Source organism: Pseudoalteromonas agarivorans (assembly GCF_024518735.1).
GTDB lineage: Bacteria > Pseudomonadota > Gammaproteobacteria > Enterobacterales > Alteromonadaceae > Pseudoalteromonas > Pseudoalteromonas atlantica.
On record NZ_JANIGJ010000008.1, the window covers coordinates 173015 to 230685 of the forward strand.

At 42.3% G+C, this 57671-nt stretch carries 46 protein-coding genes, 1 other RNA gene and 2 pseudogenes (2 of these 49 running past the window's edge); 34 read left to right on the forward strand and 15 right to left on the reverse strand.

The genetic code is table 11. From position 1 onward, the window contains the following. Positions 1–1197: the 5' portion of an ABC transporter substrate-binding protein gene (locus NQT65_RS15295; RefSeq protein WP_096739311.1), read on the reverse strand. The gene continues 411 nt to the left of window position 1, outside the view; the window shows 1197 of its 1608 coding nt (coding positions 1–1197); it begins with the start codon at positions 1195–1197; its stop codon lies beyond the left edge, outside the window. A gap of 15 nt (positions 1198–1212) precedes the next feature. Continuing rightward, entirely contained in the window at positions 1213–2277 is a 1065-nt protein-coding gene (gene pspF, locus NQT65_RS15300) for a phage shock protein operon transcriptional activator (protein ID WP_256851491.1), read from the reverse strand. A 186-nt stretch (positions 2278–2463) separates the two neighbouring features. Here pspF and pspA point away from each other — a divergent pair, with 186 nt between their 5' ends. From pspA to NQT65_RS15340, 8 genes are all read left to right on the forward strand, one after another. Beyond that, positions 2464–3123: a phage shock protein PspA gene (pspA, locus tag NQT65_RS15305; RefSeq protein WP_004586906.1), complete on the forward strand. Its 660-nt coding sequence runs from the start codon at positions 2464–2466 to the stop codon at positions 3121–3123. Positions 3124–3190: 67 nt separating this feature from the next. Continuing rightward, positions 3191–3424 carry an envelope stress response membrane protein PspB gene (gene pspB, locus NQT65_RS15310; RefSeq protein WP_004586907.1) on the forward strand — a complete coding sequence of 78 codons (234 nt, stop codon included), beginning with the start codon at positions 3191–3193 and terminating at the stop codon, positions 3422–3424. Next, the gene (gene pspC / locus NQT65_RS15315) at positions 3421–3822 is read left to right on the forward strand and encodes an envelope stress response membrane protein PspC (RefSeq protein WP_004586908.1); all 402 of its coding nucleotides are present in this window, start codon (positions 3421–3423) and stop codon (positions 3820–3822) included. Before pspB ends, pspC begins: the two co-directional genes overlap by 4 nt. A 57-nt stretch (positions 3823–3879) precedes the next feature. Further along, the gene (locus NQT65_RS15320) at positions 3880–5304 is read left to right on the forward strand and encodes a YcjX family GTP-binding protein (protein WP_256851492.1); all 1425 of its coding nucleotides are present in this window, start codon (positions 3880–3882) and stop codon (positions 5302–5304) included. After that, on the forward strand, positions 5301–6329 hold the full coding sequence (locus tag NQT65_RS15325; protein WP_256851493.1) for a TIGR01620 family protein: 1029 nt from the start codon (positions 5301–5303) through the stop codon (positions 6327–6329). Before NQT65_RS15320 ends, NQT65_RS15325 begins: the two co-directional genes overlap by 4 nt. 145 nt (positions 6330–6474) lie before the next feature. Continuing rightward, the gene (gene megL / locus NQT65_RS15330; protein WP_256851494.1) at positions 6475–7656 is read left to right on the forward strand and encodes a methionine gamma-lyase; all 1182 of its coding nucleotides are present in this window, start codon (positions 6475–6477) and stop codon (positions 7654–7656) included. 237 nt (positions 7657–7893) lie between these two features. Then, positions 7894–8691, forward strand: coding sequence for a phenylalanine 4-monooxygenase (gene phhA / locus NQT65_RS15335; RefSeq protein ID WP_029774298.1), 798 nt, complete (start codon positions 7894–7896; stop codon positions 8689–8691). 38 nt (positions 8692–8729) lie between these two features. Then, positions 8730–9074, forward strand: a complete 345-nt coding sequence (locus NQT65_RS15340; RefSeq protein WP_004586913.1) for a 4a-hydroxytetrahydrobiopterin dehydratase — start codon at positions 8730–8732, stop codon at positions 9072–9074. An 87-nt stretch (positions 9075–9161) separates the two neighbouring features. Here NQT65_RS15340 and NQT65_RS15345 read toward each other — a convergent pair whose 3' ends face one another. From NQT65_RS15345 to map, 4 genes are all read right to left on the reverse strand, one after another. Then, positions 9162–11192 (reverse strand): BCCT family transporter, encoded by a 2031-nt coding sequence (locus tag NQT65_RS15345; protein ID WP_256851495.1) that lies wholly within the window; start codon positions 11190–11192, stop codon positions 9162–9164. 328 nt (positions 11193–11520) lie between these two features. Further along, positions 11521–12348 (reverse strand): 2,3,4,5-tetrahydropyridine-2,6-dicarboxylate N-succinyltransferase, encoded by an 828-nt coding sequence (gene dapD, locus NQT65_RS15350; RefSeq protein ID WP_064386073.1) that lies wholly within the window; start codon positions 12346–12348, stop codon positions 11521–11523. Positions 12349–12357: 9 nt separating this feature from the next. Continuing rightward, a complete protein-coding gene (gene glnD / locus NQT65_RS15355) occupies positions 12358–14976 on the reverse strand; it encodes a [protein-PII] uridylyltransferase (RefSeq protein WP_126007693.1) in 2619 nt (872 codons plus the stop codon). A gap of 266 nt (positions 14977–15242) precedes the next feature. After that, the gene (gene map / locus NQT65_RS15360; RefSeq protein ID WP_223230592.1) at positions 15243–16061 is read right to left on the reverse strand and encodes a type I methionyl aminopeptidase; all 819 of its coding nucleotides are present in this window, start codon (positions 16059–16061) and stop codon (positions 15243–15245) included. 238 nt (positions 16062–16299) lie between these two features. Between map and rpsB the strand changes: the two genes are divergently transcribed. From rpsB to NQT65_RS15430, 14 genes are all read left to right on the forward strand, one after another. Beyond that, positions 16300–17028 (forward strand): 30S ribosomal protein S2, encoded by a 729-nt coding sequence (gene rpsB, locus NQT65_RS15365; RefSeq protein ID WP_004586918.1) that lies wholly within the window; start codon positions 16300–16302, stop codon positions 17026–17028. A gap of 105 nt (positions 17029–17133) precedes the next feature. Further along, positions 17134–17985 carry a translation elongation factor Ts gene (tsf, locus tag NQT65_RS15370; protein WP_126007691.1) on the forward strand — a complete coding sequence of 284 codons (852 nt, stop codon included), beginning with the start codon at positions 17134–17136 and terminating at the stop codon, positions 17983–17985. Positions 17986–18144: 159 nt separating this feature from the next. Then, positions 18145–18894 carry a UMP kinase gene (pyrH, locus tag NQT65_RS15375; protein WP_039972186.1) on the forward strand — a complete coding sequence of 250 codons (750 nt, stop codon included), beginning with the start codon at positions 18145–18147 and terminating at the stop codon, positions 18892–18894. 13 nt (positions 18895–18907) lie between these two features. Next, complete coding sequence (gene frr / locus NQT65_RS15380) at positions 18908–19465, forward strand: ribosome recycling factor (protein ID WP_004586921.1); 558 nt, start codon at positions 18908–18910, stop codon at positions 19463–19465. Positions 19466–19546: 81 nt separating this feature from the next. After that, positions 19547–20326, forward strand: coding sequence for an undecaprenyl pyrophosphate synthase (locus NQT65_RS15385; protein WP_004586922.1), 780 nt, complete (start codon positions 19547–19549; stop codon positions 20324–20326). 21 nt (positions 20327–20347) lie between these two features. Further along, positions 20348–21214: a phosphatidate cytidylyltransferase gene (locus NQT65_RS15390; RefSeq protein ID WP_004586923.1), complete on the forward strand. Its 867-nt coding sequence runs from the start codon at positions 20348–20350 to the stop codon at positions 21212–21214. Beyond that, the gene (gene ispC, locus NQT65_RS15395) at positions 21211–22416 is read left to right on the forward strand and encodes a 1-deoxy-D-xylulose-5-phosphate reductoisomerase (RefSeq protein ID WP_256851510.1); all 1206 of its coding nucleotides are present in this window, start codon (positions 21211–21213) and stop codon (positions 22414–22416) included. The genes NQT65_RS15390 and ispC overlap by 4 nt, the downstream gene beginning before the upstream one ends. Before the next feature lies 1 nt (position 22417). Then, complete coding sequence (rseP, locus tag NQT65_RS15400) at positions 22418–23770, forward strand: sigma E protease regulator RseP (protein WP_004586925.1); 1353 nt, start codon at positions 22418–22420, stop codon at positions 23768–23770. A 102-nt stretch (positions 23771–23872) separates the two neighbouring features. Then, a complete protein-coding gene (gene bamA / locus NQT65_RS15405) occupies positions 23873–26344 on the forward strand; it encodes an outer membrane protein assembly factor BamA (protein WP_024033814.1) in 2472 nt (823 codons plus the stop codon). An 11-nt stretch (positions 26345–26355) separates the two neighbouring features. Then, positions 26356–26874 carry an OmpH/Skp family outer membrane protein gene (locus NQT65_RS15410; protein ID WP_024033815.1) on the forward strand — a complete coding sequence of 173 codons (519 nt, stop codon included), beginning with the start codon at positions 26356–26358 and terminating at the stop codon, positions 26872–26874. Positions 26875–26881: 7 nt separating this feature from the next. Further along, on the forward strand, positions 26882–27904 hold the full coding sequence (gene lpxD, locus NQT65_RS15415) for a UDP-3-O-(3-hydroxymyristoyl)glucosamine N-acyltransferase (protein WP_256851496.1): 1023 nt from the start codon (positions 26882–26884) through the stop codon (positions 27902–27904). A gap of 26 nt (positions 27905–27930) precedes the next feature. Then, on the forward strand, positions 27931–28383 hold the full coding sequence (fabZ, locus tag NQT65_RS15420) for a 3-hydroxyacyl-ACP dehydratase FabZ (RefSeq protein ID WP_055253107.1): 453 nt from the start codon (positions 27931–27933) through the stop codon (positions 28381–28383). 2 nt (positions 28384–28385) lie between these two features. Beyond that, the gene (gene lpxA, locus NQT65_RS15425) at positions 28386–29156 is read left to right on the forward strand and encodes an acyl-ACP--UDP-N-acetylglucosamine O-acyltransferase (protein WP_029773689.1); all 771 of its coding nucleotides are present in this window, start codon (positions 28386–28388) and stop codon (positions 29154–29156) included. Between the two features lie 138 nt (positions 29157–29294). Continuing rightward, positions 29295–29681: a septal ring lytic transglycosylase RlpA family protein gene (locus NQT65_RS15430; protein WP_256851497.1), complete on the forward strand. Its 387-nt coding sequence runs from the start codon at positions 29295–29297 to the stop codon at positions 29679–29681. Positions 29682–29877: 196 nt separating this feature from the next. On the opposite strand, the gene cydC is transcribed toward NQT65_RS15430, so the two are convergent. From cydC to NQT65_RS15455, 5 genes are read right to left on the reverse strand one after another with little or no spacing between them, the layout of a single operon-like run. Continuing rightward, complete coding sequence (gene cydC / locus NQT65_RS15435; RefSeq protein ID WP_256851498.1) at positions 29878–31620, reverse strand: thiol reductant ABC exporter subunit CydC; 1743 nt, start codon at positions 31618–31620, stop codon at positions 29878–29880. Beyond that, on the reverse strand, positions 31613–33385 hold the full coding sequence (gene cydD, locus NQT65_RS15440; RefSeq protein ID WP_256851499.1) for a thiol reductant ABC exporter subunit CydD: 1773 nt from the start codon (positions 33383–33385) through the stop codon (positions 31613–31615). Before cydD ends, cydC begins: the two co-directional genes overlap by 8 nt. After that, the gene (gene cydX / locus NQT65_RS15445; protein WP_004586934.1) at positions 33375–33539 is read right to left on the reverse strand and encodes a cytochrome bd-I oxidase subunit CydX; all 165 of its coding nucleotides are present in this window, start codon (positions 33537–33539) and stop codon (positions 33375–33377) included. Before cydX ends, cydD begins: the two co-directional genes overlap by 11 nt. A 12-nt stretch (positions 33540–33551) precedes the next feature. After that, positions 33552–34691 carry a cytochrome d ubiquinol oxidase subunit II gene (gene cydB / locus NQT65_RS15450; protein ID WP_024033821.1) on the reverse strand — a complete coding sequence of 380 codons (1140 nt, stop codon included), beginning with the start codon at positions 34689–34691 and terminating at the stop codon, positions 33552–33554. Next, positions 34688–36271 (reverse strand): cytochrome ubiquinol oxidase subunit I, encoded by a 1584-nt coding sequence (locus tag NQT65_RS15455; protein WP_004586936.1) that lies wholly within the window; start codon positions 36269–36271, stop codon positions 34688–34690. Before NQT65_RS15455 ends, cydB begins: the two co-directional genes overlap by 4 nt. Before the next feature lie 291 nt (positions 36272–36562). On the opposite strand from NQT65_RS15455, the gene lpxB reads away from it, so the two are divergent. From lpxB to NQT65_RS15485, 6 genes are all read left to right on the forward strand, one after another. Next, complete coding sequence (gene lpxB, locus NQT65_RS15460; RefSeq protein ID WP_054983468.1) at positions 36563–37720, forward strand: lipid-A-disaccharide synthase; 1158 nt, start codon at positions 36563–36565, stop codon at positions 37718–37720. Next, on the forward strand, positions 37710–38312 hold the full coding sequence (rnhB, locus tag NQT65_RS15465; protein ID WP_024033823.1) for a ribonuclease HII: 603 nt from the start codon (positions 37710–37712) through the stop codon (positions 38310–38312). Before lpxB ends, rnhB begins: the two co-directional genes overlap by 11 nt. Before the next feature lie 3 nt (positions 38313–38315). Beyond that, positions 38316–41807 (forward strand): DNA polymerase III subunit alpha, encoded by a 3492-nt coding sequence (gene dnaE, locus NQT65_RS15470; RefSeq protein WP_054983466.1) that lies wholly within the window; start codon positions 38316–38318, stop codon positions 41805–41807. A gap of 16 nt (positions 41808–41823) precedes the next feature. Next, entirely contained in the window at positions 41824–42780 is a 957-nt protein-coding gene (accA, locus tag NQT65_RS15475) for an acetyl-CoA carboxylase carboxyl transferase subunit alpha (RefSeq protein WP_004586940.1), read from the forward strand. 91 nt (positions 42781–42871) lie between these two features. Further along, positions 42872–44176, forward strand: coding sequence for a tRNA lysidine(34) synthetase TilS (gene tilS, locus NQT65_RS15480; protein ID WP_256851500.1), 1305 nt, complete (start codon positions 42872–42874; stop codon positions 44174–44176). Then, positions 44177–44515, forward strand: coding sequence for a hypothetical protein (locus tag NQT65_RS15485; RefSeq protein ID WP_004586942.1), 339 nt, complete (start codon positions 44177–44179; stop codon positions 44513–44515). 67 nt (positions 44516–44582) lie between these two features. On the opposite strand, the gene NQT65_RS15490 is transcribed toward NQT65_RS15485, so the two are convergent. After that, positions 44583–45479, reverse strand: a complete 897-nt coding sequence (locus tag NQT65_RS15490; RefSeq protein ID WP_054983464.1) for a GGDEF domain-containing protein — start codon at positions 45477–45479, stop codon at positions 44583–44585. 133 nt (positions 45480–45612) lie between these two features. On the opposite strand from NQT65_RS15490, the gene NQT65_RS15495 reads away from it, so the two are divergent. Further along, positions 45613–47586 (forward strand): monovalent cation:proton antiporter family protein, encoded by a 1974-nt coding sequence (locus tag NQT65_RS15495; RefSeq protein WP_256851501.1) that lies wholly within the window; start codon positions 45613–45615, stop codon positions 47584–47586. A gap of 128 nt (positions 47587–47714) precedes the next feature. Here the strand turns inward: NQT65_RS15495 and NQT65_RS15500 are convergent, their stop codons facing one another. Continuing rightward, positions 47715–48860, reverse strand: coding sequence for a patatin-like phospholipase family protein (locus NQT65_RS15500; protein WP_004586945.1), 1146 nt, complete (start codon positions 48858–48860; stop codon positions 47715–47717). Positions 48861–49082: 222 nt separating this feature from the next. Between NQT65_RS15500 and NQT65_RS15505 the strand changes: the two genes are divergently transcribed. The 3 genes from NQT65_RS15505 to NQT65_RS15515 all read left to right on the forward strand — a co-directional run bounded on the left by NQT65_RS15505 (position 49083) and on the right by NQT65_RS15515 (position 53514). After that, positions 49083–49958, forward strand: coding sequence for a DUF3014 domain-containing protein (locus tag NQT65_RS15505; RefSeq protein WP_004586946.1), 876 nt, complete (start codon positions 49083–49085; stop codon positions 49956–49958). Between the two features lie 138 nt (positions 49959–50096). Beyond that, positions 50097–50193, forward strand: an RNA gene (gene ffs / locus NQT65_RS15510) — signal recognition particle sRNA small type. Between the two features lie 561 nt (positions 50194–50754). Beyond that, the gene (locus NQT65_RS15515) at positions 50755–53514 is read left to right on the forward strand and encodes a response regulator (protein ID WP_256851502.1); all 2760 of its coding nucleotides are present in this window, start codon (positions 50755–50757) and stop codon (positions 53512–53514) included. 25 nt (positions 53515–53539) lie between these two features. Here NQT65_RS15515 and NQT65_RS15520 read toward each other — a convergent pair whose 3' ends face one another. Both NQT65_RS15520 and zigA read right to left on the reverse strand, forming a co-directional pair. Continuing rightward, the gene (locus tag NQT65_RS15520) at positions 53540–54229 is read right to left on the reverse strand and encodes a DUF1826 domain-containing protein (protein ID WP_256851503.1); all 690 of its coding nucleotides are present in this window, start codon (positions 54227–54229) and stop codon (positions 53540–53542) included. Further along, positions 54229–55427 (reverse strand): annotated as a pseudogene (zigA, locus tag NQT65_RS15525) (zinc metallochaperone GTPase ZigA). Before zigA ends, NQT65_RS15520 begins: the two are co-directional and overlap by 1 nt. A gap of 216 nt (positions 55428–55643) precedes the next feature. On the opposite strand from zigA, the gene NQT65_RS15530 reads away from it, so the two are divergent. Both NQT65_RS15530 and NQT65_RS15535 read left to right on the forward strand, forming a co-directional pair. Beyond that, positions 55644–56729 (forward strand): alkene reductase, encoded by a 1086-nt coding sequence (locus tag NQT65_RS15530; protein WP_256851504.1) that lies wholly within the window; start codon positions 55644–55646, stop codon positions 56727–56729. 186 nt (positions 56730–56915) lie between these two features. Beyond that, a pseudogene (locus NQT65_RS15535) lies at positions 56916–57671 on the forward strand (RDD family protein); it runs 324 nt beyond the window's last position.

A 57671-nucleotide genomic window follows, 5' to 3' on the forward strand; every position in this document is an offset into this window, starting at 1 on the left:
ATCGCTTTGCATCAGCTCAGCCATTTTGCGGGCATTAGGATTGTATATTCGACTCACCGGCATTGCCCAAATGGTCATATCAAAGCCATTCGGTAACCCCGCTTCTATGAGTAGTTTTTTAGCTAGTTCAGGGTCAAACATAGGCATGTTTTCTTGTGGTTCAAAGCCCCACGAAGTCGGCGGTAAAATAGATTGCGCGCGTATACCATTACCGTAATAAACGGCTTGCATTATTTTGTCTATATCAATTGCATGTGCAAGGGCTCTGCGCACTCTAATGTCATCAAAAGGGGCGCGCTCAGTATTAAAGGCCCAATAACCAATATTTAAATTGGTTTCTTTTTCAACGTTTATATCGTCTCGTTGCGCTAAAATACTCAGTTGTGCGCTACTTGGGTGTGCGGTTACATCGCACTCTTTAGTGAGCATTTTTGCTATGCGCGTAGTGCCGTTTGTCGTAATGTCGTAAACCAGCTGTTCAAGGGCAACATCGTGCTTCCAATAAAGGGGGTTGCGGTAAAAGCGCACTAAGTGATCGCGTCGGTACTCTTTATAAATGTAGGGGCCTGTGCCAATAGGGTACTGATCGAATAAATTAGTTTGATCTCGCGCTTTTAATTGCATTGCGTATTCTTGCGACAGCACCACGGCAAAGTCGGTGGCCATGTTCGTTAAAAAACTGCTTTCTGGGTGAAATAGCTCAAAGCGCACTTGATAGTCAGACACGCGTACAATTTTACGAATAAGCTGATCGAGCCCCACACTTTGAAAATACGGGTAGTTTGCATCGCCTACAAAATGGTACGGGTTGTAAACGTCAAATAATCGGCTAAAAGTAAAAATAACATCATCAGCGTTAAAATCGCGAGTAGGGGTAAAGTACGAGGTAGAATGAAATTTTACGCCTTTACGCAGCGTAAAGGTGACCGACTTTCCATCGTTGCTAATTTTCCAATCGGTTGCCAGCTCACTTTTAAAATCTGCAGTAACGGGGTCAATACTAATTAAACGGTCAAATAACTGATTAGCAATAATATCAATAGTTGAGCCAGTGGTTGTTACTTGCGGATTAAACGACACAGGGTTCGCTTCGGCGCAATAAACGAGGCCTTGGTTTTTCTCTTCTATTATTTCTTCTTTACTATCAAAGCAGCCTGTTAAGGTGCTGGCTAGTAAAACAAGTAGTATTTTATGCACTCGCATAACCTCTAACTATTTATCTTCTAATAAATTGTATTTTTTAAGATAACCACGTAATTGATGATACGTTAAACCGAGTACTTCTGCAGTTTTCTTTTGATTAAATTGGCTATGCTCAAGGGCTTTATTAATCATATTTATTTCAAATTCGTTAGAGCGCTCTTTTAAGCTACACGGAAATTCAATTGGGGCGCTAAGCTCGTTACTAAGCTCGCTAACAGGTGTGGCTAGTGTTGTAGGCTCAGCTGGGGGAACCGGTGTTGCAATAGGAGCTTTAATGCGTGCTTTGGGTCTAAAACGGCTTTCAAACGGGTCTAAAATAATCTGGTGAACGGGGATATGTTCATTACCATGACGATACAAGCTTCGCTCAACTACATTTTTAAGCTCGCGTATATTACCCGGCCAATCGTAATTTAGCAGGGTTTCGGTGGCGCTGCGAGTAAAGCCACTAAATAACTCCCACTCTAAATCGCGTGCCATATTCATGGCAAATTGCTCAGCGAGTAGCATAATATCGTCTTGACGTTCGCGCAGTGGTGGCAGGGTAATTACATCAAAGGCTAAGCGGTCAAGTAAGTCACTTCTAAATTCGCCCTGTTCAGCAAGGTGGGGTAAATCTTCGTTGGTGGCACACACTAAACGAGTATCTACCTTTACAGTGTGTTTACCACCAACCCGCTCAAATTCACCATATTCTATAACGCGCAGAAGCTTTTCTTGTACCATGGCCGATGTATTAGCCAGCTCATCTAAAAATAAGGTACCGCTGTTAGCGCGCTCAAAGCGACCTTCGTGGCGTTTACTTGCCCCGGTAAAAGCACCGCTTTCATGACCAAATAATTCGCTTTCGAGGAGGTTTTCGTTAAGGGCTGCACAGTTAAGCTTTACGTAGTTTTGATCCCAACGCTTTGATAAAAAGTGTAAACGGGCGGCTATAAGCTCTTTACCCGTTCCTCGCTCGCCAATAATAAGCACTGGCTTATCTAAATTAGCTAACTGCGATACCTGATCAAGTACAGCTAAAAAGCTATCAGATTGGCCGAGTAAATTATCCTGTTGGCGATATTGGCTCATTTTTCCTAACTCTTGGTCATTTTTGCTAACAGTTAGTGTATTTCATAATCAGGGATAACTAAAGGAATTTGTATATTTAGTTTAACTTAATGAAAATAAAGTGTATTTTAGATTTTAAAAAGTTGGCAAGCATATTGATACTAGTTACAGCAGACCAACTAAGTTTAAATTACAGAGGTAAATGTTATGGGAATTTTTTCGCGTTTTGCAGACATTGTTAATTCTAATATCAATGCCATTTTAGATAAAGCAGAAGACCCAGAAAAAATGGTTCGTCTTATTATCCAAGAGATGGAAGACACATTGGTAGAGGTGCGCTCTACGTCGGCTAAAACACTGGCTGAGAAAAAAGAATTAGTACGTCGAGTAGACACACTAAAAGCACAAGTAAGCGATTGGCAAGACAAAGCAGAGCTTGCATTAAGTAAAGACCGCGACGATTTAGCGCGCTCAGCGTTACTTGAAAAGCAAAAGTCGGCAGAAGCAGTTGCAGCAGTAGAGTCTGAGCTTGAGCATGTAGAGTCCCACATTGAGAAACTTCAGCAAGAAGTCACCACACTACAAGAAAAGCTAGCCGATGCTAAAGCACGTCAAAAGGCAATTATTTTACGTCAACGTTCGGCTGAGTCGCGCCTTGAAGTGAAAAAAGCCCTTGATAGCTCTAAAGTAGAAGACGCACTTAATCGCTTTGAGCGCTACGAAACTAAAATTGATGGACTAGAATCTCAAATAGAGTCTTACGATTTAGGTAAAAAGTCGCTTGCAGATGAAATTGCCGACCTACAAAAAAATGAAAAGATAGATGATGAGCTTGCCGAACTTAAAAAGAAGCTAGCTGATAAATAACTTATAAAGGGGTACTTAAAGTGCCCCACTGCTTAAAACATCGATTACGGATTGTCAGGAGAGGATTATGTTTGATCCAGAGATACTAATTGCACCATTTATCTTGTTCATGATTTTTGTTGCGCCACTGTGGTTAATTTTGCACTACCGTAGCAAAAAGCAAGTGAGCCAAGGGTTAAGTGAGCATGAACATCGCCAGTTATTGGAACTTGCCCACAAGGCCGAAAAAATGGCTGATAGAGTAGAAACCCTTGAAGCATTACTCGATCAAGAGTCACCACAATGGAGACGCAAAGTATGAGTGCCAAACGCGAATTATTAAGAGACCCACAGCGCGGTAAAATCGCCGGTGTATGTGCGGGATTAAGTGACTACTTTAATATGGAGTTATGGTTAGTTCGCATTATTTTTGTTAGTGCGGTACTGCTAACGGGTGGCCCATTATTTGTGGTAGCGTATATTGCAGCGTGGTTTATTTTAGATAAAAAAGACCCCACAACTATACATACTAGTAGCTCAACTAAAACTGACGATCCGCTAGAAGTTAAATTTAAAGTATGGCAAAAAGGCGAGCCACCGCGTCGCGCATTGCAAGACTTAAAAGAGCGTTTAACGCGAATAGACACGCGTCTTCAAGATATGGAGCGCCATGTTACTTCAAGCGAGTTTACGGTTAGCCGTGAAATCAACAAACTTTAAAGGATTTAATAGCACTTTGTTCGGTGATTAACAGCATCAATGAAGTGCTAGCCCATTATGAGTAGCACTTCATTTGCCAAAAAAACCTTTAAAAGTATTAAAGGTTCAGCCCAAAAAGCCCTTCATCGCAGTTTAGATCAACACGTAAAATTGGCCGTAACCGGCCTGAGTGGCAGTGGTAAAACCGCGTTTATTACCGCACTTGTTAAGCACCTTACAACACAAAGCGATGATAAAAACTTACCGTTTTTTGATGTAATGCGAGAGCACCGCCATATAGCCACTAAAGTGGTGCCGCAAGAGGCGTTAAAAGTTCCTACGTTTGACTATCCGCGTGCACTTAATGCCTTGCTCCCAACTGATGGGATGCCTACATGGCCTGCATCAACCGAGCGTATTAATACCCTGCGTTTAGCAATTAAATACCAAAGCGCATCTGGGTTGCGTGGGCATTTTTCGCCGCAATCTACGCTGTATTTAGACATTATCGACTACCCTGGTGAGTGGCTACTTGATTTACCTATGCTTGAGCAAAGCTATAGTCAATGGTGCGAGCAACAATACCCGCTGTTACTACAGCACCCACGTGTGAATACCTCTACTGAATTTTTAAACGCGCTTGAACAGCTTGATTTAAATGCGCCTGTAGATGAAGGCTTGCTTGCACACATTGCGGCGCTTTATCAAAGTATGCTGGTAGGGCTTAAAAAAGATACTAAGCTTGCCATGTTACAACCTGGGCGCATGCTAATGCCTGGCGACTTACAAGGTGCGCCGCTTTTGTTGTTTTTTCCGGTAAATGCGCAGCATATAAAAAGTGATGAGGTAGTGGCAGGCTCTAACTTAGCGCATTTAATTAAGCGCTTTAACGCCTATGTAAAAGAGGTGGTTAAGCCATTTTATAATGAGCACTTTAAACACTTTGACCGCCAAATTGTGTTGGTAGACGTACTCAGCGCTTTAAACGAAGGCCACGAAACACTCCAAGAGCAAAGTAGTGTAATAAACCAATTACTCGCACATTTTAAATATGGCGAGTCGGGCTTTTTTAAGCGTTTATTTAAACCCAACATAGATAAAATACTGTTTGCTGCAAATAAGTCAGATCATATAAGTGCTAAGCACCATAAAGACTTAGCACTACTACTTGATTCACTCGTGCATGAGCAAAGTAATCACTTAAAGTTTGATGGCGTACAAATAGAAACCATGGCAATGTCGTCAATTGCAGCAACGCAGCCGCGCCAAGTGGCCGATAAAGGCCAAACGCTTGATTGTATTTATGGTAAACCATTAAACGAGCAAGATTGGCTTACTTATTTACCCCCACAGCCACCAAAGCGCATGCTTAATAAAAATGAGTGGCCAGCGCAGGGCTTTGAGTTTTTATCGTTTGCGCCTATGCCAAACCCCGATAAGCAACTTAAGCATATTCGCCTTGATCATGTGATGCAGTACTTGTTAGGAGACAAATTATCATGAACGACTCACAGCAAACTTTTCAAGCAGGTAGGCGAATTGATAGCCAAGCTGATGAGCAGGTTGAGGCGACGCTTGCTCCTGCAAAAATAATTACCCAAGGTCAAAGTGAATACATTGAAGAGCCTGAAGATGAACTACTTGATGAAGAAATAGACCTAGAGCCGGTATATAAAAAGTCTAAATGGCAAACGCTTAAAGGGGTGTTTGCTGTAAGCTTTTTAGTGTTAGTGCTACTTGAGTTTGCTTATTCGTTAGTGTTTGCGTTTCAGCAGTCAGTCATTTTAGGCGGCGTGTATTTAACGGCGGTGGTAAGCGGTGTGTTGCTAATTGGGCGCATGCTATGGCGCGAATACAGAATGCTGCGCAGTTTAAAGCGTAATCAGTTACACCGCCAAGAAGCCGACAGACTCTTAAATAGTGAGCAAGTAGGCGGCGCATTACCCTGGCTTGAAAAACTAAACAAGCACCAACAACTAGACAACTTCGAAGCGTTTAAAAACCAAGTGGCTACCCATCATAGCGATAAGGAAATAATGACCCTTTACGCAAATAGCTTGCTTATAACGCAAGACACGCAAGCTAAAAAGCTTATAAACCGCTTTGCAACAGAGTCAGCGTTGCTTGTTGCCCTAAGCCCCCTTGCGCTGGTGGACATGATGGCGGTGCTTTGGCGCGGTACTAAGTTAATAGAGCAAATTGGAAAAATTTATGGCATTGGTTTTGGTTACGCAAGCCGCATTAAGCTCTACCGTATGCTAATAAAACAAGTTATGTTTGTAGGCAGTGCTGAGCTTGTATCTGATTTAGCAGCCACAGCACTCAGTGCTGAGCTTTTAGGTAAGCTTTCGGGGCGTGCAGCGCAAGGTGTAAGCGCCGGTATTTTTACAGCACGTATTGGTTACAAAGCAATGGAGCTTAGCCGCCCATTACCACGGCTTGAAAACAAACGCAGCTTGTTAAAAGGCACAGTGCAAAGTATTGCCAGCAAAATCATGAGCCGTAAAAAGGCCGAGCCAACGTCCTAAAGTAGCAGTGGCAATATTTGTGTACAAAACCGCGCTGAGCGGTTTTTGCACAAATAGCCATCTGAGCATCCGGCATGCTTGTGATTTAAACTGCGGTGCGTTTTATTTATGTAATTGACACACATAATAAAAACGAGAGCACACAATGAGCAAGCAGCATATTAATACCCAATGTATTCATGGCCCGCAAAAAGCAAACGATCCGCATGGCGCACTCACGTCGCCTTTGTATCAAACCTCTACCTTTCATTTTGAAAATGCAGCACAAGGTGCCGCGCGTTTTGCAGGCGATGAGCCCGGTTATATTTACACCCGCCTAGGTAACCCAACCACCACCGAACTTGAGCAAAAAGTAGCACAGTTAGAGGGCTGCGAAGCTGCAGCGGCTACCGCCACAGGTATGGGGGCTGTATCGGCGTCGGTATTAAGCTTTTTATCGCAGGGCGATCATTTAATTGCATCAAGTGCATTGTATGGATGTACTTTTGCGTTTTTTGCTCACATGTTACCGCGCTGGGGAATTGAAGTAACTTTTGTTGATATGACCAACGAGGGCGAGCTTCGCGCTGCTATAAAACCTAATTCAAAAATGATATTTGTAGAAACGCCAATCAACCCCACAATGGCAGTCATTGATTTAGCCTTAATTGGCGCGCTCGCTAAGCAACATAATTTAATTAGTGTGGTCGACAACACCTTTTTAACGCCACTGCTGCAATCACCTAAGCAGTACGACATAGATATTATTGTGCACAGTGCCACTAAGTACTTAAACGGTCATGGCGATGTAGTAGCGGGGCTTGTGTGTGGAACGCATGAGCACATTACCTTAATAAAAATGACGGTACTTAAAGATATTGGTGCCACCATAAGCCCGCACGACGCATGGCTTATTAATCGCGGATTAAAAACTTTAGCCATACGCATGGAGCGCCATTGCCAAAGCGCGCAAACGGTTGCCGAATATTTAGAGACGCACCCACAGGTTAATATTGTTTATTATCCTGGGCTTAAATCGCACCCTGGCAACAAATATATAGGCAAGCAAATGAAAGCCGCAGGCGGCGTTATTGCATTTGAAATTAAAGGCAGCCTTGCTCAAGGAGCACAGTTTATAGATAGCATGAAGCTTTGCACACTTGCTGTAAGTTTAGGTGATGCCGAAACGCTTATTCAGCACCCCGCATCAATGACGCATTCTCCTTACACACCCGAGGAGCGAGCAGCCGCAGGCATAAGTGATGGCTTAATAAGACTCTCTGTAGGGCTTGAAGATGTTAACGATATTATTGACGACTTAAACCAAGCTTTTACATTAATTTGTTAGGTGTATTTATTTATGTACAGTTGAATTTGCCCTTAACCCCTTTAATTTAGTGGTTGTATAATATTGATGCCGGTGGTGTAATTTTAACTATACACTTTAGGGGATCGTGCTAAATGTAGATATCCGCCTAACTATTAAACTTTTCTTCACTTTTGCATAGTATGGCTGCATTAGGTATTCACTCATCTTGAGTATCACACTGACACACATTTAGGGCTTAACCCCAAGAAGGTTATTATGGCTAAAGCAAGTAAATACACCTCTAAAACACCTGATGAAAACGGTGTTATTCATTGGAGCGAAGAAGAAAACAAAATTTGGTCTGAGCTTGTTACGCGCCAACTTGCGTGCATAGAAGGCAAAGCTTGTGATGAGTACATGGATGGGCTTAAAAAAATAAACCTACCACACGATCGTATCCCGCAATTAAGCGAGCTTAACGAAGTGCTTCTTGCCACCACCGGTTGGCAAGTAGCGCCTGTACCTGCGCTTATCGATTTTGATGAATTTTTTAGGTTATTGGCAAACAAACAATTTCCGGTAGCGACGTTTATTCGTAGCCGAGAAGAGTTTGACTACTTGCAAGAGCCTGACATTTTCCATGAAATATTTGGCCACTGCGCTATGCTAACAAACCCTGACTTTGCCGAATTCACACACAAATACGGCCAGCTAGGGTATGCAGCGCAGAAAAAAGATCGTGTATACCTTGCACGTATGTATTGGTTTACGGTTGAATTTGGTTTAATGCAAACCGAAAACGGCCTGCGTATATACGGCGGTGGTATATTATCAAGCCCAGGTGAAACCCAATACGTGTATTCAGATACACCAGAGATAACGCCTATGAGCGTAATTGATGTGCTGCGTACGCCGTACCGCATTGATATTATGCAACCACAGTACTACACCATAAATTCGATTCATGATCTGTTTGATATATCGCAAATGGATATTATGACTTTGGTTGAGCAAGCTAAAGCACTTGGTTTGCACGACCCAAAATTTCCACCTAAAGAAAAATTAGCCGGTTAACTTTAATTTAAAAAGAAACGCTAAAGTAAGGATTTAAAATGTCTTCATTAAGTGAACAAAAATGCGAAGCCTGTCACGTAGATGCGCCAAAAGTATCTGAGGAAGAGCTTGCCCAACTTATTACCAAAATTCCAGACTGGGTACCAGAGGTACGCGACGGCATTATGCAACTTGAGCGTGTTTATAAGTTTAAAAACTTTAAGCAAGCTATGGCGTTTACCAATAAAGTAGGTGATATGGCAGAAGATGAAGGGCATCACCCAGGTTTATTAACCGAGTGGGGCAAAGTAACCGTAACGTGGTGGAGCCATTCAATTAAAGGCCTGCACAAAAACGATTTTATTTGCGCAGCTAAAACAGACGACGTATTTAACGCGCTGTAATTAAAAAATTAATTGAGCAGACTAAAAAGGCACTTTTCAGTGCCTTTTTTATTGCATCAACATTGCGCTGTTAAATAAAGCGCTTATTTAAGGTTTGTCGCTATTTAACATGTCATCGTGTTCGGCCATATCCCACGGAAGTTCCCCTGGGCTGTTACCTAAAAAGTGCAAGTAATTCTCAAATTGATCAAGAATGTCCTTCACAATATCATCTTCACTGTAGCCATATACATCGTAAGATAACCCACCGCGGCGTAAGAAAACATCTGCCTTGTAATACATCTCGGAGTTATCAGCATCCGGTTTTAGCTCTGTATAGGCAAAGCTTGGCATTGGGTGCTCAGTAAGGCGAATATCATACACAAAATCAACATGTTCATGGCGTAGTACGGTTAAATGGGCGCGGCCTAAGTCAGTATCAAAATCTACCTCGGCATGCCACTGGCGCGCTTTTAATTCTGCTTGAACAGCTTGCATTGCTTGTACCACCACACTACTAATGAAGGTATGCACTTTTTCCTTATTCGGATAATTAACCATAGCGGCTAACCGGCGCTTCCAATGAGATAGGTTAACATTACGGCTATTGAGCGCATGTGCTTGTAAGCTCGTATCGCGATGGCCTTCAATGGTAAGTGCGCGCCAAAGCCCCGCGGTTGCAATAAGCATAATAACAGCAAAGGGTAGGGCACTAGCTATTGTCATAGTTTGTAGTGCACTTAGCCCACCTGCTACTAATAAAACAGCAGCCACAGCGCCCTCAAGCACAGCCCAAAACACCCGTTGCCATGCAGGCGTATCAATACTCCCGCCAGAGGCGAGGGAGTCAATAACTAACGAGCCCGAGTCAGATGAGGTTACAAAAAAGGTAATAATTAAAATAACCGTTAGTAACGAAATAATAAACGATAACGGTAGCACTTCAAATAATTGAAATAGCGCAACGGCATGGTTTGCTTGAACATCGGTTATTAAAGTATTAAACCCTTCATTCATTATTAAATTTAGCGCGGTATCACCAAATACAGAAAACCATAAAAAGGTAAAAATAGTCGGAACTAGCATCACGCCCACAACAAATTGCCTAATGGTTCTGCCGCGGCTAATTTTAGCGATAAACATACCAACAAAGGGTGCCCACGCTATAGTCCAGCCAAATATAAATAGAGTCCAGTTACCAATCCAATCACTACGGCTATAGGCTTGTAAATTAAAAGTACGCTCAACAATACCGCTAAGGTAGCTGCCTGTATTTTGTAAAAACGATTCAAGAATATGAATAGTCGGGCCAATAAAAAACACAAAGGCCATTAATGATACGGCGAGTGTCATGTTTATTATAGATAAACGCTTCACTCCTTTATCCATACCTGCCACCACAGAAAACGTTGCCGCTGCGGTAATAATAACAATAGCGGTAATTTGTACCGTGTTATTAATAGGGATGCTTGGCCATAAGTAGTGCAGCCCGGCATTAATTTGAGTAACCGAAAGCCCTAATGTTGTGGCAATACCAAATAGCGTGCCTAATATGGCAAACACATCAACAGTGTGCCCAATAGGGCCATATATTTTATCACCAATAAGTGGATACAAGGCTGAGCGAATAGACAGCGGAAGGCCGTGGCGAAATGCAAAGTAAGCAAGCACTAAACCAACAATCCCATAAATTGCCCATATATGAAAACCCCAATGAAAAAATGCAATTTGCATAGCCTGCTTAGCGGCATTAACGGTTTCTGCGGCGCCTGCGGGCGGAGATGCATAATGGAGCACGGGTTCTGCTACACCAAAATAAAGTAATGCGACTCCGTAACCGGCCGAAAATAGCATGGCAAACCACTCGCCAAAGCTGTATTGCGGTTGCGCATGATCAGGCCCCAGCTTGATATTTCCCCAGCTGGAGGCGGCAACACAAACGATGAAAACTAAGAAGATGGCAACTGATAACATATAAAACCAGCCAAAGGTTTCTGTTATCCACTTGAGGGCGACACTGAATGCTTGCCCTGCCAGTTCAGGGTTGCTACTTGTACCAATGACCAAAAGCAGAATAATAAATACCGCGGGCAAAAATACCGGTAGCAAAATAGTTGAGCGTAAAGCAGTTTTTGTCATATTAATCCTTAATATTAATTGCTAACTTTCAAGTATGCTTTACTACCTTATTATATCTTGGGTGTGTTGGCTAATTCAGTCGTTTATTTTGTATACGTATATTGCTTTGAATTAAGGTTGAGTTGAGCACAGAGAAACCCAACGGTTTAGCTATTTAAGAGATAAACTCTAATCTAAACAAAAAAGCTCTAAACCCAAAGGGCTTAGAGCTTTCTAAATTTAGCTAAAACACTAAGCTTTAATGTGTCGTGGGTTTCGTTTCACTCAACCCAACCTACGTTTAACACCAATCAACTTAGGGCTTACAGCTAAAAGCTTATCGCTTATTTTAATCATCAATTGAGCGTAGTAGGGCGTTGATGCCTACCTTTTCACGTGTTTGTTGATCAACTTTTTTCACGATAATTGCAGCGTACAGGCTGTGGGTGCCATCTTTTGATGGTAATGCGCCTGGCACAACTACAGCACCTGCTGGTACGCGGCCGTAATGAATTTCGCCGGTTTCACGGTCATAAATACGAGTGCTTTGGCTAATGTAAACGCCCATTGAAATAACAGCGCCTTCCTCTACTACTACACCTTCAACAATTTCAGAGCGTGCGCCAATAAAGCAGTTGTCTTCAATGATGGTAGGGTTAGCTTGTAGTGGCTCTAAAACGCCGCCTATGCCCACGCCGCCCGATAAGTGTACGTTCTTACCAATTTGTGCACACGAGCCAACAGTTGCCCATGTATCAACCATGGTGCCTTCATCTACAAATGCCCCAATGTTCACATACGATGGCATAAGTACGACGTTTTTACCTACAAAGCTGCCTTTACGTGCTACAGCATTTGGTACTACGCGCATGCCACCTTGCTGAAATTGCTCCGGTGTGTAGTCGCTAAATTTAAGCGGTACTTTATCGTAAAACTGGTTTACGCCGTCGTTCATTGGTTGGTTATCGCGAATACGAAATGATAGTAAAACGGCTTTTTTAAGCCATTGGTGTACGACCCATTCGCCTGATATTTTTTCAGCAACACGGGCTGCACCGCTATCAAGAAGCTCTAGTGCGTCAATAATCGCTTGTTTTACATCGCTAGATACACTGCTTGGGCTAATGCTATCGCGGTTGTCCCAGGCGTTTTCTATCATGGTTTTTAAATCTGACATGGTGTGTCCTTATTCTGTTTCGGCGTTGAATTTTTTACGTAATGCCTGATGAATTTTGGCTTGCTCTTCATCAGTCAGCGCTTGGTATTCGTTATTTGATACGACAAAGAAATCCTCTGCACGTTCACCTACCGTTGTAATACGGGCTGCGTGAATGTGTAATAAATGCGCTTGGAAAACTTCGGCAATTTTAGTAAGTAAACCGGGTATATCAACAGCTTGAATTTCTATTAGGCTGCGATCTTTACGTGCATGAGGGCGCAGCACTATTTTGGGTTTAATATTAAAGTCTTTAAATCGTTGCGAGCGATTCTTTTTAAAGCGTATTTTTTTACGTGGTTCGCTAAGTGCTTGCTCAAGCCCACGTTTAATTGACTGAGCACGGCTACTTGCAATAGGGTCGCCGCTCACTTCAAGTATTACAAAGTTAAATAGGGCGTAGCCATCTTTGGTAGTAAGCACTTGAGCGTGTTGTATTTGCGCTTTTTTAGAGCCAATTACGCTAACTAAGCGAGCGAATAACGGCCCAGAATATGGGCTATAAGCAAACACTTGCGTGCCGCCATGCATTGCTTTATCAGAAACAATAACACTGGGTAGGCTTAAGTCTGCGCATTTTAATAGGTGCTCGGTTTGCCATGATATTTGCTGCTCGCTAAAGGCAGTAAAGTAATTGGCTTTAAAGCGGCTCCAAATTAAATCAATTTGGTTTTCTAGGTAGCCCAAATTAAGTAAGCGCTGTTTAGCTTGGTGTTTTTTATCGCGTATTTGGTCGCGTTGATCCATTGGGTTTTCAAGCCCTAGGCGTAATGCACGCTGAGTATGCAAGTATAATTCGCGTAGTAGGGTGTTTTTCCAATCATTCCATAAGTTGTCGTTGGTTGCGCGTATATCGGCAACGGTTAAACAATAGAGGTAATCGAGTTGGCGCTCTGTTTTTACGCGCGAAGCAAAGTCTTTAATAACACCTGGGTCATTTATGTCTTTACGCTGCGCAGTAACCGACATAAGTAAATGGTTACCAACTAGCCACGATATAAGCTTGCCATCAGATGATGGGAAGCCATGTAATTTAGAAAAAGCAATGGCATCAACCGAGCCTAGCTCTGAGTGATCGCCGCCACGCCCTTTAGCAATATCATGAAAAATACCTGCTAAATAAAGCAGCTCAGGCTTATCCATACGGGTTACTATTTCACTACAAATAGGAAACTCGCTCACTTTAGATTTATCAAAATATTGGTAAATATTATTGATTAATTTATGGGTGTGCTCATCTACTGTGTAGGCATGAAATAAGTCAAATTGCATCTGCCCAAATATATTACGCCATTGTGGTAAATACGCGGCCAGCATGCCGTGTTTGTGCATGAGCGTGAATGCGCGGCCCATGCCGTTAGGGTGTTTTACAATACGCATGAATGCCTCGCGACACGCTGCGTAATCTTGTAAGTCACCTAATAGACGCCTGCGTACTTGCCTAATGGTGCGAATAGTACTTGGGTAAATATGGGTAATTTCGGGGTTGTCGGCAATATGCTCAAACAAAACAAAAAGTTGATCGCGTCTAAAAAATACCGATGGGTTTTTAACCCTAATTTGGTGCCCAACGCGTTCAAAGTCTTTGTCTAACTCAATCACTGGCGCTTCGCTGCTCTCTGGCATAATACTGTCTTCAAAGTACGATAGCAGCATTTGGTTAAGCTCGCGTACGCGGCTCATAATTCTAAATAAGCGTTTCATCATGCGCTCAACCGAGGCTTTACCATCGCTACCAAAGCCAAGTATTTCAGCTGTGTGTGGTTGATGGTCAAACAACAAACGGTTTTCTGAGCGCCCAGCGGCTAAATGCAGTGCAAAGCGAATATTCCAAAGGTTCTCTAGACACTCCGAAAGCTCCTGAAACTCTTCATGCGTTAAGTAGCCGTGGCTAATTAGCTCTTGTAGGGTTTCGGCTCTAAAGTGCTTTTTAGCAACCCAAATAATGGTTTGTAAATCGCGAAGGCCACCGGGGTTTTCTTTTATGTTTGGCTCTAGGTTGTAAGCAGTACCGTGGCACTTTTTATGGCGTAGGTTTTGCTCTTGCACTTTGGCTACAAAAAACTCGCCTGAGCGCCAAACGGGGGTTTCTATAATATGCGTTTTGAGTTTTTCAAACTCAATGTGATTACCAAAAATGAGCCTGCTTTCGAGCAAGCTGGTGGCAAAGGTAACGTCTTCACGTTTTTGCTCAATGGCTTGCTCAATGGTACGCACACTGTGGCCTATCTCTAAATTGAGATCCCATAGCATGGTAACAAACTGGCCTATTTTTTCGCATATTTGCTCGCTAGGCGGCTGCGTAACAAGCAATAAAAAGTCAATATCGGAGTAGGGGTGTAGCTCGCCACGGCCGTACCCGCCCACGGCAATAAGGGCAAGATCAGGCTCGTGAGCTAAATCGTAAACATGAAACAGTTTAATTAGCAGGCGGTCTATAAACTCAGCCCGGGCATTAATTAAATTACCAACTGGTTGCTTAGAAAATTCGTTATGTAACCACTTATAAAAATAGCTAGAACAATCGCGATAATCGCTCAGTTGCTCAGCATCGCTAAGCAACTTTTTTACTTTGTTGGGTAATGCCACGTGGGCTGGCTCCTTATTGAACCGTAAGCATTGATAAATAACCTGAACGTTAAGTAATAAGTCTATCCCAAGCGGCTATTTTTAGTGTTAACAGTGTTGAATCCACTTGCAAATAGGCTCGCTATTTGGCGCGTCAATTCGATTTGTTTTCACTGAAAATCTCCGGTTTGGGAAAAATAAATCAAATATTACATATAATTCAGTATGTTATTAAGTATTAACCATGTTAGAGGTTAAATACTTTTTATCAAGCGGCTCGGTTTTTATTAGTGTTCGATAATCCTGTCGATAGTATCATCTGATCGCAGCGTTAAAATTTCAACACCATTTTCAGTCACTAATAGGGTGTGTTCCCACTGTGCAGACAAACTACGGTCGCGTGTAACTACAGTCCACTCATCTTTTAAAAGTTTACACTGGCGCTTACCTGCGTTAACCATTGGCTCTATTGTTAAACACATACCGGCTTTAAGTGTTTCGCCAGTACCTGCTTTACCGTAGTGCATTACTTGAGGCTCTTCATGAAATTCGCTACCAATACCGTGGCCGCAGTATTCACGTACAATTGAGTAGTTAAAGCTCTCTGCGTATTTTTGAATTGCTTCACCAATATCGCCTAAACGCACACCTGGTTTTACCATTTTAATGGCAAGGTATAAGCTTTCTTGCGTTACTTGTGCAAGGCGTTTACCTTGAATGTTAGGCGTACCTACATGAAACATCTTTGAGGTGTCGCCGTGGTAACCATCTTTAATTACAGTTACATCAATGTTGACGCTATCGCCATCTTTTAGCGGTTTGTCATTTGGAATACCGTGGCAAATTACATGATTTACAGAGGTACATACCGACTTAGGAAAACCGTGGTAATTTAGTGGCGCAGGGATAGCATCTTGCACATTTACAATATAATCATGACAAATTGTATTTAGCTCATCAGTAGTCACACCTGGCACTACATGTGGTTCAATCATTTCAAGTACGTCTGCCGCTAAACGCCCGGCTACACGCATTTTTTCAATTTCTTCAGGGGTCTTGATCACAGCGCTCATTGAGGCTCCAAAGTTGCGTTTTTTAACATTTATCGTCGCACAAATTTTGCACGCGACGTTGAGTATTTAATTTTAATATGGTATAAAGCGCGCCGTCTTTTTACAAATAAATTCTTAAATGATTTTTTGTATTTAAGGCAAACACAATTTTATTTTAACACACACACGTATCGTCACATACACTTGGGTGCATTTGAAGTTTAAATACTTCGGTGTTGGTGCTATGGGATATGTGGAGGCCTAACCCTAAACTACATAGAGGATTTACAAAATGGCAAACGTTTCAATGCGCGATATGCTTCAAGCTGGTGTTCACTTTGGTCACCAAGCACGTTACTGGAACCCTAAGATGAAGCCTTTCATCTTCGGCGCACGTAACCGTGTACATATCATCAACCTTGAGCAAACAGTACCAATGTTCAACGACGCACTTAAGTTTTTATCAAGTGCTGCTGCAAACAAAGGTAAAGTTCTTTTCGTTGGTACTAAGCGCGCAGCAAGCGAAGCAGTTAAAGAAGCTGCTTTACAAAGCGACCAGTTCTTCGTTAACCACCGCTGGTTAGGTGGTATGTTAACTAACTGGAAAACAGTTCGTCAGTCAATCAAGCGTCTTAAAGACCTTGAAGCTCAAAGCCAAGACGGTACTTTCGAGAAGTTAACTAAGAAAGAAGCGTTAATGCTTACTCGCGAAATGGAAAAGCTTGAAAAGAGCCTTGGCGGTATCAAAAACATGGGTGGCCTTCCAGACGCTATCTTCGTTATCGATGCTGATCACGAGCACATTGCTATCCGTGAAGCAAACAACCTAGGTATTCCAGTTGTTGCAATCGTTGATACTAACTCTAACCCAGACGGTGTTGATTACATCGTACCTGGTAACGATGATGCTATCCGTGCAATTAACCTTTACACTAGCTCTGTTGCAGCTGCTATCACTGAAGGTCGTGAGAACAACATCGTTGCTCAAGCTGAGAAAGACGACTTTGTAGAAGCTGAGTAATTAGCTGTCATCAAGTCTTCATCTTTTTAAGGTGAAGACTTGCTATTCTTGTAGAGCGGTTTACCCGCTTATCTAATACCTGATTTCAGATTTGAGGATTTACTAATGGCTGTAACTACTGCCCTAGTTAAAGAATTACGCGAGCGTACTGGCGCTGGCATGATGGATTGTAAAAAAGCGTTAACTGAAACTGATGGCGACATCGAGTTAGCGATTGAAAACATGCGTAAGAGCGGTGCTGCAAAGGCTGCTAAGAAAGCAGGTAACATTGCTGCTGAAGGTACTATCATCATCAAGCAAAACGATGGTGTTGCAGTACTAGTAGAAGTTAACTGTCAAACTGACTTCGTAGCAAAAGACGAAAGCTTCTTAGCGTTTGCTAACAAAGTTGCTGACGCTGCTATCGCTGAAACAATCACTATCGAAGACTTACAAGCTAAGTTTGAAGAAGACCGTGTTGAGCTAGTAACTAAAATTGGTGAAAACATCAACGTACGTCGTCTTCAGTACATCACTGGTGAAACACTTGTTGAATACCGTCACGGTGATCGTATTGGTGTTGTTGTTGCAGGTGTTGCTGATGAAGAAACACTTAAGCACATTGCAATGCACGTTGCTGCTTCAAACCCAGAGTACTTAACGCCTGAAGATGTACCTGCTGACGTTGTAGAAAAAGAAAAGCAAGTTCAAATCGACATCGCGATGAACGAAGGCAAGCCTGCTGAAATCGCTGAAAAAATGGTTGTTGGCCGCATGAAGAAATTTACTGGTGAGGTTTCTCTTACTGGTCAAGCTTTCATCATGGAGCCTAAAAAATCTGTTGGCGAAATTCTTAAAGAGAAAAACGCAACAGTTACTAGCTTCGCACGTGTAGAAGTTGGTGAAGGTATCGAGAAGAAAGAAGAAGATTTTGCTGCTGAAGTTGCTGCTCAAATTGCAGCTGCAAAAGGCGAGTAAGATTAACTATTTGTGATGCATAAGGAAATTAGATGCCATTAAAGTACTATTTGCTTTTGCGTCACGCTTAGAAATTCTTTAAAATAACCGCGCTTTTATGTTTATCATAAGCGCGGTTATTTTTTACCCATAATTTAATAAAAAGTTGGCCCCAATACTATGACTATCAATCGTAAACCTATTTTTAGACGTGTTCTTCTCAAATTAAGTGGTGAAGCTTTAATGGGAGACGAAGGCTTCGGCATCGACCCAAAAGTGCTAGATCGTATGGCCCAAGAAATTAAAGAGCTGGTAGAACTCGACGTAGAAGTGGGTTTGGTTATCGGCGGTGGTAACTTTTTACGTGGCGGATCACTAGCAGAAGCTGGCATGAACCGCGTAGTTGGTGACCACATGGGTATGCTTGCAACCGTAATGAACGGCCTTGCAATGCGTGATGCACTTCACCGTGCATTTGTTAATTGTCGTTTAATGTCGGCAATCCCTCTAAACGGTGTATGTGATGCATACAACTGGGCTGAGGCAATTAGCTTATTAAAATCTGGCCGCGTTGTTATTTTTGCAGCAGGTACGGGTAACCCGTTCTTCACTACCGATTCTGCTGCGTGTTTACGCGGTATTGAAATTGAAGCCGACACTGTAATTAAAGCGACTAAGGTTGATGGCGTATTTAGTGATGATCCGGTTAAAAACCCAGAAGCCACGCTTTACCGTCACTTAAGCTACAATGAGATTATTGATAAAGAACTAAAAGTAATGGATTTAGCGGCGTTTACACTCGCTCGCGATCATAATATGCCACTGAGCGTATTTAACATGAATAAATCAGGCGCCTTAAAACGCGTAATTATGGGTGAAGAAGAAGGCACACTTATCTCTTCACAAGCCTCAGATGAAGTAATCAAATAATTAGGATTAAACCGTGATTAACGATATTCAAAAAGATGCGCAAGAGCGCATGCAAAAAAGTGTAGCAGCACTAGGTAGTCAACTATCAAAAATTCGTACAGGTCGTGCTCACCCAGCAATTTTAGACGGCATTATGGTATCGTACTACGGTGCTGATACACCGCTTAACCAAGTGGCTAATGTAACGATTGAAGACTCTCGTACGCTTGCTATCGGCGTATTCGACAAGTCTTTAGCGCAAGCTGTAGAAAAAGCAATTATGGCGTCTGACTTAGGTTTAAACCCTATGTCTGCTGGTACAGTAATTCGCGTACCACTTCCTCCGCTTACAGAAGAGCGTCGTAAAGATTTAATTAAAATTGTACGTGGCGAAGTAGAAAGCGGCCGTGTGGCTGTGCGTAACATTCGTCGTGACGCTAATGGCGATGTAAAATCTTTATTAAAAGATAAAGAAATTTCTGAAGATGAAGCGCGTCAAGCAGAAGATACAATTCAAAAGCTTACAGATAAATTTATCAAAGAAATGGATGCACAACTAACAGCGAAAGAAGCTGAGTTGATGGAAATCTAAACAGCTAAATAACCTCAATGCAGGTTATGAAATATATTAGTTTTGAAACGCCGTCTAGGGTATACTAGGCGGCGTTTTTTTATGGAATACTCAATATTTATGGTTCTAGACGCTGATACAATTTCACAGCAATGTTTACCTAAACATGTTGCCATCATCATGGATGGTAACGGGCGTTGGGCGCAAGCTAGAAATAGACCTCGTGTGTTCGGGCATAAAAAAGGCGTGGACGCAGTTCGTCAATCTGTTCAGTTTTGTACTAAATTAGGGATACAATCGTTAACCTTATTTGCTTTTAGTAGTGAAAACTGGCGCCGCCCCGAAGACGAAGTAAACACTTTAATGGAGCTTTTTTTGTTTGTTTTAACAAAGGAAGTAAAAAAGCTTCATAAAAATAATGTAAAACTGACCATTATTGGAGATTTATCACGATTCTCTGAAAGTTTACGTAGCAAAGTAAACGCTGCGCATGAGCTAACAGCAGATAACACCGGTTTGCATTTAAACGTGGCCGCTAATTATGGCGGTAGATGGGATATGGCAAATGCAGCAAAGCAACTAGCACTTCAAGTTGCAAACGGACAACTCAAGGCAGAGGATGTTACAGAAGAGCGCTTAGCACAGCATATGAGCATGGCAGACCAAGCGGAGCCGGATTTACTAATTCGCACGGGTGGTGATGTTCGTATTAGTAACTTTTTACTATGGCAAGCTGCTTATGCGGAACTTTACTTTACCGAAACTCTTTGGCCTGATTTTAATGAAGCAGCATTTGCTGAGGCCATTGCGTGTTACGTTGCCAGAGAGCGACGTTTTGGTTGTACGGGCGAACAAATAAAACAATTACTCGCTCAAACCTAAAATAGAATAAGGGTCACTATTTTGTTAAAACAACGAATTTTAACCTCGGTTGTATTAGCGCCGTTAGCGCTAGCCTTGGTTTTTTATACTCCACTAACATTGTTTAGTTATTTTGCCGGTATTATTGTTTTACTTGGCGCGTGGGAGTGGTCTGCTTTTATGGGCCTATGCACAAAATTAAAACGGGGTGCGTTTGTGGTGTTAATTGGCGCGTTATTGGCGCTGCTAAATTTACATTGGCCGATTGAATCACTGTGGCAAAACGGCCAGCTGGTCGGGGATGCAAATTACTTATTTACGCTCTCGTTTGCTTGGTGGATTGTGGCCAGTTATTTAATTTGGCGCTACCCTGCCATGGCCAAAGCATGGAACGAAGGCTTGGTAATGCGCGGCATTGCCGGGTTGCTTACTTTAATCCCACTTTGGCTTGCACTCAATACCTTACGTAGCGCGCAATACGCTGAATCAACGCACTTTGGCTCGGTACTGATTTTAGTGGTACTTGGTATTGTGTGGAGCGCCGATGTAGGGGCTTACTTTACAGGCAAAAGTTTTGGTAAACACAAGCTCATGCCAAAGGTGAGCCCTAACAAAACCATCGAAGGCCTAGCAGGCGGTGTGGTTGCATCAATTATATTTGTTTTAGCTTTTTGTCATTTTACCGGTGTGGATTTTGCTGTATGGCCTATTTATGCCGTAATGACCGCCTTTATAGCCTTGTTTTCGGCTGTTGGTGATTTACTCGAAAGCATGTTTAAACGTGAAGCCGGCCTAAAAGACAGTGGTCGCTGTTTACCCGGCCACGGCGGTATTTTAGATAGAATTGACAGCTTAACCGCAGCAGCCCCTATGTTTGTAATGTGCTATGCATGGACCTTGAGTTTATGAGCCAACAGCAACAACTTGTTATTTTAGGCGCTACAGGTTCAATTGGGTTAAGTACATTAGATGTTATAGCGCGAAATAAAGCGCTATTTAACGTGTTTGCCCTCACTGCAGGCCACAATGCAAAAAAAATGGCTGAGCTATGTATTGAGCACGAACCGTTATATGCGGTTATGGCCACACAAAGCGCTGCAGAGCAATTATCATCGTATTTAAATAATACGCCATGCCAAACCTTAGTAATGCATTCACAGCAGGCTATGAGCGATTTATGTGCGCATCCCGATGTCGATACCGTCATGTCAGCTATTGTTGGCGCTGCCGGCTTACTGCCCACACTAAGCGCCGTTGAAGCAGGTAAAAAAGTACTGCTTGCCAATAAAGAATCGTTGGTTATGTCAGGGCAGTTGTTTATTGATAAAGTAAAACAGCATAAAGCCACGTTGTTACCTATTGATAGCGAGCATAACGCTATTTTTCAGTGCTTACCTCATTCACTTCAAAACGCAAATGCAGATCAAAATTTACAAGAGCATGGCGTAAGTAAAATATTGCTTACCGGCTCTGGTGGGCCATTTTTAACGCGCGATATAATTACCTTAAAAGAAGTAACAGTAAGTGAAGCCGTCGCTCACCCTAATTGGTCTATGGGGCAAAAAATATCGGTAGATTCAGCCACCATGATGAACAAAGGGCTTGAATTTATTGAAGCTAAATGGCTGTTTAATTGTGACACCAGCGATATTGATGTGGTGATCCACCCGCAAAGTATTATTCATTCTATGGTGCAATACCACGATGGCTCCATTTTAGCGCAAATGGGTAACCCCGATATGCGCACACCTATTGCACACGCACTCGCTTACCCAGATCGAATTAACGCGGGTGTAAAACCACTCAACTTTTCGGATATTTGTGATTTTTCGTTCACAAAACCTGATTTTGCGCGTTATCCAAATTTACAACTTGCTATTGATGCGTGCAGCGCAGGGCAAGGCGCAACCACAACGGTAAATGCAGCAAACGAAATAGCGGTTGCGGCATTTTTAAAAGGCCAAATTGGCTTTACTGACATTTATAAAATTAATGCACAAACGCTTGATGCGGCCACATTCACTAACGTACAAAGCCTAGATGAAATATTAGCGTGTGACCAACAAGCCCGCCAACGTGCAGCGGATTTAATAACAAAAGTGACTCATTAATATGTTAGATTTTTTTTGGAATCTTGGCTCGTTTATTTTAGCGCTGGGCATTTTAGTTGCTATTCATGAATATGGGCACTTTTGGGTGGCCCGTAAAATGGGTGTTAAAGTGCTGCGCTTTTCGATTGGTTTTGGTAAACCGCTTTTAAAGTGGCACGATAAATACAATACAGAATACGTAATTGCCGCTATTCCGCTGGGTGGCTACGTTAAAATGCTTGATGAACGCGTGGATGAAGTGCCAGAAAATGAGCGCCATTTGTCATTTAACGCTAAATCGGTTCAGGCCCGTATAGCCATAGTGGCAGCCGGCCCGCTGGCTAATTTTTTATTTGCTATTGTGGCGTTGGCGGCTATGTACATGGTGGGCGTGCAATCGGTAAAACCTGTAGTGGGTAGTATTACCGAAGGTAGCAGAGCAGAGCAGGCGGGCATTATGCCCTCTGAACAAATTATTAAAATTGGTGATGACACGATTGCCACCTGGCAAGATGCAACTTTTGCACTTATGTCGAGCTTAGGTGAGCAAAGCGTGCCCGTAGTAGTGCGTAACGAAAACTACCAAGAGCAAACAAAAATGCTTAACGTAGAGGGTTGGAAGCTCGATCAGCAAGACGTGCCGCCACTGAGTTCGTTGGGTATTGTACCGTTTAGACCCCAAGCCACATTAACCATTGCGGCTATAACTAAAAATTCAGCAGCCGAACTGGCTAATTTGCAGGTTAACGATACGATTATCGCTGTAAATGGTGAAACAATAAGCGATTGGCAGCAATTAGTTAATCTTATTACGCAATCGGCTAACAAATCTTTACAATTTAGTGTAAAAAGACAAGATAGTATAAATAGCGTAACAGTAACGCCTAAATCGCGCATTAATGAGCACGGTATTGAACAAGGGTTTTTAGGTGTTGCGCCGGTTGTTCAACCTTGGCCTGAGGGCTATGTTGAAACCCGAAGCTTTGGTCCGCTTGATAGTATTGCTCGTGGTACCCAAGAGACCTGGCGCCTTATAACGCTTAGCTTTGACATGATTGGTAATTTAATTACAGGTCAGGTTTCGGTTAAAAATTTAAGTGGCCCTGTGGGCATTGCAGTTGGTGCAGGAACTAGCGTAAGCTACGGGCTAGTCGCCTTTTTAAGCTTTTTAGCGCTAATAAGCGTTAACTTGGGTGTATTTAATTTATTACCTCTGCCAGTGCTTGATGGTGGACACTTAATGTATTACATAATTGAACTTTTCCGTAAAAAGCCGGTCTCTGAAAAGACACAAGAATTTGGTTTTAAAGTGGGCGCCTTGCTGCTCATATTTTTAACATGTTTCGCTTTGTTCAATGATGTATCGCGTTTGTAGTTACAGCGTGACAATTACTAATTAGAACACGATTGTAAGCATCACTAATTGTTAGTTTTGATGTTAAGCGGTAATACAGTTGTAAAGGATAAAGATAATAAAATGGCTATAAAAAAACATTTGGCAGTTTCAAGTTTATTGGGTGCAAGTTTTGCAGCCCTGGGCCAAAACTCCTTTATTGTTGAAGATTTAAAAATTGAAGGTTTGCAACGTGTAGCACTTGGTGCAGCACTGACGCATGTTCCTATCAATGTGGGCGATAACGTTGATGACTATACGATTTCAAAAACAATAAAGTCACTTTATCGTTCAGGTCACTTTGACAACATCAAAGCGTTACGCGATGGTAATAACGTTATTTTTAAAGTGACTGAGCGTCCTACTATTAGCTTTATTGAGTTTGAAGGCAATAAAGATATAAAAGACGAGCAGCTTAACGAATCACTCGATCAGCAAGATATTCGCCAAGGTGAACCGCTTGATAAAACTGTTATCGATAATATCGAAAAAGGGTTGGTTGAGTTTTTCCACAGTATTGGTAAATACAATGCCACCGTTGATATTAGCGTAACTAAGCTGCCACGTAACCGTGTAAAGCTTAAGCTAGAATTTGACGAAGGCGAAGCCGCCTCTATTCGTCAAATCAACTTAGTGGGTAACGAATTATTCTCTAACGAAGAGCTTTTAAAGCTTGCTGAATCGCAACAAGATTTACCGTGGTGGCAGTTTATGGGTAGCGACCGTTACCAAAAACAAACCATTGAAGGCGATTTAGAAAAAATTCGCAGCTTTTACTTAGACCGCGGTTACTTACGTTTTAATATCGATTCTACGCAAGTATCAGTAAGTCCTGAGCGCGAATCTGTGTATGTAACTGCTAACTTAACAGAAGGTGTTAAGTACACAGTTAAAGGTTTTGACTTTATCGGTGATTTACTTGGCCGAGAAGAGCTAATCAAAAGCGTTATCCCACTTCGCGCCGGCGAGCTTTACAATGGCTCAGTGGTGACCTCATCTGAAGAATTTATCAAAAGCTACTTAGCGCGCTTTGGTTATGCCAATGCCGAAGTACGCACAATTCCAGAAATTGATGATGAAAAACAAGAAGTGCAACTTACGCTGTCGGTAAATCCGGGCAAGCGTGTGTACGTACGTCGTATCATCGTTGGTGGTAACCAAAATACAGCTGATGAAGTACTTCGCCGCGAAATGACACAACTTGAAGGTGCATGGTTATCTAATCAAAACCTTGAGCGCTCAAAGCTGCAAATTCAGCGTTTACCATACATGGAAACTGTTGACTTTAACGTAGTACCAGTACCGGGTGTAGATGACCAAGTAGACGTAGACTTTACAGTAAAAGAGCAATCGGCTGGTAGCTTTAACGCGGGCTTAGCGTATGGCTCATACGCAGGGCTTCAGTTTAATATTGGTGTGACCGAATCTAACTTTTTAGGTACGGGTAATCAAATTGGCTTAAACTTAAATACCTCTACTGGTTCTGAAAGCATTAGCTTGTCGTACACCGACCCTTACTTTACGCCAGATGGTGTATCGCAAGGCAGCAGTATTTTTTACAACAACTACGATGCCAGTAAATTTAGCTTAGTAGATTATAAATCAACAAGTTACGGTATTGGTACCAATATTGGTTTCCCAATTGATGCGGTAAACCGTGTTAACTTTGGCGTACGTTGGATTCAAGAAGAACTTTCAGAAATTGCCGAGTACGAACAAACTCGCGTACTACGCGAAACCTTCTTAGATGAAGAAAACCCAGATGCTGGCTTTGACTTTACTAAATATGAGCTAAGCGTTGGTTGGTCGCGTATCACAGTTAACCGTGGTTTATTCCCAACAGCGGGTTCGCGCCAAACATTAAATTTAACAGCCACAACGCCTAACTCTGATCTTCAGTATTTTAAACTGAACTACGATTCGCGTTTTTACTGGCCAATATCTAATGACCACCGTTGGGTGTTCTCAACACGTGCAGCGCTTGGTTACGGTAATGGTTATGGGTCAACCAATGGTTATGAACAAACCCTGCCATTCCAAGAGTTCTTCCGTATAACGGAAATGGAGCTACGTGGCTTTGACCGTAATACTATACTGCCGCGTGCTGTATCACGTGTTCCTTTATCAATCCCTGGTACGCCAGGTGCTGATGGTACTACAACCGGTAGCATTGGTGGCTCTGATGAGTTTGATATTTTAGTACCACAAGGGCGTATTGGTGGTAATGCAAAAGCGGTTGCAGGTATGGAGCTAATTGTACCTACGCCGTTCTTAGATGAAGAAAACACCAGTTCTGTACGTACCAGTTTCTTTGTAGATGCTGCCAACGTATGGGATACTGAATTTAACGTTGACCGTTTCCAAAACTTAGCGCCAGATGAGCGTGCTAAGTTAGATGATTACTCTGATCCAATGCGCTTTAGGGTATCAACCGGTTTATCTTTACAATGGATCTCTCCAATGGGTCCAATGCTGATTAGTTTTGCGTATCCATTGCAAAAAGAAGAAGATGACGATACAAAGACCATCAGCTTTAATATTAGTAACACTTTCTAAAGGAGTTTTTTGTGAAAAAATTATTTAAATCAACAGCAGTAGCCGTGTTAGCAACATTGATGATGGGCACCTCTGCAAGTGCATTTGCCCACAAAGTAGGCATTGTTGATATGCAAGAGATCTACAAGCAAATTCCTCAAATGGCTAAAATTGAGCAGTCTTTACAAACTGAGTTTGCTGAGCGTCGTCAAGAGCTTGAAAAACTACAAGGCGACATTCGCTTTGAAGCAGAAAAATTTAAGCGTGAAAGCACTACAATGAGCCAAGCTCAAAAAGATGCACTACGTGATAAAATTCAAGGCATGCAACAAAACCTTGCTGAAAAAGGTCGTCCTTTAGAGCAAGAAATCAAAGCACGTCAAAACCAAGAGCTTGCTAAAGTTCAGGGTTTAATTGTTAAAACAATTGAAGAAATTGCTAAAGATGGCGACTTCGATGAAGTTAAAGTTAAAGACACTACTATTTACTTTAACCCTAAAGAAGTAACTGATCTTTCAAGCAAAGTTGTATCAGCAGTTAGTAAGAAATAATCACTCTATGCAAAATTATACGCTTTCGCACATTGCGGAACTTCTAGGCGCCGAACTTCAAGGTGATGGCGTTTTAGAAATTACAAAAATAGCTACACTTGCAAATGCCCGTTCTGGGCATATTGCATTTTTAGCGAACTCAAAATATCGTACGCAGCTTGAAACCACACAAGCCAGCGCTGTTATTCTTAGCGAAGCCGATGCACCGTATTTTAGTGGCGCAAAAATCATTGTTGGAAATCCGTATGTGAGCTACGCAAAGCTTGCACAATTTATGGATACAACCCCGCAAGCGGCGCAGCAAGGTATACACGCTAGTGCGACTATTCACCCAAGTGCAACGGTTAGCACAAGTGCTGCTATTGGCGCAAATGTAGTTATAGAAGCCGGTGCTGTAATTGGTGATAACGCACAAATTGGTCCGAACAGTTTCATCGGTGAACGTGTTAAAATAGGTTCTGGCACAAAGCTTTGGCCGAGTGTGACTATTTATCACGATGTTGAAATTGGCGCTGATTGTTTATTTCAAGCAAACAGTGTGGTTGGCAGTGACGGATTTGGCTATGCAAACGAGCGCGGGCAGTGGGTTAAAATTCCTCAGCTAGGCTCTGTGATTATCGGCGACAAGGTTGAAGTGGGCGCAAGCACAACAATTGACCGTGGCGCACTCGATAACACGATTATTCATAGTAATGTGATCATCGATAACCAATGTCAAATAGCACACAACGTTGAAGTTAACTCGGGTACTGCAATTGCAGGCTGTACTGTACTAGCAGGTAGTGTAACCATTGGTAAAAACTGCCAAATAGGTGGCATGACCGCAATTAATGGTCACATGTCAGTATGTGATGGTGTTATAATTACCGGCATGAGTATGGTGACTAAATCGATCACCGAGCCGGGTATTTACTCATCTGGTATGCCCCATACAACTAATAAAGAATGGCGTAAATCAATTGCCCACTTGCGTAATCTTTCAGACATGAAATCACGTCTTAAAGCGCTTGAAGCATTGGCTAAGTCATAACGTTGAACACTAATAAGGATGCTATTTTGGCAAACGAATTAAATAGCCTTGATATTCAAGAAATTTTAAGTTTATTACCACACCGCTACCCGATGCTTTTAATTGATCGTGTAATTGACTTTACGCCTGGCGAGTCACTGCATGCGATTAAAAATGTATCGGTTAACGAGCCTATTTTTACTGGCCACTTTCCAAATCAGCCAATTTTCCCTGGTGTGCTAATATTAGAAGCCATGGCGCAAGCCACCGGTTTATTAGGATTTAAAACAGTAGAAAACCGTAGCGATAACGAGCTTTACTTATTTGCTGCAGTCGATAACGCACGTTTTAAACAGCCAGTTATACCGGGCGATACACTGCATTTGCATGTAGAGTTTTTAAAAGAGCGTCGCAATATATGGAAATTTGCCGCTGAAGCAAGAGTCGACGGCAAGGTTGTATGTAGTGCCGAAATTATGTGTGCGAGAAGAGAGTTTTAATAGTGATCCATTCTACAGCAATAATCGAACCTGGCGCTAAACTAGGCAACAATGTCTCAGTTGGTCCATATAGCTATATTGGCAATGATGTTGTGATCGGTGATGACTGTATTATTGAGTCTCACGTTGTTATTAAAGGGCCTTCTACTATTGGCTCTGGCAATCATATTTTTCAATTTGCGTCAGTAGGCGAAGCCTGCCAAGACAAAAAATATAACAACGAACCAACCACCCTTATTATGGGCGATAACAACGTTATACGTGAGTGTGCAACCATTCACCGTGGTACTATTCAAGACCAAGGTGTTACTAAAATTGGTAGCAATAACTTATTTATGGCGTATACCCACGTTGCTCACGATGCCGTAATTGGTAATAACGTTATATTTGCTAATAACGCAAGTGTTGCAGGCCACGTGCATGTAGGCGATTGGGTTATTTTAGGTGGTAACTCAGGTGTGCATCAATTTTGTAAAATTGGTGATCACGCATTTATTGGCATGTACTCAGGCGTTAATAAAGACGTACCGCCATTTGTAACCACCATTGGTATGCCAGCAGGCCCTGCTGCGACCAATAAAGAAGGTATGAAGCGTCGTGGCTTTGAAAGCGACGAAATTATGGCTGTTCGCCGTGCTTATAAAGCGTTTTACCGTAAGAGCTTAAGTGTAGACGAAGCGATTGCCTCACTAAGTGAAGATGCTGCTAAGTATCCTGCAGTACAAACCATGATTGATTTTGTGAAAAGCTCTGAGCGCGGTATCGTAAGATAAGCGCTTTATGCTTTTAAAAAAAACCACCTAAGAGTAATCGACGGTGGTTTTTTATTGCCTATAAAATATTTTAATTCAGTACACACTCAGCCACGTAAGGTTAACCTTTGCGCGAATTTTTATAATTAAAGCGCATCTATGTCTTTTACTAAGTTAATTTTTACCCTCAGTTTTTTATCAATTTTAGCTGCGTGTAGCAGCCAACCTATAGTTACCTCTGCTAATGGCGAGCGTGCTCAGTTAGGTAAAGCCTCTTATTACGCTAATAAATACCATGGTCGCACAACAGCAAACGGCGAAACATTTAGCCAAAATGCATCCACTGCTGCGCATTTAGAATTACCCTTTGGTACAAAAGTGAAGGTTACAAACTTGGCAAATAACAAATCGGTGATCGTGAGAATAAACGATAGAGGCCCGTACGTTAGAGGGCGGGTTATTGATTTATCGTTAGGTATGTTTAAAAAAATTGCCGACCCTAAAGTCGGCGTTATAGATGTATCAATCAGCGTTTTAAATGATTAACTTGATCTCTGGATAATATATCTATCTCAAGCAGCTATTTTTAGCGTTAACTGCGTTGAATTTTCTTGCAATAGGCTAGCTATTGACGCGTAAATTCGCCTTCTTTCCGCTTAAAATTTCTAGCTAGAGAAAAACAGAATTAAGTTTCATTAATATTCGGTTGGTTAGTAAATCTCTTAACCAGAGTTCAAGTTATTTAAAACCGAGTAGTTAAGGCAACATAATCGGAATATGTTTCGCTAAGCTCTTTATGAGTGCCTTGTGCTACAAGGCTGCCATTTTCTAGCCAGATAATGTTATCCATTTGTGCTAAAAGAGCAGGGTCGTGGGTAATGGTAAGTACGCTTGCCTTACTCATTACCTGCATAATAGCGTTCATTACCGTTTGCTTAGATTGGTTATCAAGTCCTTCAGTAGGCTCATCAAGTACTAAAATGGCTGGGTTTTCTAATAAAGCTTGCGCAATGGCGATGCGCCTTGATTGGCCTTGAGAAACACTTCTCCCACCTGTGCCTAAACGGGTTTTTAAACCATCTTGTAGCTCATTAAACCAAGGTTTTAGCTGTGCAAGGTTAATGGCTTCAAGCATTTCTTCTTTTGTGGCGCTTGGCTTTGCATAGCGTAAGTTTTCACTTAATGTGCCATCAAAAATATGATGCTGCTGCGCAAGTATATTAATAATGCTTGCGCGGGTGTTGCTGCTTAGTGCGTGGAGTTCTTCTGCGTTATTTTCACCGCTTAGCCTAATACTGCCTTGCTGCACAGGCCATAAACCGGTGAGTAAATTAACCAAGGTGCTTTTACCACTGCCGCTTCTGCCTACAATCGCTACTTTTTGCTGTGCTTTAAGGGTAAAGCTGATATTAGCTAAAGCACTGTGCTCTTGGTATTTATAGCCAATGTTATTAAGCGCCAAAGTTGTATTGTTTTTATCAAACTGCATCTCAACTAACTCAGCGCTATTAGCTTCTTGCGCTGTGACTTTATCTTCCAGTGTAAATAGTCGATCAGCGGCTTTGAGTACATTGGGCAGCTCTATAAATGCATTAGGCAACAGTAATACAGTTTCAAAGCTTGCTAATACAAATAGGCTTAACATAGCAAGCTCTACATTTACCATAGCGCCGCTGTAAACCAAAGGCACAATAGTGACTATGGCGCCAAGCATAGCTAGCTGCACAACCAGCAAACTTAAACCGTCGCTATTTGCGAGTGCTTTATGGCGACTATAAAGTTGTTGGTTATATTGCTCGTTTAGTTCATTACATTTTGAAATTTGCCCAGCACGTGCCTGATAAATACTCAGCTCTCTAAGGCCGGTTAGGGTGTCAGAAAGCTCTGCTCTAAGTTGTGCACTGAGCTGTGTTTCTTTATGGCTATTTTTATTTAATTTAGCACTTAACAGCGCAGGTAAAACAACACCAATTAATAAAATGCCTATAAAACAAATAAGCGCAACATTGGCGTTATAAGCCGCCATAAACACCATAATTATGGGCACACTCAACAGCGCTACCAGCATTGGCAGTAATATGTTTAAGTAAAACTTATCAAGCGCATCCACGTCATTTTGTAAGCGGTTAACTAAATCGGCGCTGCGGCTCATTGCTAAATCTACATTGTTTAGCTTACTTAGCGTGGCAAACATATTAACGCGTATTTCACTAAGCAATAAAAACGTCGCGTTATGTGTTACTAAGCGCTCACCATAGCGTGATGCAGTTCGTACAATCGCTAAAAATCGAATGGTTCCTGCAGGTGTAAAGTAATTCATTTGTACGCCTGCGATACCCGCTGCCGCCATTGAGGCTAAAAACCACCCTGATATAGCGAGTAAGCCCACGTTTGCAAGTACCGTTAACGTCGCTAAAAAAGTACCCAGTAGCATGGCTTTATAATGCGGTCGGCAAAGCTTTAATAGCCTAATAAAATTAGTCATTGTTTGCTCCTTGCGCTTGTGAATTAAGGAGTGATTTAAATGCGCCTTGCTGGTGCTCAAGTTGGCTGTAAGTACCTTGCTGTGCTATTTCGCCATTTTGCATAACCAGGATATTGCTTGCGTTTTTCACTGTATTTAGCCGGTGGGCAATGACCAACACTAAGTGGTTTTTAGCGTAATTATTTATAGCCTGCTGAATAAGCTGCTCGGTTTGGCTATCAAGGTGGGCTGTCGGTTCGTCAAGCACTAAAATAGGTGCTTGTTTTAAAAACGCCCGTGCAAGAGCTATACGCTGCTTTTGACCGCCAGAGAGCCCTTCACCTTGCTCACCTATCAGGGTGTCGAACCCATTCTCTAACGTGTTTATAAAATCTAAGGCGCCCGCTTGGTGCGCGGCTTGCTCAAGCTCTAGTTGCGTAGCGGCTGGCTTGGCTATTTTTATGTTATCGCTAATGCTTTGATAAAAAAGCGTTGGGGTTTGTGGGATCCACGCAATTGCGTTTTGTAATGTACTCATGCTTGTAGCATCAAGTGGTTTATTATTAATGCTTATTTGTTCAATCACCTGCGGGTGAAATCCTAATAAACAATCAAATAAAGTACTTTTACCTGAGCCACTAGCACCTACTACTGCCACTAGCCCTTTAGCGGGTAGCGTAAGGTTTATATTTTTTATGCCTTCGTTACTGTTTGGGTAGGTAAAGTTTAAGTTGTTTATATTTATTGAGCTTATTTGCTCCTCAAACTTTGCTGAATGTTGCTGTGACTGCTCAGGAAGTGGGGCATTTAAAATAGTGACCATATCGGCCGCTGCGCTTATACCTTGCAAACGGGCATGGTAGTGGCTGCCTAATTGGCGAAGTGGTAAGTAAAATTCTGGGGCAAGTAGTAAAACAACAAAGCCGGTTGCAAAATCAAGCGTGCCAAAAAACAGTCTAAAACCAATGATTACCGCCACCAGTGCCACACTAATTGTGGCTAAAAATTCCAGCGCAAATGATGATAAAAAGGCAATTTTTAAAACACCGAGTGTAGCGTGCCTAAAGTCATCAGAAATTTTGGCTATTTGTTTTAGCTCTTTTTGTGTTGCGTTAAATAATTTAAGTTGTGTTAAACCTTGTACGCGGTCAAAAAAGTAATTACCTAGTACGGCCAGTTGCTGCCACCTTTTTTGATTTAACGCCTCGGCCTTTGAGCCCACCAAAATCATAAAAAACGGAATAAGCGGGGCGGTTAATAAAAATATTAAGCCTGCTTTATAGTCGGTTGGAAAAATAACCATCAATATTGCCAGCGGAATAAGCGCGCTATAAGCAACGCCAGGCAAGTATTTAGCGTAGTAGTCGTGCAGTGCCTCAACGCCATCGTGCACAGTGTTAAGCGTTGCTCCTTGGCCGTGTTGTTCAATATAACTTGGGCCAAGTTGCGTTAATTTGGTTAATAAGGTTTGGCGCATAGCCGACTTTATTTTAAGTGCCGCATAAGCACTGAGCCTTTCACTGATAGCTAAAAATAGGGCTCTTAGTAAAATAATACCCGCAAGTGGCCAAAGCAAGTGGGTTACTTGGCTAAGGCTTGCACCTTCAAACATAACGTTATGAATACTTTGTGCCAGTAAATAGGCGCCTGCAATCATTAAAATAGCGTTAAATGTGCCCAGTGCAATACTTAACTTTAACCATGCACCCGCAGGCTTACTTTGCCGTTTTAAAAAAGCGCGCAGAGATTGCTGCTGCGCGCGATTTGGTCGGGGATTAGTCGTCATCTTTAGTGTTGTTAGCTTCGTTTAGTAAATCGTGCATCGGTTGTTCATCATCAGCTATGCTGTTTTTATTTTGATGAAACTCGTACCACATTACATTTATAACACCTAAGGTACAGGCTAAAAGTACACCTAAAATCCAAGCGAAATACCACATAATTTAGTCTCCTTAGTAGCTACCATGCGTGTTGTTTTCAATTTCGTCTACCGTTACTCTGCGCCACATTTTTACGTAACACCAGGTGGTGTAGGCCAAAATTAACGGAATAAATATAACAACAGCAACAAACATAATATTAAGCGTTCTGTGGCTCGACACCGCATCCCAAATAGTTAAGCTAATATCTGGGTTATTAACAGATGGCATAATAAATGGGAACAGCGACACACCCGCCGTCATAATAACGCCAATTAACATAATGCTGGTCGAAATAAGCCCAAGCGCTGGCTTGTTTAGTTTAGAGAACAGTAAAGCACTGAGTGCCATAACAAAGCCTAAAATAGGGAAGGTCATTGTCCATGGGCGCTCGCTGTAATTATTAAGCCACGCACCTTGCGCTGTGCTTACAACTTTTGCCAACGGATCTGCATGGCTTTGCGTATCAGGCATAGAAACAATTTGGTAGCCATTTATGTTTGCTACCCAAAAACCCGCAGCCGCAAACAGTACAATAAATACCACTAATGCGTAGCGGCCATATTGCGCTGAGCGCTCTGCAACGGCATCTGCTGTGCGCAGTTGTAGCCACATGCCTGCATGGGCAATTAACATGGTGATACTAATTAAACCTGCCAGTAGGCCAAATGGGTTGAGTAAGCCAAAAAACGAGCCTTGGTAACTTACACGCAGTAAGTTATCAATATTAAACGGTACACCTAAAAATAAATTACCAAATGCCACACCAAATACTAAAGCCGGAATGGCGCTGCCTGCAAATAAGCCCCAATCCCAGTTATTACGCCAGCGTTTAGAGTCTATTTTTGAGCGGTAATCAAAACCTAAAGGTCTAAAAAATAGCGCAAACAATACCAGCATCATGGCAAAGTAAAAGCCCGAAAATGCAGCGGCATACACCATAGGCCACGCTGCAAATAAAGCGCCGCCTGCGGTAATAAACCATACTTGGTTACCGTCCCAGTGGGCGCCAATGGTGTTAATTACCGTGCGGCGCTCTGAGTCTGTTTTACCAACTAGGCGAAGCAGCATCGCTACGCCCATATCCATGCCATCGGTAATTGCAAAGCCTATTAGCAGTACGCCAATGAGCAACCACCACAGCATTTTTAATGTTTCATAATCAAAAATCATAATTGCTCTCCTGCGTCTTTATCTGCTTTGTTTGGTAACTCAAAGTGATACTTACCTGTATGTAACGAGCTTGGGCCTTGTTTAATAAAGCGCACCATTAACCAACCTTCTACAATGGCAAGGCCAGTGTAAAAAATAATAAACCCAGTTAAGCTAATTAAAATATCGTTTACCGTCAGTGACGAGGTGGCTAAAAAGGTCGGTAATATTTCTGATATAGCCCAAGGCTGGCGACCATATTCAGCAACGATCCAACCAAATTCTATTGCAATCCATGGTAGTGGAATACTTAATACTGCAGCCCACAGTAGCCAACGTTTTTGCTCAATAATACGGTGTGCGTTGTAATAAAATGCCAATACAAACACGGCCAGCATAGCTACACCACAGGCCACCATTATCCTAAACGACCAAAACATAGGGCCTACTTTAGGGAACGAGTCTTTAACTGCCATTTGAATGTGCTCTTCTGTGGCATCTACCACATTGGGGGTATAGCGTTTTAGAAGCAAGCCATAACCTAAATCGGCTTTAAGAGAATCAAATTTAGCTATGTTTTCTTCGCTGTCATCGCCATTTCTTAGCTTTTGGAGGTATTCGTACGCTATCATGCCGTTACGAATCCGTACCTCGTGTTTTTTCTCTAAATCAGAAATACCAATAACTTGCTCATCTAAAGAGCGGGTAGCAATAATACCCAGTGCGTAAGGTATTTTTACTGCTGCATGAGTTACCTGTTCATCTGAGTCAGGAAAACCAAGCGCGGTAAACGCAGCGGGTGCTTCTTCGGTATGCCATTCAGCTTCTATGGTGGCAAGTTTTACTTTTTGAACTTCGCCTACTTCGTAGCCTGATTCGTCACCTAATAAAATGACACACAATATGGATGCTAAACCAAAGCCCGATGCCACCGAGAACGAGCGCTTAGCAAAGGCTAAATCGCGACCTTTTAATATGTACCAACTACTAATGCCCAGTACAAACATAGAAGCGGCTACGTAACCTGCCGATACCGTATGAATAAACTTAACCTGCGCCACAGGGTTAAATACAAGCTCTGCAAAGCTGGTCATTTCCATGCGCATGGTTTGATAATTAAACTCTGCCCCTACTGGGTTTTGCATCCACCCGTTAGCTATTAATATCCACAGCGCCGACATATTAGTACCTAGCGCCATTAAAAATGTAGCGCCCAAATGTTGGCGTTTAGTTAACCTATCCCAGCCTAAAAAGAACATACCCACAAAGGTCGACTCTAAAAAGAACGCCATTAAGCCTTCAATAGCGAGCGGGGCGCCAAATACATCGCCTACGTAATGCGAGTAATAAGACCAGTTAGTACCAAACTCAAACTCCATGGTCAGGCCCGTTGCCACCCCAATAGCAAAGTTAATACCAAACAATTTTCCCCAAAACTTAGTCATATCACGATAAATTTCGCGACCGGTCATAACATAAACCGATTCCATAATAACTAAAATCCAGGTCATACCTATGGTTAAAGGCACGAATAAGAAATGGAAGAGTGCGGTAACAGCAAACTGCAATCGCGATAGATCCACAAAGGTTTCATCTATCATTTTTGGCTCCTTGAGGGTGACGGGTTAACAAGGCAATTGATAATTGGCAAAGTTAAAATTAATGAACTTTCAGTAATTACTGAAAGTTTGGAATATTATTTACGTTTGCACAATTTTTGTCAATAAACATATTAGAAAAAGTTAATATATATTCACCATGCTACATCAGTATGAAATACAAACAATCGTTTGGTACTAAATTAGTTACAAATAATCGTTAATTTAAAGCGTTTAACCAAACATTAAAACACGGTAAACTAACCGCTATGAACGCCTGATAAATAAAGTCGAATGAATAAAGAGAAAAAACAACTACGTATTGGTATTGTGGCAGGTGAGCTGTCGGGCGATATTTTAGGCGAAGGCTTAATTAAAGCACTTAAAACGCACTTTCCAGATGCTATTTTTGAAGGCATTGCAGGGCCAAAAATGCAGGCGCAAGGCTGTAAAACGCTTTACGACATGGACGAGCTCTCGGTAATGGGGCTGGTTGAAGTATTAGGGCGTTTGCCGCGTTTACTTAAAATACGTAAGCAGCTGGTACAGCACTTTAAAGATAACCCACCCGATGTATTTATCGGTATTGATGCGCCCGATTTTAACCTACGCGTAGAAAAGCCTTTAAAAGATGCCGGTATTAAAACCATTCAATACGTAAGCCCGTCGGTTTGGGCATGGCGCGAAAAACGTATTCATACCATTAGTGCTGCCACAAATTTAGTGCTTGCTCTGCTGCCGTTTGAAAAAGAATTTTACGATAAGCACCAAGTACCGTGTACATTTGTAGGGCACACCTTAGCTGACGATATAGCGCTTGAGCACGACGATAGCCAAGCCCGCCAAGAACTTGGCCTAAATACCGACGACAAAGTTCTGGCTTTACTGCCAGGTAGCCGTGGCTCAGAAGTAGGCTTGCTCAGCGAAACCTATATAAATACAGCTGCGCAGTTACAAGCGCAAAACCCAGACCTTAAAATAGTGGTGCCGCTGGTTAACGAAAAACGCAAAGCGCAATTTAGTGAAATTTTAAATGCCACTGCACCAAATTTAAATGTAAACCTACTCGATGGTCAGTCAAAACTAGCCATGCAAGCAGCCGATGCCATTTTACTTGCATCAGGCACAGCAACGCTCGAAGGCATGCTGTATAAAAAGCCTATGGTGGTGGGTTATAAAATTAAGCCAATGAGTTATTGGATTTTTAAAACCTTGTTTACCTTTAATATTAAATATTTTTCACTGCCAAACTTATTAGCCGATGAAGAGCTAGTGCCGGAGTTTTTACAAAGTGAATGTAACGTGGCTAATTTAACGGGCGCACTTACGCCTATGCTAAATACCGATAATAAAGAACTAAAAGCACGCTTTTTAGCCATCCACGAAAAAATTAGATTAAATGCCAGCAAACAAGCAGCTAATGCTGTGGCGGAGTTAATAAATGCAAATTGAACGACCCAACGTAACCTTAATTGCCGGTGTAGATGAAGTAGGGCGTGGCCCGCTTGTCGGCGATGTTGTTACCGCTGCGGTAATACTTGACCCAGCGAATCCTATTGCAGGTTTAGCTGACTCTAAAAAGCTAACCGACAAAAAGCGCCAAGCACTGGCTATAGAAATAAAACAAAAAGCGCTGTGTTATGCCATTGGTCGTTGTAGCCCAACAGAAATTGACGAATTAAACATTTTGCATGCAACTATGCTTGCAATGACGCGTGCAGTTGAGGGGTTAAGTACACAACCAGAGTTTGTATTTGTAGATGGTAACCGCTTACCTAAATTAGCTATGCCGGCTCAAGCGGTTGTTAAAGGCGACAGTTTAGTGGCTGAAATTTCAGCAGCCTCTATTTTAGCCAAAGTAGCGCGTGATGATGAAATGCTTGAGCTTGATACACGCTACCCGCAATACGGGTTTGCAGGGCACAAAGGGTACCCAACTAAAGCACATTTTGCTGCGCTTGAGCAATACGGTGCTATTGATGAGCACCGTAAAAGCTTTAAGCCGGTACAACGTGTGCTAATGCAAGCAAAGGGCGAGGCATAAATAATGGCCGCTCCAGATTTTGTACATTTACGGGTTCACTCAGACTTTTCAATGGTCGATGGCTTAGCTAAAACCAAGCCTATTGTTGCTAAAGCGCAAGAGCTTGAAATGCCCGCGCTGGCAATTACCGATCAAATGAACTTTTGTGGTTTAGTGCGTTTTTATGGCGCAACCCACAGTGCTGGTATTAAACCCATAGTGGGAGCCGATTTTTGGCTGCGCAGCCCAGAGTTTCCAGATGAGCCAAGCCGTATTACGTTGCTAGCTAAAAACAACGACGGTTATAAAAATATTACCTTATTAATATCTGAAGCTTACCAACGCGGGCATATATTTCATCGCCCAGTGATTGACCGAGAATGGCTAGTTAAGCACAAAGAAGGGCTTATTATTCTCTCAGGCGCAAAAGATGGTGACTTAGGTAAAGCCTTATTAAAAAATAACCCAGGCGTTATTGAATCTGTAGTGAGCTTTTATAAGCAGCATTTTAGCGATCATTACTATTTAGAGCTTATTCGCACCGACCGTCCGCTTGAAGAAGACTACCTCCATATGGCGGTAGAGCTCGCAGCAAAAGAGCAACTGCCCGTTGTTGCCACAAACGAAGTGGTTTTTTTAAAGCCCGAAAATTTTGAAGCGCACGAAATTCGTGTGGCTATTTTTGACGGTTACACCCTTGATGATAAACGCCGCCCTAAACGATTCTCACAAGAGCAATACCTAAAAACGCCTGAGCAAATGGCCGAGCTATTTAGCGATATTCCTGAAGCGCTGCAAAATACGGTAGAAATAGCCAAACGGTGTAATGTAACGGTGCAATTAGGCACTTACTTTTTGCCTGATTACCCAACCGGCTCGTTAAAAATTGAAGACTTTTTAGTTAAGGTTTCAGAAGATGGCCTTGAAGAGCGCCTGCAGTTTTTATTCCCCGATGAACAAGAGCGACAAGAAAAACGAGGCGAATACGACGAGCGCTTAAAAGTAGAGCTTGGTGTAATTAACCAAATGGGTTTCCCAGGCTACTTCTTAATCGTAATGGAGTTTATTCAGTGGAGTAAAGATAACAATATTCCAGTGGGGCCAGGGCGTGGTTCGGGTGCGGGTTCATTAGTGGCATATGCCCTAAAAATTACCGACCTTGATCCGCTTGAATTTGACCTACTCTTTGAGCGATTTCTAAACCCTGAACGTGTATCAATGCCCGATTTTGATGTCGATTTTTGTATGGACAGGCGTGATGAGGTAATTGACCATGTATCGGCATTGTATGGCCGTGATGCGGTATCACAAATTATTACCTTTGGTACCATGGCTGCAAAAGCGGTAATACGCGATGTAGGGCGTGTACTTGGCCACCCTTATGGTTTTGTTGATCGAATTTCTAAGCTGATCCCAGGGGATCCCGGGATGACGCTTGCCAAAGCGTTTGAGGTAGAGCCGCGTTTGCAAGAAGCCTACGATGGCGACTCAGAAGTAAAAGATTTAATCGATATGTGTCGCATCCTCGAAGGGTGTACACGTAATGCCGGTAAACACGCCGGTGGTGTTGTAATATCGCCGACGACCATTACCGACTTTGCTGCACTTTATTGCGATGACGAAGGTAAGTTTCCGGTAACACAGTTTGATAAAAACGATGTAGAAACCGCAGGCCTAGTTAAGTTCGATTTCTTGGGCTTACGTACCTTGACCATTTTGCAGTGGGCTGTGGATATGACCAACGAGCGCATGAAGCGCGAAGGCAAAGCGCCCGTTGATATAAATACCATTCCACTGGATGATAAAAAAAGTATAGAGCTATTACTGCGCGCCGAAACAACCGCGGTATTCCAGCTAGAATCGCGCGGCATGAAAGACCTCGTACGCCGATTAAAGCCCGATTGCTTTGAAGATATGATTGCATTGGTAGCCTTGTTCCGCCCAGGCCCACTGCAATCAGGCATGGTAGATAACTTCATCGACCGTAAGCTTGGCCGAGAAGAAATTTCATACCCAGATGCCCAATACCAACACGAAAGCTTAAAGCCCATACTTGAGCCTACTTACGGCATTATTTTGTACCAAGAACAAGTAATGCAAATTGCCCAAGTACTAGCAGGCTATACGCTTGGTGGCGCCGACATGCTACGTCGTGCAATGGGTAAGAAAAAACCTGAAGAAATGGCCAAGCAGCGTTCAACCTTTGAAGAAGGCGCACGCAATAATGGTATAGACGGCGAACTGGCAATTAAAATTTTCGACCTGGTAGAAAAATTCGCAGGCTATGGTTTTAATAAATCTCACTCGGCAGCGTATGCACTGGTTTCGTACCAAACGCTGTGGATGAAAACGCACCATCCGGCAGAGTTTATGGCTGCGGTAATGTCGGCCGATATGGATAACACCGACAAAATAGTAATCTTGGTGGATGAATGTGAAAACATGAAGCTCACCTTATTACCGCCTGATGTAAACGCCGGTGAGTTTAAGTTTACGGTAAACCTGCAAGGTGAAATTGTTTACGGTATTGGTGCTATTAAAGGCGTAGGTGAAGCGCCGGTAGAGGCCATTTTAGAAGCGCGCGCAAAAGGCGGCCCATTTAAAGATTTATTTGATTTTTGTGCCCGTGTAGATTTAAAACGCTTAAATAAACGTGTAACCGAAAAATTAATTTACGCCGGTGCACTTGATCAACTCGGGCCAGAGAAAACCCAAGCAGGGCGTGCAACATTACTGGCAAGTTTAAAAGATGCCATGCGCGCTGCCGATCAGCACAACAAAGCTGAGCAACTTGGGCAAAGCGATTTATTTGGCTTACTGGCCACCGAGCCTGATGAAGTTGAGCAAGCCTTTATTAAAGCCACGCCGCTTACTGATAACCAATGGCTTGATGGCGAAAAAGACACGCTAGGCCTTTATTTAACAGGGCATCCGATAAATCAGTATCGCCGTGAACTTAGACATTACACCAGCGGCAAGCTGGTGGATTTACAGCCAACAAATCGTGATGTACTCTCTACGGCGGCGGGTTTAGTTATTTCAGCGCGGACCTTAATTAATAAAAAAGGAAATCGTTGGGGCTTAATAACTTTAGATGACAAGAGCGCCCGTATTGATGTACGCTTGTTTCCTGAACAGTTCGAAATGTACCAAGAAATGCTTCAAGTAAACAATATCTTGGTAATATCTGGACAGGTCAGCTTTGATAACTTCTCCGGTGGCATTACAATGACCGCCAGAGAAATAAACACCATTGCTCAAGCGCGTGAAAAACGCATTAAAGCGATTAAAATGACGCTGAACATGGTGCAAATCGAGGCAGGTTTCTTCGATAAATTACAAAAAGTACTCGAACCTTATAAAATGGGAACGTGTCCGATCAAGGTTTATTACCAGCGCCCCGATGCGTTGGCGCAATTAACCCTAGGGATCGAATGGTGTGTTACGCCGAGCGACGACTTAATTCATAAGTTATCACTCATGGCGGCACAAGATGTAGAACTAGAATTTAACTGATTAGGTAGTTTAGAGCATGAGCCTCAATTATCTTGATTTTGAGCTTCCGATTGCAGAATTAGAAGCAAAAATTGAAGAATTACAAAGCATAAGCCGCGCTGGCGAATTAGACCTTGAGTTAGAAGAGGAAGTCAGCAAATTAAAAGAAAAAAGCGCTAAGCAAAAAGAGGAAATATTCTCAAATTTAGGCGCTTGGCAAGTATCGCAGTTAGCGCGTCATCCGTTGCGTCCTTACACTCGAGATTATATCGAGCGCATTTTCACGGAATTTGACGAGTTTGCAGGCGATCGTACTTTTGCTAACGATCCGGCTATTTTAGGCGGTGTTGCACGTTTAGATGGCGAACCAGTAATGGTGATTGGCCAGCAAAAAGGGCGCGATACAGCTGAAAAAATTAAACGTAACTTTGGTATGCCAAAACCAGAAGGCTACCGCAAAGCGCTACGTTTAATGGAAATGGCCGAGCGTTTTAAAATGCCAATTATGACCTTTATCGACACCCCAGGGGCATACCCAGGTGTGGGCGCTGAAGAGCGCGGTCAGTCTGAGGCAATTGCACGTAACCTAAAAGTAATGGCGGCACTTAAAGTACCCACAATTTGTACGGTTATTGGCGAAGGCGGCTCTGGTGGTGCATTAGCCATTGGTGTTGGCGACAGAGTTAACATGTTGCAATACAGCACGTACTCAGTAATTTCGCCAGAAGGCTGTGCTTCAATTTTATGGAAAAGCGCCGATAAAGCACCACTTGCCGCAGAGGCAATGGGTGTAACAGCAGAGCGCGTTAAAGAGCTTGATTTAATTAATAACTTAGTTGAAGAGCCTTTAGGCGGTGCACACCGCAATTACGATGCAATGGCACGTAACTTAAAAACACGTTTAAAACGTGACCTTGCTGACTTACAAGCGCTATCGCTTGAAGACATGCTTGATCAACGCTATAAACGTTTAATGTCGTTTGGTTACTGCTAATTAGCTAACCAACGCATTTATTGTTAAAAAAGGCCGCTTATGCGGCTTTTTTGTTTTAAAATACTGCAAACATTAAATTTATAGCGTATCCATGCAAGCATCACCTATTTATCAGCACGTTAAACACGCCCTTGAGCACTTTTTTAAGCACCAGCAGTATAACTTTACGGTGGCGCTTTCGGGTGGCGTGGATTCGGTGGTATTGCTTCATATAATGCACTTATTAAAACAAGCGCAACCAAAGCTAAACGTAAACGCGATTTATGTTAATCATGGTTTAAGCCAATACGCGAATGACTGGCAGCGCTTTTGCCAAAACTTGTGCGCTGAGCTAAATGTACCGTTTAATGCCGCGCATGTAACAATAAACCCAAAAACACGAACAAGCCTTGAAGCGCAGGCACGTGAGGCGCGTTACAAAGCACTTGATGAGCTAAGCCCCGCGGGCAGCGTTATTTTGCTGGGTCAGCATTTAAACGATCAAATAGAAACGCTTTTACTGCGGTTAAAGCGCGGATCTGGCTTAAAAGGGTTAGGCGCAATGCAAAAAATGCGTGAACTACAAAGCGGGCGAATATGCTACAGGCCGCTTTTAAACATAACGCGCAGTGATATAGAACACTTTGCCACAGAGTTTAATATTACGCACATTACTGATGACTCAAATACCGATGAGCGTTTTGATCGTAACTTTTTACGTGCACGTGTAGTGCCTTTACTTGCAAAGCGCTTTAAAGGTTTTGAGCACTGTGCTGGGCGCAGCATTGAGTTACTACAGCAACAACAAGCGCTACTTGATGAGTACACTGAACTTGATTTAAAACAAAGCATAAATGCCCATCAAGCACTGAGCGTTAGCCAGCTAACCACCTACAGCGACGTGCGCATAACCAATGTGGTTCGTGCATGGCTTAGCTTATTTACCCAAGTAATGCCCTCACAAAAGCAACTTTTTCAAATAATTAACCAAGCCATAAATGCGCAGGCTGATGCGCAAATGCAAGTTGATTTAAGCGAGGGGCAAATACGACGCCATCAAGGGTATTTGTATTTTGTTACACCACACACATTATTAGCCGATGAAGCGCTAACGGGCAATGAGCTTGCGCTTGATGATGGGCGCGTATTAATAAAGCAACAAGGTAAAGGCCTACGTGCCCCTTTACCAAACGAGCAAGTCACCGTGCGCTTTAATTGTAATAGTGCGCGTATAAAGCCGTTAAAAAAGCCAGGCAGTAATACGCTTAAACACTGGTTTAAAGATGCAAAAGTAGCCCCGTGGTTAAGGGAGCGCGTACCTTTAATATTTTATAACGACGAGCTTGTGCAAGTTGTTGGTTATTTTGTAAGTGAAAAACACCAAGACGAAAACGGCATTTTTTGGGAGTGTAAATAAATGAAAGATCAGCCACATGTAGGCTTATCGCTAGTTAGCAAAGCGCCAATGGGTATGTTAATAACAGCGTTAGTTGCTGTTATAGCCAATGTATTACTAGAGCTTAATATTATTACGTTAGGTTATGCCGTTGTGGGCGGGGTGGTATCGGCGGTATTACTGCTTGCCTACTGGTTAGGTAAAGGCGGGTTATTTTTTATTTTAGGCGTAAGTTTACCATTGGTTTTAGTGTTATTTACCCCGCTTGCAAGCATAACAGCATTGCTTAATTTAGTGAGCGGCTTCTTTTTTGGCTTTTGTGCGGCCTTGTTTGTTTATAAATTACTGGCTAATAAATAATTAAACAGTAATAAAAAAGCTCAGCGGGGGAAGCTAAGCTTTTATAAATAATACAGTTATATAAATACTAATATGCTTTTGCACAGTTGCGCCCAGAGGCTTTTGCCTTATATAAGCCTTTATCGGCTCTAGCAAATATTGCTGTTTCGCAATCTTGGCTATTGGCTAGGGTAAAGCCAATGCTGGTGGTTACTTTGTATTTAGACATTAAACTTGAGTTTCTGACTAAGTGCATAATGCGCTCAGCAACCACTTTGTTTGTTGTAAACTCGGGGTCTTCAATAATCAGCGAAAACTCATCGCCACCAAATCTAAACACGGAGTCGGTACCGCGTATACTGCTACAAAGTACCTGCGAAAACTCTTTTAAAACATCGTCACCTACTTTATGACCATAGTTGTCGTTTACTTGCTTAAAGTTATCTAAATCAAGCAGCATTAAACTAAAAGGGCGCTGGTAACGGCGGCAGTTTTCGAGCTTTTGCGATAACATGTCATTAAATTGGCTACGGTTATTCAACCCAGTGAGCGCATCTTTTGTGGCAAGTTTTAACACTCGGCTGTACATCATTGCGTTACGTAGTGGGTACACAAGGGCGCTGTGCAAAGCACGTAATTTGTTTTCAATCGCTTTACTAATAGGGTATTGGCTAAAGTAAATTAGCTGTCCTAAGTGCTCGCGACCAATAGCTAAATCGTAAGAATACGGGCTAGTGTTCGTGTTGCTATCTGAGGTTTGTGCAGTGCCGAGCGTTGATTGAAACTGCAGCCCTGAAAAGTTAAGTAGCTGTTTGGCAAATTTTGCATAAATAGCCAACACATCTTCTATTACTAGGCTTGTTTGTAGCTCGGTAACTAAATCGTGCGTTGCCGCTGTTTCGTTTGTGTGTGTTTGCTCTGCTGAAAACGGCAAAAAATCGCCGCGCCCAGACACGCGTTGTGTCAAAATATGGACATTTTCCATTAAAATCTTCCCCCAGGGTGTTACTTTGCAATAACTAAGCTATTTTTATGCCATATTTTAAAATTGCTTGATAAACATATGGTTGCTATATTTAAAGTTCATTCCGTAGTTTAATTGACGCTGGAGGCCGAATTTGCAAAGTATAAACGCTCAAATTTTTGGCTTGTTAGTGGCGGCGGTGCTTTTTGTATGGTTTTTTAAGCGCATTGGCTTGCCGCCTATTTTGGCGTATTTAGCAACAGGCGTTTTAGCGGGCAGCCATGGCATTGGTTGGCTTGCGCAATCTCACGAAATTGAGTTTATTGCTGAGCTGGGCATCGTATTTTTATTGTTTAGTTTAGGGCTCGAATTTTCTATATCGCGGCTAATGGCCATGCGCAATATTGTGTTTGGACTGGGCTCGTTACAAGTTGGTGTTACCAGCTTGCTCTTCATTATTATTTTATATTGCTTAAATTTTAGCTTACTCACTAGCTTTACCATTGGCACAATTATGGCGCTTTCTTCAACCGCGGTGGTGGTTAAGCTATTAAAAGAAACTGGCGAACTAAACCAGCGCCGTGGGCAGCTGGCGGTGGGCGTATTACTGTTTCAAGATATTGCCGTTGTGCCCCTACTTATTATTTTGCCATTGTTTGCCTCAAGCGATTCGCAAAGTATTAGTTGGGCGCTGGCATTTGCGCTTACAAAAGGCGCGTTTGTGTGCTTATTACTGTGGGCAATTGGTAAATGGGTGCTGCCTAAGGTATTTAAAGAAATAGCGCAGGTACGAACCGATGAGCTGTTTGTACTTACCACAATTTTGGTTGCGTTATTTGCCGGCTTTTTAACTTACATGTTTGGTTTATCAATGGCGCTTGGGGCATTTTTAGCTGGCATGATGTTAGGAGAGAGCCATTACCGCCATCATCTAGAGGCTGATATTAGGCCATTTCGCGATATTTTAATGGGGCTGTTTTTTGTAACTGTGGGGATGCAGCTCGATATTTTATTTGTGCTTTCACATGGTTTTGTAATTATTGGCGCGTTATTTGGCTTGTTAATATTAAAAATTACCGTGCTGGCATTCAGTGCCAGATTAATGCATGAGCGCAATCAAGACTCGCTAGCCTGCGGGGTTATGCTGTGGCAAATGGGAGAATTTGGGTTTGTGCTTATTGCTTTGGCAAGTCAGCATGAGTTGCTCAATTCAGAGCAAGCCTCGTTTTTAATTGCCTTAGGGGTGCTATCGATGGCGCTAACTCCGTTTTTAATTGATAAAACCCCACTAATTTTAAAGCAATTAGGTATTTTAGATCACCCCAGTATGGCGAGGGAGAGCGAGCCTAAAAGTAGCACCTTATATAACGATCACGTGGTTATTTGTGGCTTTTCACGCGTAGGGCAAACAATAGCGCGATTTCTAAAACCCGAAGCCATAGATTACGTTGCCATAGAAAGTAACCCTATTTTAGTACAAGAGGGCAAAGCCGCAGGTGAGCCAGTAATATTTGGCTATGTAAAACAAAAAGATATTTTAAAGTGCGCAGGGGTAGAGCGAGCACGCCTAGTGATTATTACCTTTACAGAGCTTGAGCATGCACATGTGGTAATAGACGCCATAAAGCAACTCGCGCCCAACGTTAAAATACTAATAAGAACCCGCGACGACAGCCAATTAAACAACTTAAAAGAGCTGGGGGTTACTGAGGTGGTGCCTGAGTCGTTAGAGGCAAGCTTAATGTTGGTTTCGCATGTGTTGTCGATGTCGGGTGTACCGATGACACGCATTGTACGCCGTGTTAGTAAAGAGCGCCGTAATCGCTACCCGCTTATGCAAAGTTTTTACGCCGGTTACTTTAAAGATAACGAAGAAACCTCCTCTGAGCGCTTAGAATATTTGCACGTAGTTGCGTTGCCAGATCAAGCCTATGCGGTGGATAAAACAATAGATGAGCTTAACTTATCTAAACGCCGCGTGACTGTAAAAGCTTTGCGCCGAGAGGGGCAAGAAATAGACGACCCATTAACCAGCACCACATTGTGCGCAAACGATGTACTGGTATTGCAAGGTAAGCCTAGGCGGGTAGAGCGAGTAGAGCATTACCTACTCGATGGGCTTGAATAAAAAATGCATTTGATGTTTTTTACTGACATAGATGCAAGTTATTAAAATAACACAGAGGTAGTTATACAGCTCAGTTGGTTTCAAAGCTTGCTCTGCGATTAAATAACAGGTTTCAAGGCCAACATTAGCTAGTCGAGCTCTAAAAATTGGCGTATTTCGGGTAGTTTTTTCATGCCATCTTCATAGCCAATTTGAATTAGGTGCTGAGTGTAGCGTTTTTCAAACAATAAATAGCTGGTTAAACTCGATTGCGAGTGCTTTTTTACCCCAATTGTGCGCAGCAGCAACTTAATTGCCCACGGCATATCGCTGTAGTATTGCGCGGCAATATCGTTAAAGTTTTTTGATGGGTTAATAATACAGGTTTCTATTTGTTTCAGCTCTTGATGTTTGTCGCGCGCCGGAAGCAGCCCTAAAGTGCGATTTACACGCTCAAGGCGCTCAAGGTCGGCTTGCATGGTGTCGCTAAATACACTATCGAGTAAATGCCCTGCAACCGCAGAAAGCCCAGGGTAGTGGGGCGAGTAACCCGCCGGATGCGACTCTTTTGGTTGGTCCACCCCAATAATAAATATTTTTTCGGCCCCTAAATGAATAGACGGGCTAAGCGGTGAAAGCTGATGAATAGAGCCATCGCCAAAATAGTGGTTAAATACATTAACACTTGGAAACACCATAGGAATGGCGCTTGATGCCATTAAATGCTCAACGTTAATGCGCATAGGGCGACCTTCGCGCTTGGCACGCTGCCAAGGTGTTTGTGTATTTGACTGAAAAAACGCAACAGAGTCACCGGTTGTATAGCTTGAAGCGGTAATAGAAATCGCTTCTAAATAATTGCGATGTAAATTACGTTCAATGCGGTGCAGGTCTAAAATTTCGTTTAATAAACCGCGCAAAGGGCGGTTATTCAGCAAACTGCCTGGCGGGTGGTTTATGTGCTCAGACTGAAAACTGGTTAAAATATTGCGCGCAATATGGCCAAACACACTTAAAAAGTCGCTTTTGTAGACCATAGACGTTGAAAAGTTTTTCCAAACAGACTCAAGTTTACGCACGGCCAAATGCGCACACGAGGCATAACAGGCCAAAGCTGCAGAATTAATCGCGCCTGCAGAAGTGCCGTTAATAATTCTAAATGGCAAAGGCGCAGTGCGAGGCATACTATGAGCAAGCGCTTTAAGGACGCCCACTTGATAAGCAGCGCGAGCGCCACCACCTGTAAGTAATAGGGCTATTTTAGGTTTATGTGGGTCAACTTGCTGGATTTTCATAGTGGTTTTTGAACTGCTTAACGTCTTTTCTTTATTTATCAACTTTAAGTCTTTAAGCTAGAAGAATCAAAGAATAACTGAGTTACTATGGCTCGCTGTTCTAATTAGTAAGTGTAGGTTTATGTTGTAAAGCCTATATTTAAAGTCATAGTGATTACCGATAGTGAATTTTTTCCACTCAGCGTACTCTGAGTAATATGCATTTAAATTTATGGAGTTTGTATGTCAGATAAACCAGAAGCGTCAGATGTTCAAAAACGTCCGCCTAAAAACAATTTTTTATTCGCCGTTATTATTTTAATTATTTTAGTGTGTGCCGCTGCGTTCGTCCTGTTATCGCCCACTGACGAGCCAGAAACTCGCACAGAGGTAGAGCAAACACCAAAAGAACAGCCAGTGATGGAGCTAAAGCCAGAGAACGACCCTGTGGTAGATGCGCCATCAGTTAAGCCTGAAAAGCCAGCGGAGCTGAGCGTACCTGCTCAACGCCCAGCTGAGCCAGAGCCGGTTGTAGAGCCATTACCAACGCTTGATGAAAGCGACACCGTAGTGGTTGCCAAAATGGATGAATACTTAAGCGACTCGGTAATGAGCCTAATGGTAACTGACGATGTAATTCGCCGTGGCGTCGTATTTATAGACAACATAGCTAAAGGCAAAATTGCTAAAAAGCATACGCCAGTGGTTAAACCTGAAGAAGAATTTAGCGTAAACGAAGGAGACATTTTAACAATTGACCCTAACAGCTACGAGCGCTATACACCGTATGTAAAAGTATTTACGAGCATGAGCGCCGCCCAAGCTGTGCGTATGTACGAGCAGTACAAGCCATTAATCAACAACGCGTACAGTGAAATTGGTTACGGTGATGATGAATTTAATCAAACGCTAGAAGATGCTATTGAGTTATTACTTGATACACCGGAGCCAGAAGGCGAGTTACCGCTACTGCGTGACTCGGTTACTTATCAGTATGCGTTTTCTGAATGGGAGCAATTACCAGCTGCACAAAAACAGCTGTTACGTATGGGCCCAGAAAACATGAAAAAAGTAAAAGCAGCACTGCGTAAAATTAAAGCCGAGTTAGAGCGTAATTAATAGGCATTAAAGGCTGTTTTTAGCTGCGATTGTATATGAAGTATGCAATCGCACTTTCTTTTTTGATTATCCCTTGAATAACACACCAAAAGTAGAGATAATCCTTCCCGCGCCAACCAAGGCCCTCAATGGTAGTCTTATTGGTCCTCTCGCAACACTAGCAGGCGAACCTGGTCAGGCCCGGAAGGGAGCAGCCACAGTTTGTGACGTGTGTGCCGAGATGTGGCTGGTAAGACTGCCACCCAAATTCCTCATTTGGGTGAAAATACATTCCTTTTAAATTATTCCTTAGTAACACCGTTAAATATTTAGTATCACGAGTGTCGATTTTCCACTATTACCGCTCTACCTCATTTTTACATTCACACTGTTTTTATTATTGTCGTTTACTGCACTAGCAGATGAAACAATCACTATTTATGTAAAAAAATCAAATAACTTACTTAGCAACGCCAAAGCAAAACTCACATCTACTGAGCTTGGCAATAAATTACAGTCACTAAATGTTTCAATATTAATACTTATTGTAGATTATTGCGCAGCTCCAGAAGCGTTAGCTAATGCCTATTTAGTAATCGCAAATGCTAAGCCTATGCTTAAGGATATTAAGTTAAATTTAAGTGGCAATCATAAAAAGAGTAAGTGTAAAAACACATAACACGCTTTTTGACAGGGGGTAATGTGTATCTGTTCCTGTTTTATTGCTGCTAGACAACCCTTGCCTTGTACGTAATAATGTAAAAATTACATTAATTTTAACATGTAAAGTGTTAACAAGGTGCCCCAAGGTTGATTAATGCCGCAAAGAAGTAAGTGGACACTCGCTGTTTTACTAGGGTTATTAGGCGGGTCAGTAAATCTCTCGCCATTGTATTTTTTCGACAGCTCCGAATTTTTGTTTGGGCAATTGTTTGTTTTATGCAGCTTAGTATTTACTGGGCTGCGTTACGCGTGCCTAAGCCTTGCCATTGTTTCTGGTTTTTTACTTTATAGGTGGGGCCATTGTTGGCCGAGTATTGTGTATTTACTCGAGCTTTGTTGGCTTTATGCTTTTTGCTTACGCCGCTCTAAACCTATTCTTCCTCTGGGTAGCGTATTTTGGCTATGTATTGGTTTACCCTTTGTATGGGTTATAGGCCAATTTGTTATTGGCTTGGCCTGGTTAACGCTAATAGTAGCGATATCAAAGTACTTAATTAACGCGCTAATAAGCTTGGCGGTGGTTGATTTAGTTAGTGTATTTGTACCTTACGCCAGCCGTGCGTATCAGGGGAGGCCACTGGCAAAAATTTTAAGCTATGTGGTTAGTGTCATTATTATTTTAGTGGTATTGCTAACTAGTGTAATTTTAGTAAACGATCATCATGCGCGCTTAGAGTATGAAGTAAACGCTCAACTAAAAGAAAAAGCCGAGTCTATTAGCACGCAATTAAATGATTATTTAGCATTTCATAAAAACGCCATTGTTATGAGTAGCGACGCAATAAGTGCGGGCACTGCAAGCGATGTGCAGCTCAAACGATTAATGTCGTTATTTCCAGGCTTTACCACCAGCTTGTATGCAAACCCAGATGGCTTTGTAGAGCTTAGCTCGCCCAGCGATTTAATAGAGGGGCTTAGCCTTGCGCAGCGTAGTGTTAAAGACCGAGCATACTTTACTCAAGCTCAGCAGTTCCCTCTGGGCTATACCAGTGGCGTGTTTCAAGGTCGCGGCCTAGGTAACGAGGCCATTGTGGCGCTGTCGGCACCTATATACCGTAACAATACGTTTTATGGTGTGGTAGAGGGCTCGTTAAAGTTAGACCGCTTAGAGCGGTTTATACCTAACTTATTTGAGTACACGGGCGATTTAGTGGTGCTAGATGCACAGCAAAAAGTGGTATTTAGCTCCCTTGATGAATTTAAAATACTGAGCCATTTTAACGGTGAGGGCTTTAATACCAGTAATTTAGGTGATAAAAACCTATTTCGTTCAACCAAAAACGAGGTGTACCACAGCTCTAGGTACATTGACCCACAAAACCACTGGCAAGTTATTACCTTTTATAATCGTAAGCATTTAAGTATGGCGGTGGCAAAAGCTTGGCTACCCACTATTTTGTTAAGTGCGCTATTGATGCTTATGGTGGTTATTTTTATACACCAACTTGCTAATTTATTAGTGCAGCCAATTACTAGCCTAACTACGCTAATGCAAAGCTTTGGTAAAACCAAAACACATAAGTTTAATACAGACTCAAGCTGGCATGAGGTATTGCAGCTACAACAGCAATTTGAATTACTAGCTAATGCGCTTCAGCGTTCAATAGAAAACCTACAAGCCTCTAATATCAGAAACCAAGGGTTAAATACCCAGCTGAGCGAATTTAATCAGCAGCTAGAGGGCAAAGTAGCAGAGCAAACCACCGAGCTTAAAAAAGCGGTAAATAGGGCTAATTTAGCCAATGTTGCTAAGTCGCAATTTTTAGCCAATATGAGCCACGAGCTACGCACCCCTATGAACGGTATTTTAGGCATGGGTGAGGTTTTATTGCGCGATAATTCATTAACCGATGAGCAGCGAGAGCTGTTAAATACGCAGCAAAAAAGCGCACAAAACTTACTGAAAATTTTAAACGATATTTTAGATTTTTCTAAAATAGAAGCTAACGCCATGGAAATTAGCCCTCGGGCGACTAACCTTGCGCCGTTTATTGCCAATATAAAGTCGTTGTTTTCTCCCATTGTAAGTTCTGATCACGTCGAGTTTATTGTTAGTCAAAGCGACAGGCTGCCAGATTGCGTAAAAGTAGACGACCTACGTTTAAACCAAGTCATTATTAACTTGCTCTCTAATGCGTATAAGTTTACCGAGCGTGGTTTTGTGCGCTTATCGTTTGATTACGAAAACGAGCAACTTTTAATAAGCGTAGCCGATAGCGGCATTGGTATTGAAAAAGATCAGCAGTCGTTGTTATTTAATGAGTTTACGCAAGCAGATGTAGGTGTGGCACGTAAGTATGGTGGCACAGGGTTAGGTTTAGCAATTAGCCAAGGGTTAATTAAAAAAATGCAGGGTGAAATTACCCTCAACAGTGAACCAGGCAAAGGCAGCGTACTTAAATTTTACGTAAGTGCACCTAAAGCACAGTCCAACAAACCAGAGCCCGTTAAACAGGCGAAGTCGTTGCCTAATTTAAGCGATAAAACACTTTTACTGGTTGAAGATAACCCCATTAACCGCCAAGTAATTGCAAAAATGCTAGAGCCTACAAAGGTGAACTTAGTGATGGCAACCGATGGCATAGAAGCGCTAAAAGTACTTGAAGGTAATCGCTTTGATTTAATTTTAATGGATTGCCAAATGCCTAATATGGATGGCTACGAGTGCACCCAAACAATACGGGCTAACGAGGTAAACACAAAGGCACATGTGCCCATTGTTGCTATTACCGCAAACGCCTATGAAGATGATAAGCAGCGCTGTTTAAGTGTAGGCATGGATGATTTTGTATCTAAACCGGTAAATACACAAGGGTTGTACGAAGTAATCGCGAGGGTAATAAACGCCCATTAGTGCAGCGTTTATCACCACAACAATTTTAAATAAAATCAAGGGTGAGCAATAAGCGTTTCTCATTTGCAGCTACCGGTGGAGAGCGGTGTACAAGCCCTGCGCCTTCGTTTTCATCCCAGTACTCGCCTTTAAGCAGGGCAACATCCCCTTGATTTAGCTGATTAATATTATTTAGGCTTTTAAATAAGCCAGACTCTTCATCGGGCTTACCTAAATTACCAGTTCCTAGCTTTGAGCGGTCTACATCGCTGTGATTTAACCACTGCGTTGCAACGCCTTGGTAAGTAGTCACTAATCGGCACGGAATTTTGTCTACATGAAAACGCGGGCACATAGGTTTATCTAATATTTTTAGCCTTAAACCGGCGCGTTTTAAATCAAATAGGCAGCAAAACATTTCAACTAATAATGCTATGTCTTCACACAGCGCATCAGTTTCATCGCGCTTGTTATCATCTGGTTTAAGTGCAGTAACTAACTTATCAAACGCATCATCGGGAGATACCGCAAGCTCAAGTGGTTTTATAGCATTAGTGCTAATGAGTGTATTAACGGCATTTGTTAATGCTTGTTCAAGGTCTCTTTGCCAAATAACGATGTTAGTGTTTTGGTCATAAATGTGTGGCAATACATTGGCGTTACTGTCTTTGGCTGCACTTCGGTGGAGTTGCTCAGTGGGTTTTATTTGCACCGTTATTGGAGCTAGGGCATTCATTACACTTCCTCCCAAATAGGAAACGGGTCGTTATAGGTTTTCCAAAAATCTTTACCTTTAAGCACGGCTTCTTCTGGCAGTAGGCAGTCATCAAGCGCCTCAATCATGGCTTGTTTATTTAACGACTGACCAATAAATACAAGTTCTTGACGCATATCACCAAAGGGCTCTATCCATTTACTGTTTATATCAGCAAGTAGCTCGGGCTCTGTGGGCCAGTCTTTTTTAGGAATTGCTTTATAAAACATGCCAGCAAACCCGTAATGAGCTATACCGCCGGCTTGGCTCCACTGCGCGCAAAATAAAGGGCGCGTTGCGAGCCAAAAATACCCTTTAGAGCGAATGAGCTTGCCAAATTGCTCGGTGTTGTGCAAAAAGTGATAAAACTTTTCAGGATTAAATGGGCGGCGCGCCGTATAATTAAAGCTGCTAATACCATACTCTTCGGTTTCGGGAATGTGTTCACCACGCATTTCTTTAAGCCAACCTGGTGCTTGTTGGGCGCGTGCGAAATTAAATAAGCCCGTATTGAGCACTTCGTTAATATTAATATTGCCGTTTGATATAGGAATGATTTTAGCTTGAGTATTAAGCGTATTTAAAATAGCAATAAGCTTATTGAGCTGTTCATTGGTGACTAAATCAGTTTTGCTAATTAAAATAACGTCGGCAAATTCAACTTGATCAACAAGTAGGTCAGCCACGCTTCGCTCGTCGTCTTCTCCTAACGATTCGCCAGTATCTTGTAAATCGTTTGCTTGTTCGTAGTCGGTTAAAAAGTTAACCGCATCAACCACGGTTACCATGGTATCGAGGGTGGCAACATCACCAAGAGAAACACCGTTTTCGTCGGCAAAAGTAAATGTTTCGGCAACCGGTAGGGGTTCTGAAATGCCTGTTGATTCAATGACGAGATAATCAAAACGGCCATCTTTGGCAAGTTTACCCACTTCAACAAGTAAATCTTCTCGTAGGGTGCAGCAAATACAGCCGTTGCTCATTTCGACGAGTTTTTCGTTGCTGTGATTGAGTGATACATCGTTTTTAATTGTGGCTGCATCTATGTTTATGTCGCTCATATCGTTGACAATAACAGCCACTTTTTTCCTTGTCGGTTATTAAGAATATGGCTAAGTACGGTTGTTTTACCAGCGCCTAAAAAGCCTGATAACACTGTGACGGGCAGTTTATTTATCATTTAATTTTACTTACTAATAGTTATCTATTGGTATGTTATATTGTATCAATTAAATTTTCTAGCACTAGCATCACTTTTTAAATAGTTTGTATGTAATGCTCAGCAGAAGAATAAGTAGACACTTTTGCAAATACAACAAAGCTATTTTGTGTTTTTTGCTATTTTTGAATTTATATAGCTGCGCTATTATGAGCGCCATCAAACTTAGGAGGCATTATGACGTTACTTTTCTCACCCATAGAACTTGCAGGTAAAACTTTAAAAAACCGTATTGTTATGCCACCAATGACTCGCTCGCGCTCAACGCAGCCTGGCGACATTGCCAATGATTTAATGGCCACTTATTATGCGCAGCGAGCAAGTGCTGGGTTAATAGTAAGCGAAGGCACACAAATAAGTGAGCTGGGTAAAGGCTATGCTTGGACACCAGGTATTTACACAAACGAACAAGTAGCAGGTTGGCGCACGGTAACCAACAAAGTGCACGATGCTGGTGGCGTTATGTTTGCGCAGCTTTGGCATGTAGGGCGCGTAACTCACAGCGATAACACAGGCGGTGTACAGCCTATATCCGCATCGGCCATTGCTGCAAAAGACGTAAAAGTATTTGTAGATACTAACGGCGAGCCTGGCTTTGTTGAGACTCAGTTACCGCGTGAAATGAGCAAGCAAGATATTGAAAATGTACTAGGCGAATTTCGCCAAGCGGCTAAAAATGCAGTAGACGCAGGCTTTGATGGCATAGAGCTACACGCCGCTAATGGGTATTTAATTAACCAATTTTTAGACTCGCAATCAAATGCCCGTACTGATGAATATGGCGGCAGTGTGCAAAATCGTTTGCGTTTTTTAACAGAGGTCGTAAATGCAGTAAGCGATGAAATTGGTAGTCAAAAAGTAGGTGTAAGGCTTGCACCACTTACCACGCTTAACGGCACGGTTGATGATAACCCAGAGCAAACATATTTAGCCGTTGCTCAAGCACTAAACGACGCTGGCGTGGGCTACATGCACATTGCTGAAGCCGATTGGGATGATGCCCCTTTAATGAGTGTTGAATTTAAGCAGGCTATTCGTAAAGCGTACAGCGGCGTATTAATTTATGCAGGTAAGTACACTAAAGAACGTGCCGATGAAGCCCTAGCACAAGGCTGGGCCGACATGATTGGCTTTGGTCGCCCGTTTGTGTCTAACCCAGATTTACCAGCACGTTTAAAGCAAGGTAAACCGCTAAATAGCCACAACCCCGATACCTTATTTGGTGGCGCAGAGCAAGGCTATACCGATTACCCAACCGCTTAATTATTTATAAATAAAGTATTTTAAGGGCTGCATGTATGCAGCCCTTTTTTTATGCTGGTAAATCAGTAGCTTTAACTTGGGCTAATACCAATCAGCAATATAGATCACTTAATTAAGCGGATTGATATAACAATAAAAAGCGCGTAAGTTAAATAGCTTACCCATTTTAAAAACATAAAAATAAAAATGAAAACCAAAGAGATAGAGCATCTCGCGTTATCAGGCTCTGAAACCAAAGACGTGATCACCCCGTATGCCTTTAAAATTGACCAAGCGTTATTAGGTATTCCATTAGCGAGCCCAATTAAACGTGCATTGGCGATGACTATTGATGTCACTTTAATATTTATGGCCGCTAAGCTAAGCGCCACTTTAATTGCCTTTGTGGCTGCAATGGCTTTTTATAAAGGCACTGCGTAGCAATATCTTCCAAAAATGTCGTCGTTTTGGCGCAGAGCCTTAAAGCTTTTTGCCGCGAGCTTTTTATTTGTAAGTTCACTAACTGTACTCTCGTTAGCGATTGATTTTTTTGAAGGCGATACCGCTATACAAACACCTCAACTAGAAAAAACACAGCAAAACGATGAGCTAAGCGAGCATGATAAAGCAATAATACGCACCTATTTAACGCAAACAGACGACGATAAAAACTGCGATGACGCTTGCCAAAGCGTTGCTCGAGCTAATTTAGTTGGCCAATTACCAGCGCTTGCTGAAATGCAAAACGTAGGAGGGATTGAAGTTACGCGCACATTATTGCACTTAATGGCCATATCTGATGATGAACCCGTTGCGGCAGATGATTTTAAAAATAATGAGACAGGGCGAGAAAGTATTTCGGACGAAGTAACTCATAAAAGCAATATCACTGAAAAAGCTGAAACTAAAAGCGAGCAAACCAAACCTGTCACCAGCATTTTGCAGTGGGGTAAAGGCATTATT

Coding starts and splice junctions, on each gene's coding strand:
- dnaE (WP_054983466.1), top strand. CDS start 38,316: ATGGCCGCTCCAGATTTTGTACATTTACGGGTTCACTCAGACTTTTCA.
- lpxD (WP_256851496.1), top strand. CDS start 26,882: ATGCAAAATTATACGCTTTCGCACATTGCGGAACTTCTAGGCGCCGAA.
- pyrH (WP_039972186.1), top strand. CDS start 18,145: ATGACTATCAATCGTAAACCTATTTTTAGACGTGTTCTTCTCAAATTA.
- pspF (WP_256851491.1), bottom strand. CDS start 2,277: ATGAGCCAATATCGCCAACAGGATAATTTACTCGGCCAATCTGATAGC.
- NQT65_RS15340 (WP_004586913.1), top strand. CDS start 8,730: ATGTCTTCATTAAGTGAACAAAAATGCGAAGCCTGTCACGTAGATGCG.
- pspB (WP_004586907.1), top strand. CDS start 3,191: ATGTTTGATCCAGAGATACTAATTGCACCATTTATCTTGTTCATGATT.
- tilS (WP_256851500.1), top strand. CDS start 42,872: ATGCAAGCATCACCTATTTATCAGCACGTTAAACACGCCCTTGAGCAC.
- NQT65_RS15385 (WP_004586922.1), top strand. CDS start 19,547: ATGGAATACTCAATATTTATGGTTCTAGACGCTGATACAATTTCACAG.
- rpsB (WP_004586918.1), top strand. CDS start 16,300: ATGGCAAACGTTTCAATGCGCGATATGCTTCAAGCTGGTGTTCACTTT.
- tsf (WP_126007691.1), top strand. CDS start 17,134: ATGGCTGTAACTACTGCCCTAGTTAAAGAATTACGCGAGCGTACTGGC.
- cydB (WP_024033821.1), bottom strand. CDS start 34,691: ATGATTTTTGATTATGAAACATTAAAAATGCTGTGGTGGTTGCTCATT.
- rnhB (WP_024033823.1), top strand. CDS start 37,710: ATGCAAATTGAACGACCCAACGTAACCTTAATTGCCGGTGTAGATGAA.
- cydC (WP_256851498.1), bottom strand. CDS start 31,620: ATGACTAATTTTATTAGGCTATTAAAGCTTTGCCGACCGCATTATAAA.
- NQT65_RS15325 (WP_256851493.1), top strand. CDS start 5,301: ATGAACGACTCACAGCAAACTTTTCAAGCAGGTAGGCGAATTGATAGC.
- NQT65_RS15430 (WP_256851497.1), top strand. CDS start 29,295: ATGTCTTTTACTAAGTTAATTTTTACCCTCAGTTTTTTATCAATTTTA.
- NQT65_RS15455 (WP_004586936.1), bottom strand. CDS start 36,271: ATGATAGATGAAACCTTTGTGGATCTATCGCGATTGCAGTTTGCTGTT.
- phhA (WP_029774298.1), top strand. CDS start 7,894: ATGGCTAAAGCAAGTAAATACACCTCTAAAACACCTGATGAAAACGGT.
- NQT65_RS15505 (WP_004586946.1), top strand. CDS start 49,083: ATGTCAGATAAACCAGAAGCGTCAGATGTTCAAAAACGTCCGCCTAAA.
- NQT65_RS15490 (WP_054983464.1), bottom strand. CDS start 45,479: ATGGAAAATGTCCATATTTTGACACAACGCGTGTCTGGGCGCGGCGAT.
- dapD (WP_064386073.1), bottom strand. CDS start 12,348: ATGTCAGATTTAAAAACCATGATAGAAAACGCCTGGGACAACCGCGAT.
- pspC (WP_004586908.1), top strand. CDS start 3,421: ATGAGTGCCAAACGCGAATTATTAAGAGACCCACAGCGCGGTAAAATC.
- NQT65_RS15530 (WP_256851504.1), top strand. CDS start 55,644: ATGACGTTACTTTTCTCACCCATAGAACTTGCAGGTAAAACTTTAAAA.
- cydX (WP_004586934.1), bottom strand. CDS start 33,539: ATGTGGTATTTCGCTTGGATTTTAGGTGTACTTTTAGCCTGTACCTTA.
- NQT65_RS15345 (WP_256851495.1), bottom strand. CDS start 11,192: ATGACAAAAACTGCTTTACGCTCAACTATTTTGCTACCGGTATTTTTG.
- NQT65_RS15515 (WP_256851502.1), top strand. CDS start 50,755: ATGCCGCAAAGAAGTAAGTGGACACTCGCTGTTTTACTAGGGTTATTA.
- bamA (WP_024033814.1), top strand. CDS start 23,873: ATGGCTATAAAAAAACATTTGGCAGTTTCAAGTTTATTGGGTGCAAGT.
- NQT65_RS15320 (WP_256851492.1), top strand. CDS start 3,880: ATGAGTAGCACTTCATTTGCCAAAAAAACCTTTAAAAGTATTAAAGGT.
- NQT65_RS15485 (WP_004586942.1), top strand. CDS start 44,177: ATGAAAGATCAGCCACATGTAGGCTTATCGCTAGTTAGCAAAGCGCCA.
- rseP (WP_004586925.1), top strand. CDS start 22,418: ATGTTAGATTTTTTTTGGAATCTTGGCTCGTTTATTTTAGCGCTGGGC.
- NQT65_RS15500 (WP_004586945.1), bottom strand. CDS start 48,860: ATGAAAATCCAGCAAGTTGACCCACATAAACCTAAAATAGCCCTATTA.
- accA (WP_004586940.1), top strand. CDS start 41,824: ATGAGCCTCAATTATCTTGATTTTGAGCTTCCGATTGCAGAATTAGAA.
- megL (WP_256851494.1), top strand. CDS start 6,475: ATGAGCAAGCAGCATATTAATACCCAATGTATTCATGGCCCGCAAAAA.
- ispC (WP_256851510.1), top strand. CDS start 21,211: ATGAGCCAACAGCAACAACTTGTTATTTTAGGCGCTACAGGTTCAATT.
- pspA (WP_004586906.1), top strand. CDS start 2,464: ATGGGAATTTTTTCGCGTTTTGCAGACATTGTTAATTCTAATATCAAT.
- NQT65_RS15520 (WP_256851503.1), bottom strand. CDS start 54,229: ATGAATGCCCTAGCTCCAATAACGGTGCAAATAAAACCCACTGAGCAA.
- lpxB (WP_054983468.1), top strand. CDS start 36,563: ATGAATAAAGAGAAAAAACAACTACGTATTGGTATTGTGGCAGGTGAG.
- cydD (WP_256851499.1), bottom strand. CDS start 33,385: ATGACGACTAATCCCCGACCAAATCGCGCGCAGCAGCAATCTCTGCGC.